This window comes from Ruegeria sp. AB11, from assembly GCF_056536325.1.
Window position 1 is genome coordinate 1,652,351 of the sequence record NZ_JBQFJO010000001.1, and the last position, 57,209, is coordinate 1,709,559.

56 protein-coding genes and 1 pseudogene (2 of these 57 running past the window's edge) are annotated in these 57,209 nt (G+C 56.9%); 33 read left to right on the forward strand and 24 right to left on the reverse strand.

The window, feature by feature from the left end:
* The 10 genes from ACR3EJ_RS08340 to ACR3EJ_RS08385 all read left to right on the forward strand — a co-directional run.
* A protein-coding gene (locus ACR3EJ_RS08340; protein ID WP_170545516.1) for a YcjF family protein crosses the window boundary here: on the forward strand, positions 1-886 show its 3' portion. 104 nt of this gene lie to the left of the window's left edge; 886 of the gene's 990 nt are visible here — the last part of the coding sequence; the start codon falls outside the window, past its left edge; the stop codon is at positions 884-886.
* A 54-nt stretch (positions 887-940) separates the two neighbouring features.
* Positions 941-1,651 carry a VIT1/CCC1 transporter family protein gene (locus tag ACR3EJ_RS08345; protein ID WP_170545514.1) on the forward strand — a complete coding sequence of 237 codons (711 nt, stop codon included), beginning with the start codon at positions 941-943 and terminating at the stop codon, positions 1,649-1,651.
* Positions 1,652-1,710: 59 nt separating this feature from the next.
* A complete protein-coding gene (locus ACR3EJ_RS08350) occupies positions 1,711-1,881 on the forward strand; it encodes a hypothetical protein (protein WP_480422909.1) in 171 nt (56 codons plus the stop codon).
* A 15-nt stretch (positions 1,882-1,896) separates the two neighbouring features.
* Positions 1,897-2,445 (forward strand): Rossmann-fold NAD(P)-binding domain-containing protein, encoded by a 549-nt coding sequence (locus ACR3EJ_RS08355; protein WP_480422910.1) that lies wholly within the window; start codon positions 1,897-1,899, stop codon positions 2,443-2,445.
* 116 nt (positions 2,446-2,561) lie between these two features.
* Positions 2,562-2,690, forward strand: a complete 129-nt coding sequence (locus tag ACR3EJ_RS08360; protein ID WP_260023074.1) for a DoxX-like family protein — start codon at positions 2,562-2,564, stop codon at positions 2,688-2,690.
* A complete protein-coding gene (locus ACR3EJ_RS08365) occupies positions 2,690-3,169 on the forward strand; it encodes a DUF2269 domain-containing protein (protein ID WP_170545510.1) in 480 nt (159 codons plus the stop codon). The genes ACR3EJ_RS08360 and ACR3EJ_RS08365 overlap by 1 nt, the downstream gene beginning before the upstream one ends.
* 101 nt (positions 3,170-3,270) lie before the next feature.
* Entirely contained in the window at positions 3,271-5,979 is a 2,709-nt protein-coding gene (locus tag ACR3EJ_RS08370) for a DUF2339 domain-containing protein (protein WP_170545507.1), read from the forward strand.
* Positions 5,980-6,143: 164 nt separating this feature from the next.
* Positions 6,144-9,137, forward strand: a complete 2,994-nt coding sequence (ileS, locus tag ACR3EJ_RS08375; RefSeq protein ID WP_170545504.1) for an isoleucine--tRNA ligase — start codon at positions 6,144-6,146, stop codon at positions 9,135-9,137.
* Positions 9,138-9,273: 136 nt separating this feature from the next.
* The gene (locus tag ACR3EJ_RS08380) at positions 9,274-9,732 is read left to right on the forward strand and encodes a methylated-DNA--[protein]-cysteine S-methyltransferase (RefSeq protein WP_170545867.1); all 459 of its coding nucleotides are present in this window, start codon (positions 9,274-9,276) and stop codon (positions 9,730-9,732) included.
* A 76-nt stretch (positions 9,733-9,808) separates the two neighbouring features.
* Positions 9,809-10,276, forward strand: coding sequence for a hypothetical protein (locus ACR3EJ_RS08385; protein ID WP_170477383.1), 468 nt, complete (start codon positions 9,809-9,811; stop codon positions 10,274-10,276).
* Here the strand turns inward: ACR3EJ_RS08385 and ACR3EJ_RS08390 are convergent.
* From ACR3EJ_RS08390 to fsa, 4 genes are all read right to left on the reverse strand, one after another.
* Positions 10,261-10,974 carry a CDP-alcohol phosphatidyltransferase family protein gene (locus ACR3EJ_RS08390; RefSeq protein ID WP_170545501.1) on the reverse strand — a complete coding sequence of 238 codons (714 nt, stop codon included), beginning with the start codon at positions 10,972-10,974 and terminating at the stop codon, positions 10,261-10,263. The genes ACR3EJ_RS08385 and ACR3EJ_RS08390 overlap by 16 nt on opposite strands.
* Before the next feature lie 54 nt (positions 10,975-11,028).
* The gene (locus ACR3EJ_RS08395) at positions 11,029-11,949 is read right to left on the reverse strand and encodes a tyrosine recombinase XerC (RefSeq protein ID WP_170545498.1); all 921 of its coding nucleotides are present in this window, start codon (positions 11,947-11,949) and stop codon (positions 11,029-11,031) included.
* Complete coding sequence (locus tag ACR3EJ_RS08400) at positions 11,946-12,653, reverse strand: DUF484 family protein (protein WP_170477375.1); 708 nt, start codon at positions 12,651-12,653, stop codon at positions 11,946-11,948. Before ACR3EJ_RS08400 ends, ACR3EJ_RS08395 begins: the two co-directional genes overlap by 4 nt.
* A gap of 196 nt (positions 12,654-12,849) precedes the next feature.
* Positions 12,850-13,503 (reverse strand): fructose-6-phosphate aldolase, encoded by a 654-nt coding sequence (gene fsa / locus ACR3EJ_RS08405; RefSeq protein ID WP_010438122.1) that lies wholly within the window; start codon positions 13,501-13,503, stop codon positions 12,850-12,852.
* A gap of 88 nt (positions 13,504-13,591) precedes the next feature.
* Here fsa and ACR3EJ_RS08410 point away from each other — a divergent pair, with 88 nt between their 5' ends.
* The 4 genes from ACR3EJ_RS08410 (at position 13,592) to ACR3EJ_RS08425 (ending at position 18,490) form a co-directional block, all read left to right on the forward strand.
* The gene (locus ACR3EJ_RS08410; RefSeq protein ID WP_170545495.1) at positions 13,592-15,787 is read left to right on the forward strand and encodes a primosomal protein N'; all 2,196 of its coding nucleotides are present in this window, start codon (positions 13,592-13,594) and stop codon (positions 15,785-15,787) included.
* A 79-nt stretch (positions 15,788-15,866) separates the two neighbouring features.
* Positions 15,867-17,099 (forward strand): MFS transporter, encoded by a 1,233-nt coding sequence (locus ACR3EJ_RS08415; RefSeq protein ID WP_170545492.1) that lies wholly within the window; start codon positions 15,867-15,869, stop codon positions 17,097-17,099.
* Between the two features lie 68 nt (positions 17,100-17,167).
* Positions 17,168-18,046, forward strand: a complete 879-nt coding sequence (locus tag ACR3EJ_RS08420; RefSeq protein ID WP_170545489.1) for a 50S ribosomal protein L11 methyltransferase — start codon at positions 17,168-17,170, stop codon at positions 18,044-18,046.
* Positions 18,047-18,064: 18 nt separating this feature from the next.
* Positions 18,065-18,490 (forward strand): hypothetical protein, encoded by a 426-nt coding sequence (locus ACR3EJ_RS08425; RefSeq protein WP_480422911.1) that lies wholly within the window; start codon positions 18,065-18,067, stop codon positions 18,488-18,490.
* Positions 18,491-18,603: 113 nt separating this feature from the next.
* On the opposite strand, the gene ACR3EJ_RS08430 is transcribed toward ACR3EJ_RS08425, so the two are convergent.
* Positions 18,604-18,816 (reverse strand): DUF1127 domain-containing protein, encoded by a 213-nt coding sequence (locus ACR3EJ_RS08430; protein ID WP_170545485.1) that lies wholly within the window; start codon positions 18,814-18,816, stop codon positions 18,604-18,606.
* Between the two features lie 332 nt (positions 18,817-19,148).
* On the opposite strand from ACR3EJ_RS08430, the gene ruvC reads away from it, so the two are divergent.
* The 18 genes and pseudogenes from ruvC (at position 19,149) to ACR3EJ_RS08520 (ending at position 35,563) form a co-directional block, all read left to right on the forward strand.
* On the forward strand, positions 19,149-19,646 hold the full coding sequence (gene ruvC / locus ACR3EJ_RS08435) for a crossover junction endodeoxyribonuclease RuvC (protein WP_170545483.1): 498 nt from the start codon (positions 19,149-19,151) through the stop codon (positions 19,644-19,646).
* The gene (gene ruvA, locus ACR3EJ_RS08440; protein ID WP_170545480.1) at positions 19,643-20,320 is read left to right on the forward strand and encodes a Holliday junction branch migration protein RuvA; all 678 of its coding nucleotides are present in this window, start codon (positions 19,643-19,645) and stop codon (positions 20,318-20,320) included. The genes ruvC and ruvA overlap by 4 nt, the downstream gene beginning before the upstream one ends.
* A gap of 4 nt (positions 20,321-20,324) precedes the next feature.
* On the forward strand, positions 20,325-21,344 hold the full coding sequence (gene ruvB, locus ACR3EJ_RS08445) for a Holliday junction branch migration DNA helicase RuvB (protein ID WP_170545478.1): 1,020 nt from the start codon (positions 20,325-20,327) through the stop codon (positions 21,342-21,344).
* A gap of 63 nt (positions 21,345-21,407) precedes the next feature.
* Positions 21,408-22,031, forward strand: a complete 624-nt coding sequence (locus tag ACR3EJ_RS08450) for a hypothetical protein (RefSeq protein ID WP_170545475.1) — start codon at positions 21,408-21,410, stop codon at positions 22,029-22,031.
* Positions 22,028-22,411 carry a tol-pal system-associated acyl-CoA thioesterase gene (ybgC, locus tag ACR3EJ_RS08455; protein ID WP_170545473.1) on the forward strand — a complete coding sequence of 128 codons (384 nt, stop codon included), beginning with the start codon at positions 22,028-22,030 and terminating at the stop codon, positions 22,409-22,411. Before ACR3EJ_RS08450 ends, ybgC begins: the two co-directional genes overlap by 4 nt.
* A gap of 105 nt (positions 22,412-22,516) precedes the next feature.
* Complete coding sequence (gene tolQ, locus ACR3EJ_RS08460) at positions 22,517-23,212, forward strand: protein TolQ (RefSeq protein WP_010438152.1); 696 nt, start codon at positions 22,517-22,519, stop codon at positions 23,210-23,212.
* Positions 23,213-23,214: 2 nt separating this feature from the next.
* The gene (gene tolR / locus ACR3EJ_RS08465; RefSeq protein ID WP_170545470.1) at positions 23,215-23,685 is read left to right on the forward strand and encodes a protein TolR; all 471 of its coding nucleotides are present in this window, start codon (positions 23,215-23,217) and stop codon (positions 23,683-23,685) included.
* Positions 23,686-23,700: 15 nt separating this feature from the next.
* Complete coding sequence (locus ACR3EJ_RS08470) at positions 23,701-24,804, forward strand: ribonuclease E domain-containing protein (protein ID WP_170545467.1); 1,104 nt, start codon at positions 23,701-23,703, stop codon at positions 24,802-24,804.
* Entirely contained in the window at positions 24,801-26,120 is a 1,320-nt protein-coding gene (gene tolB / locus ACR3EJ_RS08475) for a Tol-Pal system beta propeller repeat protein TolB (protein WP_170545464.1), read from the forward strand. The genes ACR3EJ_RS08470 and tolB overlap by 4 nt, the downstream gene beginning before the upstream one ends.
* 86 nt (positions 26,121-26,206) lie before the next feature.
* Positions 26,207-26,710 carry a peptidoglycan-associated lipoprotein Pal gene (pal, locus tag ACR3EJ_RS08480; RefSeq protein WP_010438162.1) on the forward strand — a complete coding sequence of 168 codons (504 nt, stop codon included), beginning with the start codon at positions 26,207-26,209 and terminating at the stop codon, positions 26,708-26,710.
* Between the two features lie 4 nt (positions 26,711-26,714).
* Positions 26,715-27,545: a tol-pal system protein YbgF gene (gene ybgF, locus ACR3EJ_RS08485; RefSeq protein WP_170545862.1), complete on the forward strand. Its 831-nt coding sequence runs from the start codon at positions 26,715-26,717 to the stop codon at positions 27,543-27,545.
* On the forward strand, positions 27,542-28,795 hold the full coding sequence (gene tilS, locus ACR3EJ_RS08490) for a tRNA lysidine(34) synthetase TilS (RefSeq protein ID WP_170545461.1): 1,254 nt from the start codon (positions 27,542-27,544) through the stop codon (positions 28,793-28,795). The genes ybgF and tilS overlap by 4 nt, the downstream gene beginning before the upstream one ends.
* 77 nt (positions 28,796-28,872) lie before the next feature.
* Complete coding sequence (gene ftsH, locus ACR3EJ_RS08495; protein WP_170477323.1) at positions 28,873-30,789, forward strand: ATP-dependent zinc metalloprotease FtsH; 1,917 nt, start codon at positions 28,873-28,875, stop codon at positions 30,787-30,789.
* Between the two features lie 95 nt (positions 30,790-30,884).
* Positions 30,885-31,460, forward strand: coding sequence for an MOSC domain-containing protein (locus tag ACR3EJ_RS08500; RefSeq protein WP_170545458.1), 576 nt, complete (start codon positions 30,885-30,887; stop codon positions 31,458-31,460).
* A gap of 165 nt (positions 31,461-31,625) precedes the next feature.
* A pseudogene (locus ACR3EJ_RS08505) lies at positions 31,626-33,301 on the forward strand (formate--tetrahydrofolate ligase).
* A 57-nt stretch (positions 33,302-33,358) separates the two neighbouring features.
* Entirely contained in the window at positions 33,359-33,664 is a 306-nt protein-coding gene (locus tag ACR3EJ_RS08510) for a chorismate mutase (protein WP_010442824.1), read from the forward strand.
* Positions 33,665-33,717: 53 nt separating this feature from the next.
* Complete coding sequence (folD, locus tag ACR3EJ_RS08515; protein ID WP_170474711.1) at positions 33,718-34,608, forward strand: bifunctional methylenetetrahydrofolate dehydrogenase/methenyltetrahydrofolate cyclohydrolase FolD; 891 nt, start codon at positions 33,718-33,720, stop codon at positions 34,606-34,608.
* Between the two features lie 325 nt (positions 34,609-34,933).
* The gene (locus ACR3EJ_RS08520) at positions 34,934-35,563 is read left to right on the forward strand and encodes a LytTR family DNA-binding domain-containing protein (protein WP_260023055.1); all 630 of its coding nucleotides are present in this window, start codon (positions 34,934-34,936) and stop codon (positions 35,561-35,563) included.
* 3 nt (positions 35,564-35,566) lie between these two features.
* Here ACR3EJ_RS08520 and pdeM read toward each other — a convergent pair whose 3' ends face one another.
* From pdeM to ACR3EJ_RS08595, 15 genes are all read right to left on the reverse strand, one after another.
* The gene (pdeM, locus tag ACR3EJ_RS08525) at positions 35,567-36,229 is read right to left on the reverse strand and encodes a ligase-associated DNA damage response endonuclease PdeM (RefSeq protein ID WP_170541636.1); all 663 of its coding nucleotides are present in this window, start codon (positions 36,227-36,229) and stop codon (positions 35,567-35,569) included.
* 41 nt (positions 36,230-36,270) lie between these two features.
* On the reverse strand, positions 36,271-38,682 hold the full coding sequence (locus ACR3EJ_RS08530) for a ligase-associated DNA damage response DEXH box helicase (protein WP_170541633.1): 2,412 nt from the start codon (positions 38,680-38,682) through the stop codon (positions 36,271-36,273).
* Positions 38,683-38,721: 39 nt separating this feature from the next.
* Positions 38,722-40,029 (reverse strand): ATPase, encoded by a 1,308-nt coding sequence (locus ACR3EJ_RS08535; protein WP_170541630.1) that lies wholly within the window; start codon positions 40,027-40,029, stop codon positions 38,722-38,724.
* 116 nt (positions 40,030-40,145) lie between these two features.
* Positions 40,146-40,691, reverse strand: coding sequence for a prepilin peptidase (locus tag ACR3EJ_RS08540; protein WP_170473313.1), 546 nt, complete (start codon positions 40,689-40,691; stop codon positions 40,146-40,148).
* A 3-nt stretch (positions 40,692-40,694) separates the two neighbouring features.
* A complete protein-coding gene (locus ACR3EJ_RS08545; RefSeq protein WP_170541627.1) occupies positions 40,695-41,546 on the reverse strand; it encodes a tetratricopeptide repeat protein in 852 nt (283 codons plus the stop codon).
* A gap of 11 nt (positions 41,547-41,557) precedes the next feature.
* The gene (locus ACR3EJ_RS08550) at positions 41,558-42,100 is read right to left on the reverse strand and encodes a tetratricopeptide repeat protein (RefSeq protein ID WP_170541624.1); all 543 of its coding nucleotides are present in this window, start codon (positions 42,098-42,100) and stop codon (positions 41,558-41,560) included.
* 70 nt (positions 42,101-42,170) lie between these two features.
* A complete protein-coding gene (locus ACR3EJ_RS08555; protein WP_010441653.1) occupies positions 42,171-43,148 on the reverse strand; it encodes a type II secretion system F family protein in 978 nt (325 codons plus the stop codon).
* A 10-nt stretch (positions 43,149-43,158) separates the two neighbouring features.
* Entirely contained in the window at positions 43,159-44,127 is a 969-nt protein-coding gene (locus ACR3EJ_RS08560) for a type II secretion system F family protein (RefSeq protein WP_170541621.1), read from the reverse strand.
* Between the two features lie 12 nt (positions 44,128-44,139).
* Positions 44,140-45,579 (reverse strand): TadA family conjugal transfer-associated ATPase, encoded by a 1,440-nt coding sequence (locus ACR3EJ_RS08565; RefSeq protein WP_010441655.1) that lies wholly within the window; start codon positions 45,577-45,579, stop codon positions 44,140-44,142.
* A 17-nt stretch (positions 45,580-45,596) separates the two neighbouring features.
* Positions 45,597-46,832 carry an AAA family ATPase gene (locus ACR3EJ_RS08570; RefSeq protein ID WP_170541618.1) on the reverse strand — a complete coding sequence of 412 codons (1,236 nt, stop codon included), beginning with the start codon at positions 46,830-46,832 and terminating at the stop codon, positions 45,597-45,599.
* Positions 46,833-47,036: 204 nt separating this feature from the next.
* Positions 47,037-47,657: an OmpA family protein gene (locus ACR3EJ_RS08575; protein WP_170541615.1), complete on the reverse strand. Its 621-nt coding sequence runs from the start codon at positions 47,655-47,657 to the stop codon at positions 47,037-47,039.
* Between the two features lie 16 nt (positions 47,658-47,673).
* Positions 47,674-49,080 (reverse strand): type II and III secretion system protein family protein, encoded by a 1,407-nt coding sequence (locus ACR3EJ_RS08580; protein WP_170473290.1) that lies wholly within the window; start codon positions 49,078-49,080, stop codon positions 47,674-47,676.
* 196 nt (positions 49,081-49,276) lie between these two features.
* Complete coding sequence (gene cpaB / locus ACR3EJ_RS08585) at positions 49,277-50,158, reverse strand: Flp pilus assembly protein CpaB (protein WP_170541612.1); 882 nt, start codon at positions 50,156-50,158, stop codon at positions 49,277-49,279.
* Between the two features lie 156 nt (positions 50,159-50,314).
* Positions 50,315-50,509 carry a hypothetical protein gene (locus ACR3EJ_RS08590; protein ID WP_170541609.1) on the reverse strand — a complete coding sequence of 65 codons (195 nt, stop codon included), beginning with the start codon at positions 50,507-50,509 and terminating at the stop codon, positions 50,315-50,317.
* Between the two features lie 92 nt (positions 50,510-50,601).
* Positions 50,602-50,796: a hypothetical protein gene (locus ACR3EJ_RS08595; RefSeq protein ID WP_010441661.1), complete on the reverse strand. Its 195-nt coding sequence runs from the start codon at positions 50,794-50,796 to the stop codon at positions 50,602-50,604.
* A 353-nt stretch (positions 50,797-51,149) separates the two neighbouring features.
* On the opposite strand from ACR3EJ_RS08595, the gene ACR3EJ_RS08600 reads away from it, so the two are divergent.
* On the forward strand, positions 51,150-52,016 hold the full coding sequence (locus tag ACR3EJ_RS08600; protein WP_010441663.1) for a lytic transglycosylase domain-containing protein: 867 nt from the start codon (positions 51,150-51,152) through the stop codon (positions 52,014-52,016).
* A gap of 48 nt (positions 52,017-52,064) precedes the next feature.
* Here the strand turns inward: ACR3EJ_RS08600 and ACR3EJ_RS08605 are convergent, their stop codons facing one another.
* The 4 genes from ACR3EJ_RS08605 to dprA all read right to left on the reverse strand — a co-directional run.
* On the reverse strand, positions 52,065-52,691 hold the full coding sequence (locus tag ACR3EJ_RS08605) for a 3-oxoacid CoA-transferase subunit B (protein WP_170541606.1): 627 nt from the start codon (positions 52,689-52,691) through the stop codon (positions 52,065-52,067).
* A complete protein-coding gene (locus tag ACR3EJ_RS08610) occupies positions 52,691-53,395 on the reverse strand; it encodes a CoA transferase subunit A (protein ID WP_010441665.1) in 705 nt (234 codons plus the stop codon). The genes ACR3EJ_RS08605 and ACR3EJ_RS08610 overlap by 1 nt, the downstream gene beginning before the upstream one ends.
* 92 nt (positions 53,396-53,487) lie before the next feature.
* Positions 53,488-56,109 carry a type I DNA topoisomerase gene (topA, locus tag ACR3EJ_RS08615; RefSeq protein WP_170541603.1) on the reverse strand — a complete coding sequence of 874 codons (2,622 nt, stop codon included), beginning with the start codon at positions 56,107-56,109 and terminating at the stop codon, positions 53,488-53,490.
* Between the two features lie 180 nt (positions 56,110-56,289).
* Positions 56,290-57,209, reverse strand: the 3' portion of a protein-coding gene (gene dprA, locus ACR3EJ_RS08620) for a DNA-processing protein DprA (protein WP_170541600.1). The gene runs 217 nt beyond the window's last position; only the last 920 of its 1,137 coding nucleotides appear in the window; its start codon lies beyond the right edge, outside the window — the gene reads right to left on this strand; its stop codon occupies positions 56,290-56,292.

The following is a 57,209-nucleotide window of genomic DNA, read 5'->3' on the forward strand; positions in this document are numbered from 1 at the left end:
GATGCAGGCCGCCGTTCGGTTTGCAGCCCGAAAACCATCGGCCTTGGCGCGCTGGTTTTGGGGTTTGGCGCTTGCAGTCGTAGGCGCGGTGGTCTCGGTTGCGGCGTGGGATTTTGCCATGTCGCTGCTGGAACGCGCCCCAATTCTGGGGTGGATCGTCACGGGCCTGATCGCCGCGCTTTTGCTGGTCGTGCTGGTTATCGCACTACGTGAACTGGCCGCGATTAGTCGCCTTTCTCGCGTGGACGGGTTACGCCGCGCTGCCGATGCTGCGTTAGCAGACGAGGACTTGTCGCAAGCCCGCGCCGTCACCACACGGCTGATTGCATTCTACAAGGGGCGTGATGAAACCCGCTGGGGCAGCGATCGTCTGAACGAACGCATGGGCGAGCTATTCGATGCCTCAACCCTGCTTAGCTTGGCCGAAGATGAATTGCTGGCCCCGCTGGACGCCGCCGCCAGTCGCGAGGTCGAGGCCGCAGCCCGGCAGGTCGCTACCGTGACCGCACTGGTGCCACTTGCGCTGGCTGACGTCGCAACGGCGTTGGCAAGTTCATTGCGGATGATCCGACGCATCGCCGAGATTTACGGCGGTCGGGCGGGCTTTCTTGGCAGTTGGCGCCTGACCCGTGCTGTGTTTGTGCATTTGGTTGCGACCGGTGCCGTAGCTGTAGGGGATGATTTACTGGAGCCGATCCTGGGCGGCTCAGTCCTCAGCAAACTGTCGCGCCGGTTCGGTGAGGGCTTGGTCAATGGTGCGTTAACAGCACGCGTTGGCGTCGCCGCGATGGAGGTGTGCCGACCTCTGCCCTTCTCAAAACGCCACAAACCTTCGACGCGGGGCATGATCAAACGCGCACTTAGTGGGCTGTTTTCCAAGAGTTGATCTGGCGCAAGGCCACAATAGCATGGATCCGTCATAAAAAAGTCGGAGCAAGCCATGACCGATCACGGCCACAGCCAGCAAGAGATTATCGAACGGATCCATGCCCCGCCTGGACGTGGTGTGTTGCGTGATGTGGTCTATGGCGGCATCGATGGATCGGTCACCACGTTCGCCATCGTCGCCGGTGTCGCGGGGGCGGGGCTATCGCCATTTGTCATCGTAGCGCTCGGGTTGGCCAATGTGCTGGCGGATGGGTTCTCGATGGCGGCAGGCAACTATTCTGGCACCAAGGCTGAGATCGACAACATCCATCGCATCCGCGCCATCGAGGAACAGCATATCAGGCTTTATCCGGACGGAGAGCGAAAGGAAGTACGCGAAATCCTTACGCAAAAAGGTCTGTCGGGCCGCGTGTTGGACGAGGCCACGGATGAGATCACCTCAAACCACGACAATTGGATTAACCTGATGATCGAGGGCGAATACGGGTTAGGCAGCGTCGACCCGCACCCGATGAAAGCCGCAATGGCGACGTTCTTTGCCTTTCTGGTCGCGGGTATGATTCCACTGCTGCCATTCCTTTTCTCGATTGAAGGTGCGTTTACCGTTTCGGCCTGGATGACGGCAGGTGTATTCTTTGCCATCGGAGCCATGAAAAGCCGCTGGTCCCTTGCGCCTTGGTGGCGATCCGGAGCCGAAACACTTCTGATCGGTGGTCTGGCCGCTGCGATCGCATTCTTGGTCGGTTCCCTGTTCCATCCCTGATCGGTGCTGTTGTCGCAGACAGCTCAATCAAGCTGGTCGCAGGCGTTTGATCCGTCAGGGTGACGAAAACACGTGTGGGTCATCCTGTGGCAGCAAAGTTGAATGAAAAAACAGTATTGGTGCTGGGCGCCTATGGTTTCATCGGCGCGGCTGTTGTTCGGGCGCTGCATGCGGATGGTCTCGCGGTCAAGGGCCTTATACGCAGCCGAAAGACAGCGGGACGTGTCTAGCCCGAGGTTGATCTGGTGTCGGGCGACCTGCGAGATTTTAGATCAGCCGGGGACTGGAGGCCACTCCTCCCAGGTGTCGATGTTGTGGTGAATTGCGCCGGGGCGCTGCAGGCTGGGGGGAAGGATGATCTGCGCGCCGTGCATTACACGGCTATTGCATCGCTGGGACAGGCTTGTGCCGAGGAAGGCGTTTCAATCGTCCAGGTCTCGGCAATCGGGGCCGACACCGATGCCTCGACCGAGTTCATGCGCTCCAAGGCGGACGGGGATGCGGCCCTACGCGCAACTGGCGCGACTTTGTGGTGCTTCAAGCCCGGGTTGGTGATCGGACAGAGCGATTATGGCGGCACGGCACTGTTGCGGATGCTGGCGGCAGTGCCTTTCCTACAGCCGGTCGCCTTTCCTGCAACTCCGGTGCAATGTGTCGGGATGCGAGACCTGTGCGCCGCCGTCTTGTCTGCCATTCGTGACGATCTGCCGCCAGGTAGCTATGATCTGGTGGAAGATACGCCGCAACCGCTGTCGCGGGTTTTGTCAGTGACACGACACTGGCTTGGCTTTTAGCCTGCACACTTAACCATCACGATGCCACCATCGGTAACCAAAGCAGTCGCCGCCGTGGCTGATCTGCTTGGGTACATTGGGCGGCCCGCGTTTGTTTGGCTCAAGCCGCGATCGCCATGTTTTATTTGATCGCCGCAACGTTGATGGCACCAGAGCTTTGGCTAGATCCGCTGGGACCATTGGTCAAAATCGCGCCCGCATTGATGCTGTCATTGGTTGCTCGACCCATGTTGGAGAGCCGCTAATGGACCCGGACCTGTTTCTGCGCTGGCTGCATGTGATCGGAGCGTGTGTTCTGTTGGGAACAGGCGCGGGCATCGCCTTTTTCATGCTGATGGCGCATCGAACAGCAGACGCGAGGATTATCGCCCATACTGCAGGTATCGTGGTGTTGGCCGACATGATTTTCACCGCAACCGCGGTCGTACTACAGCCTGTGACGGGCGCACTGTTGGAATGGCGCTTAGGCTGGTCTCTGACAGAGGATTGGATCGTGGCGTCTGTGCTGCTTTATATTCTGACCGGCCTGTTCTGGTTGCCTGTGGTTTGGATACAAATCAGGCTGCGGGATTATGCAAGACTGGCCAATCACGATGGGACTGCTTTGCCGGTTGCATATTTCCGATTGTTCCGCCTTTGGTTCGCCTGCGGCATTCCGGCCTTTGTTGCTGTGCTGACAATCGTCTGGTTGATGCTGGCGCGCCCCGACTTGGCGCTGTTTTAGGCAGGCTTGCAAAGCAACATACGGTAATCATGTGGATTTCCTTACTATAAACCTGCCGATCACCGCGATACGTTTGATGTATCCTACCTCGGAGGTTTCGGTTGGAATCCTTGCTTGTTCTCATTGGCCTGATCGTTCTGGCCATTCCTGTTTCGATCATCGTATTGCTGGTTGGCCAGTCGCGGTTGCGCAAACGGGTAGAACAGCTTGAGCAGCAACTTGCAGGGCAAATGCCAGAAAGCACTGCTGAGGCACCCAAAACGTCCCGATCAGAACCCACAACCGTGCAAGCTAAGCCTGCGCCTTGGGCAGCGGCAAAAGCTTCAACCACCACCGACGAAGGTCTAACGGAGACACCGCTAGCTCCCGAGATTAAAGATCCTCCAGCCAGTATCGTATTTCGCGAAGAAAAAATCGCAGCGCTGGGCGCGTGGTTGCGCGAGAACTGGTTCTACGCGGTATCGGCGCTTTCACTGGCGTTGGCGGGGATCTTTCTGGTTCAGTATGGGGTCGAAAACGGGTTGTTGCCCCCCACTGCGCGGGTCGCTGCGGCGCTGGTCTTTGGCTTGCTGCTGATCGGCGCGGGTGAGGTGATCCGCCGTCGGTTCGGCGATGATGAGGAGGCCTCAACCGCTTATCTCCCATCGGTATTTTCAGGCGCAGGGCTGGTAACCCTGTTCGGCGGCATTCTGGCGGCACGCCAGCTTTATGATCTGATCGGGCCCGAGGCGGCGTTGGCCGGGTTGATTGTCATCGCGCTGTTCGGGCTCGTGTTGGGTTGGTTCCATGGGCCGCTATTGGCGGCTGTTGGTCTGATCGGAGCTTTTGCCGCCCCCTTTGCCGTGGGTGGTTCCTCGGATGATCCGAACTGGCTCTACGGTTACTTTTTCATAATCGCCGTATTGGGTCTGGGAATTGATACAGTAAGGCGTTGGGCGTGGATTTCGGTGTTGACCCTAATTGGCGCCTATGGGGCCGCGTTTCTGCTGGTACTGTCTTCGCCGTCGACCGAGCCCGGGTATTTAACCTGCGTCACGGCACTGGCGATCATTGCGATTGCGATACCCATACGGCGTATCTGGCCAAACCACTCTGGTGCGATGGTGACCGAGATTATCCGACGCCGGAAAGGAGAACCATGGCCCGAGTTTCCAACTCGGATTGCCTTTGGTGCGGTACTTGTTTCCTCAGTAATTTTGTCGCTGCATTGGCCAGATTCAGGTGGTGAATTCTGGTTGGGCGTCGCGCTGTTCACAGGCTTGGTATTGGCGCTGATGCTCTGGGCAAAGAATGCACGGGCATTACAGGATGTGACCGCATTCCCAGCACTGGGACTAATCTGGTTTGTCTTGGTGCACGGGTTGGATGGAGGCGCAGTATGGCTTCGCTTTGTGGATACTTATGCGGAAACAGCCGAGGCAGATTATCCTTGGAGCGTCACGCAATTGGTGGCCTTAGGCGCTTTGGTCACTTTGATTGCAGCTTGGCGATCCTTGCACGCGGGGCGCTATGCCGTGGTCTGGGCCGGAGGGGCGGCGATATTCGCTCCGGCCCTGGCGATCGCGCTTGAGGTCGGATGGCAGCCTGCTGAGGTATTAGGAGCCTACCCATGGGCGCTACATGCCATCGCTTTGGGCGCGATGATGGTAGTTCTGGCCGAACGGTTCGCGCGGGTCGATGGTGAAAACCGGATGCGCCCAGCCTTGGCGACTCTGTCCGCGCTTTCTTGTCTCAGCTTTGCCTGCATTATTGTGCTCAGTTCGGCTTCTTTAACCGTGGCGCTTGTCGCCATGATCGTTGTGGCCGCCGCGTTGGACAGACGATTTGAACTGCCTCCGATGAGCTGGTTCATCTGGGCAGGCGTATTCACCGTCACAGTCCGACTGGTGTTGGACCCAGGGCTTGTTTGGGCCGAAAGCGCTCCATTGCTCGAAATGACGTTGGTCTATTCGGCTGCGGTTGTCGGGTTCATTGTGGGCTGGACGTTACTGAAGCCCCTAGACCGCCCGAATGCTTCATTGCTCCTTGAAAGCGCGGCCTGGGCGACAGCGGGGATACTGCTATCGCTGCTGTTGCTGCGCTGGCTGGAAAGTTTCGGCGAAAGCGGTGCCACCAACAGCCACTGGGGGCTGGGATTGCTTGCGGTCATCTGGCTGCTGCTGGCTTTCGCACAGGTGCAACGGTTCAAGTTGGGCGGTAAGTTAAACTATCTGCGCTACGCCTTGGCTGCTTTCTTCGGTGCGCATGGTGTGTATCGCCTGGGTCAGGCGTTGTCAGAAGCCAACCCGCTGCTCAACCCGTTTGCGGACCCGGTACTGGGCCCACCGGTTTTGAACACGCTCGCCGTTGCCTATTTGTTGCCCGCGCTGGCAATTGGTTTCTCGGCCTGGCGTGTCGTTACACAGCCAGTTCTGCTGAAACAGATCAGCTATGGAGCAGCCACTGCTCTGGCAACTGTTTGGCTGGGATTAGCGATCCGGCATGTCTGGCAGGGCGCGGGCGGTATGTATGAAGGCAACGGCGTCACTCAGCCCGAGCTTTATACTTATACAATCACGTTGTTGGTGGTCGGAGCGGCGTTGTTTTATCAATCACTGGCCCGCCACTCTGATTTGATGCGCAAGGCTGGCTTGGCTGTTATCGGGTTGGCGGTGGCGAAGGTATTTCTGATCGATATCGCTGGATTGGGGGGGCTGATCCGCGTCTTTTCTCTGCTTGCGTTAGGGCTCGCGCTGGCAGGGCTGGCATGGCTCAATCGCTGGGCCAAGCTGCGCCATTCGCCTCAGGATGCGGAACCTCTGGACCATTGAGGGCGGGCGTCCTATAAGCGCGGCCATGTTTGACCGTCTGGCCATCATTATTCGAATTATATCCCCGGCGCTCTGATATCGCGAGACGCCGGGCAAAGGTGCTTGAGATATCGCACTGACCGCTTCGATCCATACACGACAAGATCATCCTGAGGACGCCCCAAATGTGCGCCGACACACCCCAAACACCTGACTACAAAGACACGCTGAACCTGCCCAAGACTGAATTCCCGATGCGAGCTGGCCTGCCCAAGCGCGAGCCTGCATGGCTGGAGCGCTGGGAAAAGATTGGTGTCTATGACCGCTTGCGCGAGAAAGAGGGCCGTGAGCCCTTCACGCTGCACGATGGCCCCCCCTATGCGAATGGGCATCTGCATATCGGTCACGCGCTGAACAAGACCATCAAGGACATGATCGTGCGGTCGCATCAGATGATGGGTTTTGACTCGCGTTATGTGCCCGGCTGGGACTGCCACGGCTTACCGATCGAATGGAAGATCGAGGAACAGTACCGTAAGAAGGGCAAGAACAAGGATGAGGTGAACATCGTCGACTTCCGTCAGGAATGCCGCAAGTTCGCCGAAGGTTGGATCGACATTCAGCGCGAAGAGTTCAAACGTCTGGGCATCACCGGCAACTGGCCCGATCCCTACATCACCATGGACTATCACGCCGAAGCCGTGATCGCTGACGAGTTCATGAAATTCCTGATGAACGGCACGCTTTATCAGGGCTCGAAACCCGTCATGTGGTCGCCCATCGAAAAAACCGCGCTGGCCGAGGCCGAGGTCGAATATCACGACAAGGAAAGCTTCACCATCTGGGTGAGTTTCAAGGTTGCAGGTATTGACGTTGTTGGCTCTCACTCCAATGGCATGATTGTGAGTACTGCGGCTGAAGAAGCTGAAACTCTCAGAGAGCTTGAAAGTCTTGCCAATGATCTCAAAGACGCCTTTGTTGTGATCTGGACCACAACACCTTGGACCATGCCATCAAACAAGGCCGTGGTTTACGGTAAGGATATCTCCTATGGCTTGTACGAAGTCACCGGGACACCGGAAGAGTGCTGGGCCAACGTGGGCGACAAGTTCCTGCTAGCCGACAACTTGGCTGCCGATGTTTTGGGCCGTGCGCGCTTGAACGATGATCAATGGAAACGTGTTCGGGACGTTGACCCGAGTGTCATCACAGGCCTTGCCCACCCGCTGGCCGGGGCCGAAGGTGGCAATGGCGAATGGGACGACATCCGCGACTTCCGTGCCGCTGAATTCGTGACCGATACCGAAGGCACCGGTTTTGTCCATTGCGCGCCCTCGCACGGTATGGAGGAATTCGAGCTATATCGCGATCTGGGCATGCTGGAACAGGTCATCACCTATAACGTAATGGACGATGGCTCTTTCCGCGCTGATCTTCCGTTCTTCGGCGGCAAATACATCCTGTCCCGCAAGGGCGGCGAGGGTGATGCGAATAAAGCCGTCATCGACAAGCTAGCTGAGGTCGGCGGGCTGCTGGCGCGCGGCAAGATCAAGCACAGCTATCCGCATTCATGGCGCTCAAAGGCTCCGATCATCTATCGCAACACGCCGCAGTGGTTTGCATCGGTTGACCGCAAGCTGGAGGACGGCATGGGCGAGATGGGCGACACCATCCGTGAACGCGCCCTGCGGTCTATCGATGAGTTGGTCAAGTGGACCCCACAAACGGGCCGCAACCGCCTGTATTCGATGATCGAGGCGCGCCCGGACTGGGTACTGTCACGCCAACGCGCGTGGGGTGTGCCGCTGACCTGCTTCACCAAGAAGGGGGCTTTGCCCACCGACGCGGATTATCTGTTGCGCAACGCAGATCTGAACGCCCGTATCAAGGCAGCGTTCGAGAAAGACGGCGCAGATGTCTGGTACACGGACGGGTTCAAAGAAAAGATTCTCGACGGAATCGTCAACCCGGACGAGTACGATCAGGTGTTCGACGTGCTGGACGTATGGTTCGATTCGGGCTCGACCCACGCCTTCGTTTTGCGTGATCGTGAGGACGGGACCGAGGACGGTATTGCTGACGTTTATATGGAAGGTACTGACCAGCACCGCGGCTGGTTCCATTCTTCGATGCTGCAGGCATGTGGCACCAAGGGCCGTGCGCCCTATCGCAATGTGGTGACCCACGGTTTCACCTTGGATGCCAAAGGCAACAAGATGTCCAAATCGCTGGGCAACACCATCGTGCCGGAAGAGGTCGTAAAGCAATACGGCGCCGATATCCTGCGTCTGTGGGTGGCCCAGACCGACTACACCGCCGATCAGCGGATCGGGCCGGAAATCCTGAAAGGCACCGCCGACAGCTATCGCCGCCTGCGCAACACCATGCGCTTCATGTTGGGCTCGCTTGCCGATTTCACCGAAGCCGACCGCGTCGCGCCAGAGGATATGCCACGTCTGGAGCGCTGGGTGCTGAGCCGTCTGGCTGATCTGGATGAGCAGGTGCGCAAGGGTTATGCCTCGTTCGACTTCCAGGGTGTTTTCAGCGCCGTGTTCACCTTTGCCACTGTCGATCTGTCGTCCTTCTACTTCGACGTCCGCAAGGACGCGTTGTACTGTGACGGCGACAGCCAGCGCCGCCGTGCTGCGCGCACGGTTCTGGATATCCTGTTCCACCGCCTGACCACATGGCTGGCCCCGGTGCTGGTCTTCACCATGGAAGAGGTTTGGCTGGAACGATTCCCGGCCGATGACAGCTCGGTCCATCTGGTCGATTTCCCTGAAACGCCCATCGACTGGCGCCATGAAGAACTGGAAGCCAGCATGGCCAAAGTCCGCCGTGTCCGCCGTGCTGTGACCGCAGCGCTGGAAATTCAGCGTCAAGACAAGGTGATCGGATCCAGCCTTGAGGCCGCTCCGATCGTGTATGTCGAAGATCAGGAAACCCGCGATCTGCTGGCATCCTTCGACGTGGATGATATGTGCATCACCTCCGGCCTGGCCGTCACAGGCGATCCGGCCCCCGCCGAGGCGTTCCGGGTTCCGGAAATCGAAGGCGTCGCCGTGGTCTTCGAAAAGGCCCAGGGCGACAAATGCCAGCGGTGCTGGAAAATCCTGCCCGATGTGGGGTTGCATGCCCATCCGGGCGTGTGCGGGCGCTGTAACGAAGCGCTGAGCTGACACACAAACGGAGCGCGTAGGAGAGTTCGCTGATGCGAGGCTCTGCCTCGCGCTCCGAGGTATTTTTGGCCAGGTGAAAGGCGGATCGTCAGGATTCGGGTTGCAGGTGTGGCGAAACATCTGCAACCGTTCTCGTATGCCGATGATCGCCGCAGAAACTCAGTTTGGTTGCCTTGGTGTCGAAGAGATCGATGGCGCCATTACACGGCTTGTCTGGAATGGCCGAGACGAAGGCCTGGCCACCCCGGTTCTGCAAGAGGCGGCGGCGCAATTGCGCGCTTATGACGAAGGGCGTTTGCAGCAGTTCGATCTGCCCTACCGGATCAAGGGGTCGGAATTTCAGCGTCGCGTGTGCGATGCGATGTATGCCATCCCGTTCGGGGATACGCGCACCTATGGCGAGTTGGCCAACGAGCTTGGATACTCGGCGCAGGCGGTTGGGCGGGGATGCGGTGGGAATCCCATCCCGATCATCATTCCCTGTCACCGGGTTCTGGGCGCGGATGGCAAGATGGTTGGGTTTTCAGGGCATGGTGGAGTAGAGACCAAAGTGGCTCTGCTGCGTCACGAAGGTGCAGCCAGCCTGTTGATCTGATCCGCACTTACCTGTTGCATTCAGAGCGACACGGCCCCAACCTATATCAAATAGTGAATTTGAAGGACCGAATTGCATGACCGGCCAGACAGATCCCGCCGTACGTAAGAAAGCCATTGTTGATCATTTGATGTCTTTGGAAGAACAGGAACTGGCAACCGCACAGGCGCATTATGATGCCTTTCTGAAGGATTCCCAACTGGATGACCGGGAAGGGCATGACAAGGATGATATCGCAGCATCACGCGAGAATGCCGATCTGGCCGCTGCCTTTGACGCGCCCGTTCATGCGCATCATGCGAAGATAGACGTGATCGAGAATACCGACTTCAGCCTCACGGACACGGTGCAGCCCGGCGCGGTGATCAAGTTTAACAATCGCCGCTTCGTCGTATGTGTCTCAACGACTCGGTTTGACGTGGACGGCAAAACCTACATGGGTATTTCGACCCAAAGCCCGATCTATCTGGCCATGGTCGGACTGCAAGAAGGTGATGTGTTCACCCATAACGGGACTGAGTTTGAGGTTCAGGAAGTCTTGTAATCCCTGGCTTTGCGCGGAGGGATGATTTGCTGCGCAATTCCTGCTGAAACCAGATACAGGCTGGTGATCACCAGCCCCCAATGGGCCCAGCTTTCAGGGTGAAAGTCGACCCAGGCGGCCCAGCCTGCAAAGAAGGTCCACGCAAAAGCCATCGGCAGGGACAAGGTGCGCCAACGCTCGGTTCGGACCGGGTGAATGAATTTCAGCGGCAGGAACATTGCGACTGACAGCAAGGAGACCAGCAGCAGGATGACCCAGAAGTTGGGCTCCAAAGCGAAGATCACGATGACGAACATGTTCCAGCAGCCCGGAAAGCCGGAGAAGGAATTGTCCTTTGTTTTCATGCGTGTATCCGCAAAATACATCGCGCTGGCAAAGGTGATGACGATGATAGCGAACCAGCCGGTCCAGCCATCCATCAGTCCTGACTTAAACAAGGCGAAAGCGGGAATGAACACATAGGTCAGATAGTCGATGATCAGATCCAGCAACACGCCGTCAAACTCTGGTGCGTTCTTTTTGACGTGATAGTGCCTCGCCAGCGGGCCATCGATTCCGTCCACGATGAACGAGACGACCAGCCAGAGATACATCAGGCTCCATTTCTCTTCGACTGCGGCCAACATGGCGAGCATTGCGAAAACGGCACCTGTGGCGGTGAAGAGATGAACGGAAAGCGCTTTGAATCTAAGTGTCATGGTGGTGTCATGACGGAAGCAAGGCGCAGATGCAAAGCAAAAAGGGTCTTTGCTTCAGGCTTTTGGGTGCGTGCGGTTGTAGACTTCCATCAACCGTGCCGTATCGACGGCGGTATAGGTCTGTGTGGTCGAAAGTGAGGCGTGTCCCAAAAGCTCCTGAATCGCGCGCAGGTCACCACCTGCTGACAGTAAATGAGTGGCAAAGCTGTGACGCATTGCGTGCGGGGTAGCAGTGGCAGGCAAGCCAAGCTGCATTCGCGCTTTGGCGACCACGGCCTGAATGATCCCGGGGTTCAGAGGGCCGCTCCGAACGCCTCGAAACAGCGGGGCATCAGGTGTTTGCGGATGCGGACATAGCCGGAGATAGCGATCAACTGCTGCCCTAGCGGCCGGAAGAACCGGCACGATTCGTTCTTTGCCGCCTTTCCCTGAAATGCGCAGAGTATCCGGCAGGGGCGCATCCGATCCGGTCAGGGAAAGTGCCTCGGAAATGCGAAGCCCACAACCGTATAGGAGTGTTACGACCGCGACATCCCGGGCGGCAACCCAACCGGAAGATGATTGCAACTCGACCGTTTCGATCATGGCGCGGGCTGCGTCTTCGGCCAGAGGGCGCGGCAATTTCTTAGTAAATTTAGGCGCGCGTGTGGACAGGACAGCGGTCGGCTCGAACCCTTCGCGCTCAGCCAGCCAACGATAGAAGTTTTTGACCGCAGACAGTTTGCGCGCCAGAGATCGCGCGCCGACGTCTGAATTGCGCTGATCCGCCATCCAAGCCCGCATATCCGAAACGGTAATACGTTCCAGTGCTGCCAGCCCTTGGCGCTCGCTGTGATGGAGGGTCATGAAGGACAGGAATTCGGTCACGTCACCGCGATAGGCCTCGAGCGTATTCTCTGATCGCCCAGCGAGCGCCCCCAGACTGTCCAGCCAATGCTGCAAAGCATCGCGACAGGCTGGGGAGATCAGGCTCATGACAACCAGTGGCGCATCGAGCGTTCAAAGACACCGGCAAAGAAGGCAAGAAGATCTGTGCCAAGCTGAGGTGAGAAATGCCGTGGGTCGTTGGCACCCATGACAATCATGCCGGGCAAGCGTCCCGCGCCGAGATCAAGTTTGAGGCAGGCTTCGGATTGCAGTTGATCGGCCTGTTCACCGTAGACTTGAGGGTTGGGATAGCGAATTTCGCGCAGCGTAACTTCGCGCGGTTGGCCATTGCGGTCCGAGGTCAGGTAACTGTCGATAAATCCGGGCTCGACCACGGTCAGAACACCACCAAGCTGGTTCACTACAGGATCGTCGCGCACGATAGTCGTTTCAAGAACCAATGTGATGTGATCGACACGCAGGATCTCGGCCACGTCATTGCCAAGCGCGCGCAAAAAATCTTCGAATACTGTGGGTTCGAGAAGCCGGAGAATGGCACGATGCACCTGATTTGTGCCTGCCAGATTTTCGTAAGCTGCTGCGATGACTGAGCGATGGGTATCCTCAAGCCGATCGAGCCGTGCCTCAAGGCGTTGCATGGCGATGCCGCGCAGATCAACGACATTGTCACCGCGGGCTTGTTCATTTGCCGCCACAAGGGCTTGCATCAGGTCTTTGTCATCCAGCACTGCGTCAGGCTCAGCCAGAATCGCGGCGCGGAGATTGTCCTTGAGTTTAGGATCGCTGCTCATGTCCCGTCCGGTCGTTTTTTGTTTTGGCGGGCTTATAACACGGGTTGACGGATTTGCCTTGGGAAAAATGCACGCGAAAGGCGAATTTCATCACTGCTGTGGCGGGAGCTCCCGCCAGCCATGCGCTGAATGAAATTCAGCTTTGGCCGTTGGGCCGGGCGCGGTGCCTGGCAGCACCGCGCGGCAACGCAAAGGATCAGAGAATTTTCTGACCTGTTTTGGCCCAGTCGGCCAAGAATGTTTCCAGACCTTTGTCGGTTAGTGGGTGGTCAGCCAGTTTTTTGATGACGCCCGGAGGAGCGGTAATCACGTCGGCCCCGATGCGGGCGCTATCGGTAACGTGGTTCACGGTACGGATCGAGGCGGCCAGGATTTCGGTTTCAAACCCGTAGTTGTCATAGACCTGACGGATATCTGCGATTAGGTCCATGCCGTCGAGGTTGATATCGTCAAGGCGTCCGATGAAGGGCGAGATGAAGGTCGCGCCCGCCTTGGCGGCCAGAATCGCCTGATTGGTCGAGAAGCAAAGGGTCACATTGACCATCTGGCCTTCGTCGGTCAGCGTTTTACAGGTTTTTAAACCCGCCCATGTCAGCGGTACTTTGACAGCAATGTTCGATGCAATCTTTGCCAGCTTGCGGCCTTCGGCGATCATGTCGTCGGCTTCGGTGGCGACAACTTCGGCCGAGACGGGGCCGTCGACCAGATCACAGATCTCTTTGGTGACTTCCAGAATGTCGCGGCCCGATTTCAGGATCAGCGAGGGGTTGGTGGTTACGCCGTCCACCATGCCCAGATCGTTCAGTTCGGCGATGGCGTCGATCTCGGCGGTGTCTACGAAGAATTTCATGAGGGCAGTCCTTTGATGGGTTGGCCTTGGTCGCGGATGGCTTTACCTCAAAGAGACCCATGCTGGAACCCCCTGCGAAGGATATGCCGTGAGCGCTAACGGATTTTTCGACGAAGGAGAGCTGGTTGCGGTGCTGACCACGCAACCGCTGGACCGGACGTTGGACTATAAAGCGCCCGAGGGCGGGTGCTTTCTTGGGGCGTTTGTCGAGGTGCCTTTGGGGCCACGCAGGGTGTTGGGTGTGGTGTGGGGGCCGGGGCAGGGCGGCTTCGATCTGAGCAAGGCGCGGTCGGTGATCCGGGTGCTTGAGGTTGCGCCGATGCGCGAGGAAATGCGCTTGTTTCTGGGGCGCGTAGCTGATTACACGCTGACACCGATGCCTGCGATGCTGCGCCTGGCGACGCGCGCGCCGGGGTTGGGTGAACCGCCGTCAATGCGCAAGGTTTATCGGCTGGGAGGCGCGGAACCGGATCGGATGACAGACGCCCGGACACGGGTGCTGGAGGTGCTGCGGGATTACGGTGGGCTGGCGTTCACACTGAAAGAACTGGCCGAGCAGGCGGGTGTAACCTCCTCCGTGGTCAAAGGACTGGTCAAACAAGGCGCTGTGCGGGAAGAGGACAGCCCGCGAGATCTGCCCTATCCCCATCTGGACCCTGATCTGCCGGGGAAAGACCTGACCGAGGATCAGGCAAAAGCCGTTGCGCGGCTTCAAGCCGGGCAGCGCACGGGTGACTATGGGACCACGCTGCTGAAGGGCGTGACGGGGTCGGGCAAAACCGAGGTTTATCTGGAAGCCGTGGCCGAGGCGCTGCGCAGGGGGCGGCAGGCTCTGGTTCTGCTACCCGAGATTGCGCTGACGGCTGAATTTCTGACCCGTGTCGAGGCACGTTTTGGTGCGCGTCCGGCGGAATGGCATTCGGGCGCAACAATGACAGAACGCCGTCGGGTCTGGCGAATGGTCGGGCAGGGGGCGGCCCAGCTGGTTGTGGGCGCTCGGTCGGCGCTGTTCCTGCCTTTCCGCGATCTGGGGCTGGTAGTGGTCGATGAAGAGCACGACACGTCTTACAAACAGGAAGATGGCGTGCATTACAGCGCACGCGATATGGCGGTGCTGCGGGCTTCGATCTGCGGGGCGCGTGTAGTTCTGGCCAGCGCGACGCCTTCGCTGGAAAGCTGGGCGAATGCCGAGGCTGGGAAGTATGAGCGTCTCGATCTGACCGCACGCTTTGGCGCGGCAGTCCTGCCCGAGATGAAGCCCATCGACATGCGAGCCGAGCAGATGCAAGCCGGATCGTGGATTTCACCCTCTCTTCGGCAAGCGGTGCAACAGCGTATCGAGCGCGCAGAGCAGTCGCTGCTGTTCATCAATCGCCGTGGCTATGCACCGGTGACTCTGTGCCGGGCATGTGGGGAACAGATTGCCTGCGATCATTGCGACGCGCGGATGGTGGAGCACCGGTTCCTGAAACGCCTGATGTGCCATCAATGTGGTGAGACCAAACCGATGCCCGAGACCTGCCCGTCCTGCGGGGTCGAGGGCAAGCTGGCACCGGTCGGGCCGGGGATTGAACGACTGGCCGAAGAGGCCGAGGCGACCTTCCCCGAGGCCAAGATCGCTATGCTCAGCTCTGACCTGTTTGGTTCGGCCCGTGCCTTGAAGGCCAAGATCGAAGAGATTGCCGAGGGCGATGCGGATATCGTTATCGGGACGCAACTGGTGGCCAAGGGGCATAACTTTCCCAAGCTGACGCTGGTGGGGGTGATCGATGCGGACCTCAGCCTGCACGGGGCCGACCTGCGCGCGGCCGAACGAACCTTTCAATTGATGCGGCAGGTTGCGGGCCGGGCAGGCCGTGCGGATAAACCAGGGCAGGCGTTGCTGCAGACCTTCCAGCCCGAGCATCCGGTGATCCGGGCGATCCTATCGGGCGATGAAGAAGGGTTCTGGAAGGCCGAAGCCGCTGGGCGTCAGGCCGCTGGGGTGCCGCCTTACGGCCGTATGGCCGGGATTGTCCTGTCGGGCCCCGAGGTTGGGCCGGTATTCGATATCGGCAATGCCATGGCGCGCAACGATGCACCGCTGCGCGACGTCGGGGCGCAGGTGTTTGGCCCGGCTCCGGCCCCCATCGCGCGCATACGTGGCCGTCACCGCGTCCGGCTTTTGGTCAAAGCCCCGAAAGGCGCGCCTATTCAGGACGCCATCGCCCGCTGGATTGCGCCATTGAAGTTGAAAGGCGATATCCGCCTGGCCGTGGATATCGATCCGCAAAGCTTCTACTGACCCCTGCACCAGTGCAGAGCCACTGTGCGCCAGCCGCTTTCCACTCGCCAAAAGGTGCAAATGGGCGTAAGGCAACCTCATGCTGAAACCCATGCCCTTGTCTGAGGCGCAGAGTCTTCCGCTCTGGCGCCGTCCTATGACGCTCTTGTTCGTGATGGCGTTGACCATGCCGATCGCGTTCAACGCGTGGAGTGCGTTGCTGAACAATTTTGTCATTGAGGCTGCGAATTTCGACGGGGCGGATATCGGTCTGTTGCACACGGTGCGCGAAATTCCGGGGTTTCTGGCCGTCGGAGTTATCGCAGTGATCATCTTCATCCGCGAGCAGGTTCTGGCCATGATCTCGTTGATGATGCTGGGCGCTGCAACTGCGGTGACCGCGTGGTTTCCAAGCCTTGGCGGTCTGTTGTTTGTCACTCTGTTCAGCTCAATCGGGTTTCACTACTACGAGACGGTGAATCAGTCGTTGCAACTGCAGTGGTTGCCCAAGGATCGTGCGCCACAGATTTTGGGCTGGCTGGTTGCGATGGGTTCGGCTGCGACGGCTGTGGTCTATGGCTTGATCGTGTTGACATGGGATCGGTTCGATCTGTCTTACAACTTCGTCTTCATGGCTGCTGGCGGCGTAACCGTTCTGCTTGCGCTGTTTTGTCTGATCGCATTTCCGCAGTTCGATTCGCCGACACCCCAGACCAAAAAGATCGTACTGCGCAGACGTTACTGGTTGTATTACGCCCTGCAATTCATGGCAGGCGCGCGGCGTCAGATTTTCATCGTTTTTGCGGGCTTCATGATGGTTGAGAAGTTCGGGTTTGAGGTGCACGAACTGACCAGCCTCTACCTCATCAACCTGATGATCAACATGGCCGCAGCGCCGATGTTGGGCAAAGCAGTTGCCAGATTCGGGGAACGCCGCACGCTGATCTTTGAATATACCGGCCTTGCAATCGTATTCGCAGCCTACGGTGGTATCTATTGGTTCGGTTGGGGCGTTTTGCTGGCGGCAATATTATATGTGATCGATCATGTTCTGTTTGCGCTGGCACTGGCACTGAAAACATACTTCCAAAAGATCGCCGATCCGGCAGATATTGCACCCACTGCGGCCGTTGCCTTTACCATTAACCATATCGCGGCAGTGTTCCTGCCTGCGCTATTGGGTCTGCTTTGGGTCATTTCACCGGGCGCCGTATTTGGTCTTGCCGCTGCGATGGCGATGGTGTCGTTGGGCTTGTCTCTTCTGATCCCACGGCATCCGGAGGCCGGGAACGAGACAATCCTGTCGAAATACGCCACTGCACCCGCCGAGTAGTCACCGGCGCTTGACCTCGGCGCCGCGCCGCCCTACGCGCAGGGGCAGCTTGAGACAGGAGGCCCCCCATGCCCACATTCACCGCACTGACCACACTGACCGGCAGAGTAGCAGCCGGAGGTCTGGGCGAGGCGATGGAACGTCTGAACCCGGAGCCCACCGGTGTGGGGGTGTTTGAGGTCGAGGATGGCTCGGGCCTATGGGAGATCGGCGGGTACTTTACTGAAGCACCAGACGAGACCGCGTTGGCCGTTTTGGCTGCAGCATTTGAGGCCAAGCCATTCGTCGTCTCAGAGCTTCCCGAAACTGACTGGGTTGCACATGTACGTCGCGAACTGGCCCCGGTCGAAGCAGGTCGTTTTTTTGTATATGGCAGCCACGACGCAGACAAGCTGCCCGATGGTCGTATTCCATTGTTGATTGAAGCCGCGATGGCCTTTGGCACGGGGCATCATGGAACGACCTTAGGATGTCTCAAAGCTCTGGACTTTCTTCTGGATGAAGGCTTCGCGGCCACCAAAGTTGCCGATATCGGTTGCGGTACTGCCGTGCTGGCGATGGCCGCGGCTCGGGTTTGGGATGGCGATATCATCGCCAGTGATATTGATGAGGTTGCTGTTGACGTGGCCGAGGCCAATCTGAGGGCAAACGGTATGGCAGGAGCCGTGAAATGTGTCGAAGCCGCGGGATTCGATCATCCCGACCTGAATGAACATGCGCCTTATGACCTGATATTTGCAAACATTCTCAAAGGACCCCTGGTCACGCTTTCACCAGAGATATCGGCGAATCTGCGGGTAGGCGGACACGCAATCCTATCGGGAATCCTCAACGAACAAGCTGATGATGTGCTCACAGTTTATATTCAAAATGGCTTCAATCAGGTGCGCAGGAGTGAGATTGGTGAGTGGACGACGCTAATCTTAAGCAAACGGGGCGAAAGCTAGGCCATTTGCGGGAGTTTTGTGGATTTTCGCCACGTTTTTGTCGCATTCTTCTTTTACCGTCATTGGACGCAATCGGGGGGCGGTTTTTTGGAGGCTGCCATGACTGGAAAACAACTGGAATTTGATCAACGCGTTACGCGCTTGAACAAAAAGCATCAAAAACTAAGCCGTGGGTATCGTGCGACCATGCGGTCGGATGGACTGGTGGTGATGAAGCCGCAGCGCGTGCGCTCGGCAGTTCCGGCGAAGGTTTTACTGATGTGTGTGGTGGGCTTCTTTGGTTTCAAAGCTTTCCTTCTGTCCCATCTGGGCCCGTCTGCCTACGACACGCGCGTGGATGCCTTGCACCAAGGCACTGCAGTTGAACAAGCTGGTGCATGGATCATGCAAGCCGATCCTGTGACTGCATTCTTCGCCACCCAATTAAACAAGGTAATGTTCTAGCCTAAGTTTGAACGCCCTCCTCAATCAAAAACACCGCGTGTCTTGAGGCACGCGGTGTTTCTGTTCGCCCCACAGGGAGGAAGTAGGGGCTTATTTGGAGCAGTGACAATTTGTTATCGACTGCCCTCGGCGACTTCGTCGATGTCGCCACGGCACAAGCCGATATCAGCCAGTTCACGATCGGTCAGACCGTTCAGCGCGTTGCGTGTTACACGGGCGTCATTCCATTCGACTACGGTGCTTACAACCGATGCGAAAGTCGCGCCGATACGGCCGACGAGGCCGAATGAGCCAGTGGTGGTGCGGGTGGTGTCCAGTGCAGCCATATCCTGTTTCCTTCTGGTTTGTGTTAAACTCTGATCTTGCGATCTGAGCGGCATCTAGTGATCTCAATCTTGCCGCGCAAGCGCTGAAATTGCATGTGTCCTATGCGTTTTTTGCAATGCTCAGTATCTCTGAAAGCCCTTTAAATCATTGGTTAATTTTCCTTCATATCGAGGTCGAAAATGAACCAGTCCGTGTCGCAAATGAACCCGGGAAGACCAGGGGCGACACAAATGTCGTTTTTCACCCTGCGACCATTTTTCTTGGAAAATGTTCACGCTTCGTGCTAATCGATGGAAAAAGATCACGTAAACCCGAGCAGGCCGAAGCAAACATGCGAATTCTGGGCATTGATCCGGGTCTAAGGACCCTGGGATGGGGCGTCATCGAATCAACGGGCAGCCGCCTGAGCCACGTCGCCAATGGCTTGTGTAAATCCGATGGTGATGAATTGGGAGAACGGCTTTTGTCGCTCCACAACCAGATAGTCGAGGTTATCGCTGAACACCGGCCCGATCAGGCGGCCATCGAACAGACCTTTGTCAACAAAGACGGAGCAGGAACCCTGAAGTTGGGGCAGGCGCGGGGTGTTGCGCTATTGACCCTGGCACAAGCCGGTCTGCCGGTGGGTGAATACGCCCCCAACCGGGTCAAGAAAACTGTGGTGGGTGTCGGCCACGCCGAGAAAGAACAGGTGTTGCACATGGTTAAATTGCAACTGCCGGGTTGTTCGCCCAAAGGGGCGGATGCAGCGGACGCTTTGGCGATTGCGATTTGTCACTCCTACTATGGCTCCGCTCCGCAGGCTCGGTTGAAAGAGGTGCGTGCATGATCGGCAAACTCACCGGACGACTGGACTATCGCGCTGTTGATCACGTTCTGATCGACGTACGCGGGGTCGGGTACATCGTCTATTGCTCAGATCGGACCATGGCGGCTTTGCCCGGTGTGGGTGAAGGTGTATCGATCTACACAGACATGGTTGTGCGCGAAGACCTGATGCAGCTTTACGGCTTTCTGTCCTTGGTAGAGAAGGAATGGCATCGCCTGTTGTGCTCGGTTCAGGGCGTTGGCGCGAAGGTCTCGTTGTCGATCCTCAGTGCGTTGGGACCGGATGGTGTCAGCCGTGCGATCGCCTTGGGCGATTGGGGTGCGGTCAAGGCAGCCAAGGGTGTCGGACCGAAGACGGCACAACGGATCGTGTTGGACCTGAAGGACAAAGCCCCAGGCGTGATGGCTATGGGTGGCACTGTAACCGAAGCAATGGAGGGTCCCGCTCTGGAAGTCATCGACGCGGGTGAGCCTGCGCCCGCGCCGAAACGAGCGGTAAAACCGGCCTCAGGCGCTGCTTCTGCTTCTGCGGGCGCGCTTTCGGCGCTGGGCAATCTTGGCTATGGCCCATCCGAGGCGGCTTCTGCTGTCGCTGAGGCAGCGGCCAATATGCCCGATGCGGGTGAAGCCGATCTGATCCGCGCCGCGCTGAAACTGCTGGCTCCGAAAGGGTAAGTTAATGGTAGACGCCGATCCCGCCTTGCGCCCCGAGCCGATGCCGGAAGACAATGATCGCGCCCTGCGCCCTCAGGGCCTTGATGAATTTATCGGTCAGGCCGAGGCACGCGCGAACCTACGCATCTTTATCCAGTCGGCCCGCCAGCGGGGTGAGGCGATGGACCATACACTGTTCCATGGCCCCCCGGGATTGGGGAAGACCACGCTGGCGCAGATCATGGCTCGTGAGTTGGGAGTGAATTTCCGCATGACCTCGGGGCCGGTTCTGGCCAAGGCGGGGGATCTGGCGGCGATCTTGACCAATCTGGAATCAAGAGATGTGTTATTCATCGACGAGATTCATCGTCTGAACCCGGCAGTTGAAGAGGTGCTTTATCCAGCGATGGAGGATTTCGAGCTCGATCTGGTGATCGGTGAAGGCCCGGCGGCGCGGACGGTGCGAATTGAGTTACAGCCTTTCACGCTGGTCGGGGCGACCACACGCATGGGGCTATTGACGACCCCACTGCGGGATCGCTTTGGTATTCCAACCCGGCTGCAGTTTTACACGGTCGATGAGCTGCATGAGATTGTCACACGGAATGCGCGGAAGCTGGGAGCTCCTGCCGACGATGAAGGCGCGCGCGAAATTGCGCGACGGTCACGCGGCACACCGCGGATCGCCGGTCGTTTGCTGCGGCGGGTCGTAGATTTTGCCATTGTCGAAGGTGATGGTCGGATTACCCGCGAATTGGCGGATTGGGCGCTGACCCGACTGGGTGTCGACAATCTGGGTCTGGACGGGGCCGACCGCCGGTATCTGAAGCTGATTGCCGAGAACTATGCTGGTGGTCCGGTTGGAATAGAGACGCTATCGGCGGCGTTGTCGGAAAGCCGGGACTCGCTGGAAGAAGTGATCGAGCCCTATCTGTTGCAGCAAGGATTGATCCAACGCACCCCGCGCGGACGGATGCTGGCGCAGAAAGCATGGACGCATTTGGGGATGGCTGCGCCCAAAGGGCAAAGCGATCTGTTTGGTTGAAGCAGCTCGCAAGAGATTTTATGCCTCTACTGAGAGTATTTTTCAAAAGATGAAGGTTTAAGCGTGACTCCGGAAGAGATCCAAGCACTGTTCACGCGCGAAAACGGTGAGTTTTTGTTTGCGCGCTGGGGGCGGCCCATCGCGCCAATCGTATTCGGTGTCGAGGATGAGACACTCGCGACCGTCAAAGGCGCGTTTGAAGCGGTCGTCACTCTGGCCGGTCATAAGATGACCGAGACGGACCCTGAGCTGGGTGCCAACTGTATGGTCTTCTTCTTCCGAGATTGGCAGGAGTTGTTGGAAGTTCCTGACCTGGATCGCCTGATCCCGGATTTGGCTCCATTGGTCGAGCGATTGGTTGCCGCTGTTGCCAATCAGTATCGAATTTTCCGGTTCGAAGAAGATGGCGCAATTCGCGCGGCTTTTGTGTTTCTGCGCATGGACAAGGAGATGTCCAAGGTCCCGGCGGAAACACTGGCGCTCAGCCAGGTGGTGCAGACCATTCTGCTATGGTCCGATACGGCATTCCGTAGCGCGTCACCTTTGGCCATCGCAGGTGACGCAACGATCTTACGGCCTGATATTGCCGCCTTGATCCGCGCCGCCTACGATCCGGTTTTACCCGGGGCAGCGCAGGATTCCTCTCATGCGTTGCGTCTGTTTGCCCGATTGGAACAACCGCAATGAAACATGTTTACCCGGTTCGCGTGTATTACGAAGACACCGACATGGGCGGGGTAGTCTATCACGCGAATTACCTGAAGTTCATCGAACGCGCCCGGTCCGACTGGGTGCGCAAGCTGGGCAACGATCAGAACGCGATGCGGGATGCGGGTATTGTCTGGGTCGTGCGGCGGATCGAGGCGGATTATCTGGCTGCTGCGCGCTTCGAAGATGAATTAGTGGTGGAAACCGAGATGGTTTCACTATCGGGTGCGCGGCTGTCGATGTCGCAATTGGTTAGGCGTGGTGAAACCGAGATCTTTCGTGCCGCGGTCACCGCGGTTTGCATGAATGCGCAGGGTAAGCCCGTGCGCCTTCCGGCAGAGATTCGCGCATTGATGTAACATTTTCACCCTCAGGGGTGGTTCTGTTGGCTTTTCCCCTCCATCTGCGTTAGCGTTTGGCAAAACAAGGCCAAATGGCCATCAGGCAAAACAAAGAGCAGGTTCATGGAAGCTGAAACGCTGGCGCTGGCGCAGGAGATCGATTTCTCCATGTGGGGGCTGTTTGCCCGTGCGACATTTATCGTCAAAATCGTGATGCTGATCCTTTTGATCGCATCCTTTTGGTCTTGGGCGATCATCATTCAAAAGCTGATCAATTACCGGGCGGCGCGTCGTGAGGCTCAGGTGTTTGACGAAAGCTTTTGGTCAGGGAATCCTCTGGACGAGCTGTTCGAGAAGATCGGAACACAGCCGGATGGCAGTTCTGAGAAGATTTTTGCAGCCGGGATGATCGAGTGGCGCCGCTCGCATCGTAACGATGGTGGTTTGATCGCCGGGGCGACCGCGCGGATTGACCGCTCGATGGATGTGGCGATCGCGAAAGAAGCCGAAGGGCTGCAAAAAGGACTGCCCATTCTAGCCACGGTAGGTTCGACTGCACCATTTATCGGCCTGTTCGGCACCGTTTGGGGCATCATGAACGCCTTTATCGAGATTGCCGAACAGCAGAACACCAACCTCGCTGTTGTGGCCCCCGGTATTGCCGAGGCGTTGCTGGCCACAGGCCTTGGGTTGCTTGCTGCCATTCCGGCTGTGATTTTCTACAACAAGCTCAGCGCCGACAGTGATCGGATCGTAGGCGGTTACGAAGCATTCGCCGATGAATTTGCAACGATCCTGTCCAGGCAGTTGGATAGCTGACGATGGGTGCGGCGGTTCAGCAATCCTCGGGTGATAGTGGACGCCGGCGCGGGCGGCGTCGCGGCCGTGCCCAGCCGATGGCCGAGATCAATGTGACGCCATTTGTGGATGTCATGCTGGTGTTGCTGATTATCTTCATGGTGGCGGCCCCTTTGCTCACCGTTGGTGTGCCCGTTGATCTGCCAAAGACGGCCGCAAGCGCCTTACCCGGTGACAACGAAGAACCATTGACTGTCACTTTGACGGCAGACGGCCGAGTACAGATCCAGACAACAGATGTGCTGCGCGAAGAGCTGATCGGCAAGTTGCGCGCCATTGCGGCTGAGCGCAGCAGTGATCGAGTGTTCCTGCGTGCTGACGGTGCTATCCCATATGCGCAGGTAATGCAGGTCATGGGTGCGCTGAATGCAGGCGGGTTCTCCAACGTGGGTCTTGTAACCGATACCGGCGGGCCAACGCTGGACGAAGGGTGAGAGTGAGGTCGCGCGGTGGAGACCGGCACCAAGATTTCGGCAATTGCGCATGTCAGCCTGATCAGCTGGGCGCTGTTCGGAGGGACCTTCCGGTCCGAGCCGTTGCCGATGGCAGTGCAGGATGTCACCGTGATATCGTCTGAGCAGTTTGCGGCAATGACCGCCCAGCGGGAGGCACCAGAGGTGCCGACTGACCCGGCTGAATTACAACAACCCACAGAGCCGGACGAGATTGATACGCCGGACCCAGCACCGGAAGAACAGCCAGAGCCGGAACCGGTTGCCCAGCCAGAGCCGGAACCCGAGCCTGAGGTGGAGCCCGAGGAGGTAGAAATACAGCCCGAACCTGAGCTGATCGAACAGCCCCCGACGCTTGAACAGCCCGAGCCCGAGGTGGCGGCGCTTCCGGTTCCTCCGGGTCCCGAGGCGGAACCGAGCCCCGCAGACAAGATCGCACCTGAACAGATTGCACCACCCCCGCCGGAGGCGAAACCGGATGACATTGAGACCCCTCCCGTCTCTTTGGATGAGGGTGCTGAGGTTCAGCAAGAGCAGCAGGACCAGACTGCTCCTGAAGAAGCCGCGCCCGAGATCGTCACCGAGGCGGAAGAGGTCGAGGACCCGGCTCCCCGCACCTCGCCCCGCCCGCGCGTGCGCCCGAACCGTCCGGCGCCACCACCCGAGCCTGAGCTTGCCGAAGCACCTGAACCCGCTCCGACAGAACCCGCGCAAAATGATCAGGCAATCAACGACGCGCTTGCTGAGGCGCTGGGGAATGGTACCGAACCTTCGGGTCCTCCACTGACCAGCGGCGAGAAAGATGCGATGAGGGTTGCCGTGTCGCGGTGTTGGAATGTCGGATCTCTGTCGACGGATGCGCTGGAAACTATCGTCGTCGTTGGGTTCTCGCTTACCCGGGACGGTAAAGTGGTCGGTGGCAGCCTGCAGTTGCTGGACAGTACCGGCGGCTCGGCCGCTTCGGCAAAACAAGCCTACGAGGCAGCGCGGCGCGCGATTTTACGCTGTGGCGCCAAAGGATACGACCTGCCTGCTGACAAATACGATCAATGGCAGGATATTGAGATTACATTCAATCCCGAGAGGATGCGGATCAAATGATGAAACTTCTGACCAGCCTCTTCGTTGGCCTGACCCTTCTTTCGACCTCGGCCTATGCCCAGAGTGGCCCGCTGCGCTTGGAAATCGATGAAGGGATCATCGAGCCGATGCCGTTTGCGGTGCCGAGTTTTGTGCCGGATGGGCCTTCTGCGGCACAATTCGCTCAGGATATATCGCGCGTGATCGTGTCGGACCTGACGGGAACGGGCCTGTTTCGCGAAATCTCATCGGATGCGTTCATCAGCCGGGTCAACAGTTTTGATGCTCCGGTGCAGTTTGCCGACTGGAAAGCAATCAACGCGCAGGCATTGGTGACAGGCGCGGTCAATGTTTCGGGCAAACGACTGACGGTTCGGTTCCGAGTGTGGGACGTATTCTCGGGCCAGGAACTAGGCAATGGGTTGCAGTTTGCCGGCACCACCGACGGCTGGCGTCGGATGGCGCATAAGGTGGCCGATCAGGTCTATACCCGGATCACCGGTGAGGGTGCTTATTTTGATAGCCGGGTTGCGTTCGTATCGGAAAGTGGCCCGAAGGATCAACGGCGCAAGCGGTTGGCGATCATGGATTATGACGGTGCGAATGTGCAGTACCTGACTGACAGCGCCGCCATCGTGTTGGCGCCGCGCTTTTCGCCGACTGGTGACCGGCTGCTGTACACCAGCTATGAAACCGGTCAGCCACGCATCTACGTGCTGGATGTCGGTCGCGTGAAACGGCAGGAATTGCCAACGCAGGAAGGCACCATGAGCTTTTCGCCGCGCTTTTCGCCCGATGGTCGCTCGATTGTTTATTCGCTGACGCAGGGCGGAAACACGGATCTGTGGAAGATGGATCTGGCCTCGGGTCAAAGTGTGCGGCTGACAAACACACCTGCGATTGAGACCGCACCCAGCTATTCGCCGGATGGTGGCCAGATCGTGTTCGAGAGCGACCGCTCGGGCACTCCGCAGCTTTATATCATGCCCGCCAACGGCGGCGAGGCGACGCGGATCAGTTTCGGACAGGGGCGCTATGGCACGCCGGTCTGGTCTCCGCGTGGTGACCTGATTGCCTTTACCAAGCAGAATAAGGGCCGCTTTCACATCGGCGTTATGCGCACCGACGGCAGTGAAGAGCGTCTTCTGACCGCTTCTTTCCTAGACGAAGGTCCCACCTGGTCACCGAACGGGCGGGTCATCATGTTCACCCGCGAAACACAAGGCGCGAGCGGTCGATCGACGCTTTACTCCGTGGATATTTCGGGAAGGAACCTGCGCCCTGTGCGAACGCCGGATGGGGGTAGCGACCCGTCTTGGGGACCACTGCAGAATTGATCGGAACAGGCAGCAGGTAAAGTTCACAACAAACCCGCAATGTGATAGAAGCGCGGCAATAAACAACGAAACACGAGGCACTTGAGATGAAACTGTTGAGCAAAGCCGCGGCTATCGGGGTGCTGACCCTGATTGCTGCCTGTACGAATAACGATCCGTCGGCACTGGGCGGAGGTGCCGGTGGCAGCGGTGCTCTGGTTCCGGGGTCTCCCAGTGATCCGCGCTCGCCAGCTTATTTCCAGCAGACAGTCGGCGACCGGGTTCTGTTTGCCGTCGACCAGTCAACGCTCAGTCCGCAGGCGCAGACGGTTCTTCAAGGGCAGGCCGACTGGCTGCTGGCCAACCCGGATTTTGTCGCCAACATCGAAGGCCACGCGGACGAGCAGGGCACGCGCGAATACAACCTTGCGCTTGGCGCTCGTCGCGCAAACGCAGCTCGGGAATATTTGATCTCGCGCGGAGTTGCGGGCAACCGATTGACCACCGTCAGTTATGGCAAGGAGCGCCCTATCGAAATTTGCAGCACCGAGGATTGCTATTCCAAAAACCGCCGCGCGGTGACGGTGCTGACCGGTTCAACCTTGGGGTAAGATGATGCGATTTGCAGGATTGGTTCTGGCGGCGGTTGTGGCCGTCGCTGGTGTGGCGCAAGCACAGGATCAGCAGACGCTGGCGGATATCCGTCAGGAACTGACTGTGCTGCATGTGGAAATCCAGCGTCTCAAGCGCGAGTTTTCGACCACAGGCTCGCCCGCGCCGAACCTGTCCGGCAGTTCCGTTCTGGAACGTGTCGACGCGATCGAGGCCGAGTTGCAGCGTCTGACGCGCCAAACCGAGCAGTTGAACCAGCGGGTGCAGAATATCGTCACCGACGGTACGAACCGGATTGGTGATCTGGAGTTCCGTCTGGTTGAGCTTGAAGGCGGAGATCTGAGCACATTGGGCGAAACCTCCACACTGGGCGGTGAGACACAAACGAAAGTTGCGGTAACTCCTTCACCAACGCCGACGCAACCTTCGGACACGGATCAAGGTGAACTTGCTGTGGGTGAGCAGGCCGATTTTGACGCTGCTTCGCAGGCATTGGCGGATGGGGATTTCCAAACCGCAGCCGATCTGTTTGCGCAGTTCGACGTGTCTTATCCCGGTAGCCCGCTGGCGAGTCAGGCTAATTTGCGTCGCGGGCAGGCGCTTAAAGGGGTGGGTGATACCCGGGAAGCTGCACGCGCGTTCTTGGCAAGTTTCACAGGCGATTCCGAAGGCCCCCTGGCCCCTGAGGCTTTGTTTGAGTTGGGCGCAGCGCTTGGACAATTGGGTCAAACAGATCAGGCCTGCATTACACTCGGCGAAGTTGGTGTGCGGTTCCCGACTTCGGCACCAGCGGCTTCGGCCGTGCAGGAAATGGCAACGCTGGGCTGTTCTTGAACATTGACGCCGATACGCTTCGGGCTGAAGTGCGGGCGCGCTTGCCGGACCCGCTACCATGTCGGCTGGGTGTGGCGGTTTCAGGGGGCAGTGATTCGACTGCCCTCATGCGTTTGTTGGCGGACATAGCACAGCAAGAGCAATTGGAACTATATGCGGCAACGGTCGATCATAGACTGCGACCTGAATCAGCCTCGGAAGCTCTGGCTGCCGCGGCACTGGCGCAGCGCTGGGGTATCCCTCATGAAATACTGAAATGGCAAGGTTGGGACAGAGTCGGTAATCTGCAAGATCAGGCGCGGCGTGCGCGATATCGACTGCTTGTCGCCTGGGCCAAGGCCAAGGGATTGCAGGCAATCGCACTGGGTCATACCGCAGACGATCAGGCCGAAACCGTTCTGATGCGGTTGGCGCGCGCAGCGGGCGTTTCAGGCCTTTCAGCAATGTCCGGGTCGCGCAAAGAAGAGGGGATAACCCTATTGCGCCCATTGCTAACCACGACACGTGAGCGCTTACGAGACTATCTGACTGCGCAAGACATTTCTTGGATTGATGACCCCTCGAATCAGGACCAGCGCTTTGATCGGATCAAGGCGCGTCAGGTCCTATCCGGGTTGGATCAGATCGGCATCACCGCAGCGAACTTATCAAAGGTCGCTGAAAATATGGCACAAGCGCGTGAGGCTCTGGCGCGCTACACGCAGGAATCCGCTGTCAGATGCATCCAGGTGTCGGATGGCGATTTGTGTCTCGACCGCGGTGATTTCGAAACTTTACCCGAGGAAATTCGCCGGCGTTTGGTGATTGCGTCTGTCTTGTGGATTGCTGGCGCTGGCTATCCTCCGCGTCACAACGCGGTGGACCAAGTGATGGATGCGATCTCTTCTGGCCAGACGACGACGCTCGGGGGCTGTATTCTGGTTCCAGAAGGCAAAAAAACTTGGATTTGCAGAGAGCTAAACGCCATCAGGGATCAACGCGCACGACCGCTTGAACCATGGGATCGCCGCTGGATCGTATCTGGTCCAAATCATGCAGATGTTGAAATCCGGGCGCTTGGTGAAGATGGTATTCGGCAGCTTGAAAATTGGCGCTCCACAGGCAAACCCCGTACTGTAGTATTGTCGACACCCGCCGTTTGGACTGGTGATACGGTTTTGGCGGCACCTTTGGCCAGTTTCGCGAATGAATGGCGCGTCGAATTGCTGCCAGAAAGGTCTGACTTTGCGGCTTTGATTTTATCGCATTGAACCTGCCACAATCCTCTCTATTTTAAGGGGTAACTCCGGCAGGTCCCCACCTGCCGAAACCTTTCGGGAGATTTTCCTTGGGCAACGCTCGCAACATCGCCTTCTGGGTCGTTCTGTTTCTACTGATCCTTGCACTGTTCAACCTGTTCAGCGGACCCAGCGGGTCGCTTCAGGGCAATGAAAAAACCTATTCTGATTTTGTGTCCGCCGTTGAAAGTGGTGAGGTCAACAAAGTCACGCTGGACGGTGAGCAGATTCGCTACTCGACTCAGAACGGCGCCAGTTACACTACGATCAAACCCACCGACGCCGAGGTTACCAAGCTGCTGATCGACAAAAACATCCCTGTTGAGGCTGTGAAACAGCAGCAGTCAGGGTTCCAGTCGTTCCTGATCACATTGCTGCCCTTCCTGCTGCTGATCGGTGTCTGGGTCTATTTCATGAACCGGATGCAGGGTGGCGGTAAAGGCGGCGCGATGGGCTTTGGCAAATCCAAGGCGAAGATGCTGACCGAAAAGCATGGGCGCGTAACCTTTGACGACGTCGCCGGCATTGATGAGGCCAAGGAAGAACTGGAAGAAATCGTTGAATTCCTGCGCAACCCGCAGAAGTTCAGCCGCTTGGGTGGCAAGATTCCGAAAGGAGCGCTGCTGGTTGGCCCTCCGGGGACCGGTAAAACGCTGCTGGCCCGCGCGATTGCGGGTGAGGCGGGCGTGCCGTTCTTCACCATCTCGGGTTCAGACTTTGTCGAGATGTTTGTGGGTGTAGGTGCATCCCGTGTGCGCGACATGTTCGAACAGGCCAAGAAGAACGCGCCATGTATCGTGTTTATTGACGAGATCGATGCCGTAGGTCGCCATCGTGGCGCGGGTTATGGCGGTGGTAACGATGAGCGCGAACAGACGCTCAACCAGCTTCTGGTCGAGATGGACGGGTTCGAGGCCAACGAAGGTGTGATCATTCTAGCCGCGACCAACCGTAAGGATGTGCTGGACCCTGCGCTGCTGCGTCCGGGCCGGTTTGACCGCAACGTGACTGTCGGCAACCCCGACATCAAAGGCCGTGAGAAAATACTGGGCGTGCACGCGCGCAAGACACCTTTGGGTCCCGATGTCGATCTGCGCATCATCGCGCGTGGTACACCCGGCTTCTCGGGTGCTGATCTGGCGAACCTCGTGAACGAGGCCGCGCTGATGGCCGCTCGTGTGGGTCGCCGCTTTGTCACAATGGAAGATTTTGAGAACGCCAAGGACAAGGTGATGATGGGCGCAGAGCGCCGCTCGATGGTGCTGACCCAGGATCAGAAAGAGAAGACGGCTTATCACGAGGCCGGTCACGCCGTCGTTGGCCTGGAATTGCCGATGTGCGATCCCGTATACAAGGCGACCATTATTCCACGCGGTGGAGCTTTGGGTATGGTTGTGTCCTTACCCGAGATGGACCGATTGAACTATCACCGGGATGAGTGCGAGCAGAAACTGGCCATGACCATGGCAGGTAAGGCAGCCGAGGTGATCAAATACGGCGAAGATCACGTCTCGAATGGCCCTGCAGGCGACATCATGCAGGCCAGTCAGTTGGCACGTGCCATGGTGATGCGCTGGGGCATGTCCGACAAGGTTGGCAACATCGACTATGCCGAGGCCCATGAAGGCTATTCGGGCAATACTGCCGGATTCTCAGTATCGGCGCATACGAAAGAGCTGATTGAGGAAGAGGTGAAACGCCTGATCCAGCAAGGTTATGAGCGTGCGCACCAGATTCTGACCGAAAAGAACGAGGAATGGGAGCGCCTGGCTCAGGGGCTGCTCGAATACGAGACGCTGACCGGAGATGAGATCAAACGGGTTATGAACGGAGAATCGCCAAGTGAGAGCGATGACGAAGGCGACAAACCTGATGAGGGCAACGCGCCAAGCGTCACCGCGATTCCCAAAACCAAGGCTAAGAAGTCTCCACCCGAAGGTGGCATGGAGCCTGAACCCTCAGCTTAACCAGACAGACCCGGGCGTTGCTCGGGTCTTTTTTCTTTCCATCACATCACCCGCATGTTCTCTATGACCCACAAGGCGAGAGGGTGATGTAGGAAATGCCGGTACTGCGGAAAATGGAATACGCTGCCGAGGTTGTCTGGTTGGGTCACGTGGTGGTTGGTGGCGCTATTAGCGCACAGGCGGTCGAAGCGCTTGATCTCCAATTCGAAGGCGACCGGGGTGCACGCCATGAGGGGCAAACTCGGGCGTCGTGTTCGCGAGTCAGGAACCTGTATCCGAACGGCACTGAGATAAGGAATGTACGTCAGCTTTCGGTTCTGTGCGCTGATGAACTGGAAGTGATCGCTCGTGATATGCGGCTGGATGGGCTTGATCCCTCTTTGCTGGGTGCAAGTATCGTCCTCAAAGGGATCCCGGATTTTACCCACATACCACCAAGCTCTCGGCTGCAGGCAGAGGGGGGCTTGACGATCACCGTTGATATGGAAAACCGCCCCTGTGTCCTGCCAGGGCGTGAAATAGAGGCCGTTTCCCCCGGTTATGGTGCATTATTCAAATCTGCGGCACAGGGCCGCAGAGGCGTGACGGCCTGGGTCGAACGGCCAGGCAAAGTGCGAATAGGCGATTGCATGTCATTGTTTGTACCGGATCAACGTCCTTGGTCACCTTGAAAACATAAGACCTCTATAGGTAATGCCCGAAATGGATCGAAGCCGTTTCACGGCTTGATTATGTCGGAATCTGTGTTCACTAAGGCGCTGCACCATCGTAAGGACTGCATAGCGCCGACTCCCGCGCGTCGGCCGTGCACGGAATTCAATCAGGGACCCGACCCAATGAGCTATAAATCCGATATTGAGATTGCCCGTGAGGCAAACAAGAAGCCGATTCAGGAGATCGGTGCGAAGCTGGGCATTTCCAGTGATGATCTGCTGCCCTACGGCCACGACAAGGCGAAAGTCAGTCAGGAATTCATCAATTCGGTTCAGGACCGCGAAGATGGCAAGCTGATCCTGGTCACGGCGATCAACCCGACCCCTGCGGGTGAAGGCAAGACGACCACCACCGTTGGTCTGGGCGACGGACTGAACCGCATCGGCAAGAACGCGATGATCTGTATCCGCGAAGCCTCGCTTGGCCCGAACTTCGGCATGAAGGGCGGCGCTGCGGGTGGCGGTTACGCGCAGGTTGTTCCGATGGAAGAGATGAACCTGCACTTCACCGGTGACTTCCACGCGATTACTTCGGCCCACTCGCTGCTGTCGGCAATGATCGACAACCACATCTATTGGGGCAACGAGTGCGAGATCGACACCCGCCGCGTCGCATGGCGCCGTGTGGTCGACATGAATGACCGTGCGCTGCGCCAGATCACGGCGTCTCTGGGCGGCGTGTCGAACGGTTTCCCGCGCGAAGCTGGCTTTGACATTACCGTGGCGTCCGAAGTCATGGCGATCCTGTGTCTGGCAAACGACCTGAAGGATCTGGAAAAGCGTTTGGGCGACATCATCGTCGCTTACCGCCGTGACAAGACCCCGGTTTACTGCCGCGACATCAAGGCCGAAGGCGCAATGACCGTGCTGCTGAAAGACGCGATGCAGCCAAACCTGGTGCAGACGCTGGAAAACAACCCGGCCTTTGTTCACGGTGGGCCTTTCGCAAACATCGCGCATGGCTGTAACTCGGTCATCGCCACCAAGACCGCTCTGAAAGTGGCTGACTATGTCGTTACTGAAGCGGGCTTTGGTGCTGACCCGGTGCCGAGAAGTTCATGAACATCAAGTGCCGCAAGGCGGGCATTGCTCCGTCGGCAGTGGTTCTGGTTGCCACCGTGCGCGCGATGAAGATGAACGGCGGCGTTGCCAAGGCCGATCTGGGTGCGGAAAACGTTGACGCTGTGAAATCGGGCTGTGCCAACCTCGGCCGTCACATCGAAAACGTGAAATCCTTCGGTGTGCCGGTTGTTGTCGCCATCAACCACTTTGTCACTGACACCGATGCCGAAGTACAGGCGGTCAGCGACTATTGCGGCGAACATGGCGTCGAGGCGGTTTTGTCGCGCCACTGGGAGCTGGGCTCGGAAGGCTCTGCGCCGCTGGCCGAGAAGGTTGTCGAGATCGTCGAAGGCGGCAGCGCCAACTTCTCGCCGATTTACCCTGACGATATGCCACTGTTTGAGAAGATCGAAACCATCGCCAAGCGTATCTATCGCGCGGATGAGGTTCTGGCCGACAACAAGATCCGTAACCAGCTGAAAGAATGGGAAGAGGCAGGCTATGGCAATCTGCCGGTCTGCATGGCGAAAACACAGTATTCGTTCTCGACCGACCCGACCCTGCGCGGCGCGCCCACCGGCCACTCGGTTCCGGTGCGTGAGGTCCGCCTGTCCGCCGGTGCCGGTTTCATCGTGGTTGTCTGCGGTGAGATCATGACCATGCCCGGCCTGCCGCGCAAGCCGGCCGCGGAAACCATCTGCCTCAATGACGCAGGTGAGATCGAGGGCTTGTTCTAAGCCGCCGAATAAGACATCTCGTGGTCCGGGGAATTCCCGGGCCATGAGGAGACAAACATGCCCACTCTGACACCTCCAAAAGACTGCCACTCAATGCGGGAGTTGCGGGTTCAGATCGACAAGCTGGATCGGCAGCTGATCGAGATGTTGGTGGCGCGTGCAGGTTACATCGACCGCGCATCCGCGCTGAAGCCGGGCGAGGGCTTGCCTGCACGTATTCCGGAGCGTGTCGAGGATGTGGTGCAAAAAGTGCGTATGAATTCGGACGAGCTGGGTATGGATCCTGACCTTGCCGAAAAACTATGGCGCACCTTGATTGATTGGTCGATTGCGCGCGAAGAACGCGTGCTCGGCCCCGACTGAATGACCGGGCGCTTTGTGCGCCCGATCCGTTTTTTGAAAGAAGGGATCAAAGGATGGTAGCTCAAGTCATCGACGGTAAGGCCTTTGCCGCCAAAGTGCGCGCGCAGGTGGCTGACCAGGTTGCGAAACTGAAGGAAGAAAACGGCATCACACCGGGTCTGGCGGTGGTTCTGGTGGGCGAGGATCCGGCCAGTCAGGTCTATGTCCGCTCGAAGGGAAAAATGACCGTTGAAGTCGGTATGAACTCATACGAGCACAAGCTGGATGCAGACACCTCCGAAGAAGACCTTCTGGCGCTGATCGACAAGCTGAACAATGATCCGGCAGTGCATGGTATTCTGGTGCAGCTGCCGCTGCCCAAGCACCTGAACGAAGACCTGGTGATCAACTCGATTGATCCGGCGAAAGATGTAGACGGGTTCCATATCTCGAATGTCGGCCTGCTGGGTACGGGCCAGAAATCGATGGTGCCCTGCACGCCGCTGGGCTGCCTGATGATGCTGCGCGACCACCATGGCTCTCTGTCGGGCATGGATGCTGTTGTAATTGGCCGCTCGAATATTGTGGGCAAGCCGATGGCGCAGCTGCTGCTGGGCGACAGCTGCACAGTGACCATCGCGCATAGCCGCACCAAGGACCTGCCCGACGTGGTGCGCCGCGCCGACATCGTCGTCGCCGCCGTAGGCCGCCCCGAGATGGTGCCGGGTGACTGGATCAAGGAAGGCGCGACCGTAATCGACGTGGGCATCAACCGGATCGAACGTGACGGCAAGAACAAGCTGGTTGGCGATGTGGACTATGCCAGCGCGGCCGAACGCGCAGGTGCAATCACTCCGGTACCGGGTGGCGTAGGCCCGATGACGATCGCCTGCCTGCTTGCGAATACGCTGACCGCCGCGTGCCGGGCGAATGGCCTGCCAGAACCCGAAGGCCTGACAGCGTAATACCCGACACAAAGACCTATTTGGGTATGGCCTGATTAGCCGGAGAGCCTGCGCGCTCTCCGGTTTTTTGTTCTCCATGTATTATTAATGCGTATGGGGACTTGTTAACTTGACCCAGCGTTAACCCGTGATAAGCCTTCTAATCCAAGTGGTTGTGAGGTTAGACTACCTTCCGTTTGATGTTTTTGGTGCAGGCTAAGAAGGTGTGTTGCTTGGTATGAAGTCCAAACTAAGTCCGATCATCTCGTTTTGCAGTCTTCAACGTGTAGTGGCCGGCCTAGTTTTTGTTCCATTGCTTGCCTATTCGTTCGCACCCTTTCGAGACATGACACTGTCATATTCACAGCGGTTGTTGTTCTGGACTGGTGTAATGCTACTGGCGCTGTTTGCAACATGGGCTGCGGGGCAACTTGTGCGCACAAAACTGAGTTTATCGGGATCGTTGTTCCGGGATTTTGCTTTTGCTGCGTTGATCCTGTTGTTGTTTGCCCCCTCTTTGTGGTTTCTGACGTGGGTTCTGTTCTCATTGAATGGACGGATGGCTCCAGACCTGTTGAAGGTCGTCCCTTATGGGCTTCTGTTTGCGACGGGGCTAATACTTGTTCGTCAATGGGGCGATCCAGATGAAGCAGTGGAAGAACCTCGACCACGGCTCTATCATCGATTGCCAACTGGTTTCGAGGGGGAGATCTACCGGCTGACCGTGCGTGATCACAGCGTCGATGTCGTAACCTCAGAAGGGACATTTACCATCCGCTCGCGATTTACCGATGCGATAGCTGAGATGGAGCCGGTTCCTGGGCATTGCACACATCGATCACATTGGGTGGTGGATTCCACAATTGTTGGGGTCAAGAAAGAGACGGGGAAAACCTACCTGCGTTTGAGGAACGGCGACCAAGTACCTGTCAGCCGGAAATACAAGCAGCATCTTGTGGATGACGGGCTGTTATAAGGGTCATCGCGGCATTGGAATTTTCTGGGGCTGATCCCCCGTCAAGATTGCCCGGGCATCTGAGGCCATGATCCTTGTCAGTGTTTGGTCTGTGCTGCGCAACCCGCCGGTATAGGTCCCATAGGCGGGCAGGATTAGCCGGGCATGATCCAAAAGGAACGCAGGCCGAGAGATCGAGCGCCCCCGAATATTCAAACTTGCCTTGGGATGATAGTGGCCGGAAATCTCAGCCATTGCATCTGGTTGGGCTATATGGCGAAAAGTGAGGTCGCTGCAAATCCATTCGGATAGATGCGTACCACCAATTTCAACCGGACCGGGGTCATGATTGCCTTCGATCCAGATCCAGTTCCGACCTGCTTGCAACGTCGTAATCCGAAGCCTGTCCTCAGCTGTCAATGCAGTTGACGCGTCCAAGTCATCAAAGCTGTCTCCCAGACAAATTACTGACGTGGCCTTTGTATATGACAAGTCACCTCCCAGCCGTGTCAAAGTCTCGCGTGTATCATAAGGGGGGAGCGAAGAACCGCCCCTTCGAGCGATGCGTTCTGACTTGCCCAGATGCAGATCAGATACGCAAAGCAGGCGTTGATCGGGCCACCAAAGCGCCCCGGAACCTAGTGCGCGCAGTTGGTGACCCGCAAAGGAAAACTCGACGTTGTTCATGGTACGTTCTTTGCCTGTTTCGACGGACGGCGCAAGAGGATTCACGGAGATTGTATGCCTGCAGCTTGCAGCAAGCGGGCACTCTCTTCGGCCAGAAGGCGTTCTTCTGCATCACCTTTGACTGGCACTTTTCCCATTTCCAGAAAGAGCGGCGCAGCCAATGGAGAAACGCGATCCAGCCGCCGAAGATCGATGCGGCCATTGATCCGCGCGACCATCGCTTCGATCCGCCCGAAATCAACCAATCCGCGCATTGCTTCTTCGCGGGTGATCTGCATCAAAAGATGGTCGGGGTCGTATTTCAGCAGAGTGTCATACAAGATGTCTGACGAAAACGTCGCTTGCCGTCCGCTTTTGCGCTGCCCTCCGGTATTGCGTTCGATCAGACCTGCGATTGTGGCCGAGGCGCGGAACGTGCGCTTCATCACGGCATTGCCTGCCAACCACGTTTCCAGCCCTTCGCGCAGCGCATCAATCTGAAACAATGGGCGTGGATCGGTTACCGCATCCAGGCCCCAGATCAAGGTGGCATAGTCGGTAGCGACAAAGCCCAGTGGGGCAAGGCCGGTCTCTTCCATACGTTTGGTTAGTAACAAGCCCAGGGTCTGCTGCGCATTTCGGCCTGCAAAGCCATAGACACAGATATGTTCACGCCCATTGTCGGGGAAGCTTTCGATCAATAGTCGATCGCGCTGCGGTAGGCGCGAGACCTCGCGTTGCAACGCCAGCCAATCGGCGGTGTGGGCGGGCAAGTGTGGCCAGTCAGATTGCGCGAACATACGCAGAATGCGGTCGCTAAGCTGCGTAGATGTGGCGAATTTTGTGCCAGAGAAGGTTGCGATCTTGGGTTTCTTATCGGCACGGCGGCTGACCTCAACCACCATTTCACGCAGCCCTTCGTAACGGACGATCTGGCCGCCGATCAGAAATGTGTCACCGGGGGTGAGCGAGGCAGCAAACCCTTCTTCCACCTCGCCAAGTGGCTTGCCACCGCGATTTCGTTTCAACCGTACCTTCAGCGTGTCAGTGTCCTGAATTGTGCCCAGATTCATCCGGATACGCTGCGCTGCTCGTGGATCACGCAATTGCCAGCGCCCATCTGATCGCTGCTGCAACCGCTGCCAGCGGTCATAGGCGCGCAGGGCGTACCCGCCGGTGGCGCAGAAATCCAGACAGGCATCAAATTCGGGTCTGCTGAGGCCGGCATAGGGCCCCGCCGAGGTCAGCGCGGTGTAGAGCGCATCGGCCTCGAACGGTCCGGCTGCAGCGGCGATCAGGATATGCTGACAGAGCACATCCCGAGGGCCCGCGCCGCGAGGATCACCGTCCAGGTCATGTTCTTGCACCGCATGCAGTGCGGCCACACATTCGACCACTTCAAACCGGTTGGCAGGTACCAACAGCGCCTTCGATGGGGCATTATAACGATGGTTTGCCCGTCCGATCCGCTGCACCAGCCGTTTGACGTTCTTTGGCGCGCCAATTTGGATCACCAGATCCACATCCCCCCAGTCGATTCCCAGATCGAGGCTGCCCGTGCAGACAATGGCCCGCAGATCACCGCGTACCATTGCGCCCTCAACCCTTTCGCGTTGCTGCCGGTCCAGACTGCCGTGATGGATACCGATTGGCAGACTTTTATCATTTGCCAGCCAGAGATTATGAAAGAATATTTCGGCCTGAGCGCGCGTGTTGTGGAAGATCAGTGTGGTTTTATGCTGCCGAACCTGCTCCAGCACCGCCGGAATGGCATAGGCGGCGCCTCCACCAGACCAGGGGGGCATTTCTTTGGTTTCAAGCATCGCGATATCGGGATCTGGGCCGGGATCGGCCTGAATTATTCTGCATGGATCAGGATGCCGCGCCAGAAACTGCGCAATGCCTTCTGGGTCTTCCACAGTCGCAGACAGGCCGACACGGCGCAAATCGGGGCAGAGCGCTTGCAACTGTGCCAGTGCAAGCATCAATTGATCGCCCCGCTTGCTTTCCGCCAAAGCGTGAATCTCATCAACGATGATGCGCTGGACTCCCGCAAACATACGCGGCGCGTCTTCGTAGGAGGTGAGTAACGCCAAGCTTTCTGGTGTTGTCAGTAGGATATGTGGAGGATCAACACGCTGGCGTTTCTTTTGCGTGGCCGACGTATCGCCAGTGCGGTCTTCGATCCGTATAGGCAAGCCGATCTCTTCCACCGGGGCACGCAGATTGCGGCGGATATCAGCGGCCAGCGCCTTGAGTGGTGAGACATAGATCGTATGCAGCCCATCATGCGCGCCGTCGGCCAGTTCGGACAGGGACGGCATGAACCCGGCCATCGTCTTGCCCCCGCCTGTCGGGGCAATCAACAGCGTCGCCGGCTCCTGTGCCTGGTCGAACATGTCTTGTTGATGCGGGTGGATCGACCAGCCTTTTGCGGCAAACCAATCGCTAATCCGGGCGGGAATCTGCGTCATGGCCGCAGATTAACCGCCCGGGTTCAGAAGGACAGGGGGTTAGTGAACGATCTTTTCTTCCTTGACGAACATGTTCGCCCAGGCACGGTCGATCAAGTCGGGGCTCATCTGATAGGGGATGCCTTCGAATTCGCAGATCGAGATCATCTGGTCGATCAGGAAGATCGGTTGATAATTCGCGTAGATGTTCTGGATCGTCGGGTATTTGACCTTCAGCAAATGTACCAGAGCGGCTTCGTCCAGAGGCATCCCGCGCTTGCGGGCGACCATCGCAAAGATCTTGAGGAAGTTCTCTTGGTTCGGACCATCAATCTTGATCTTGAAGAAGATCCGGCGCAGAGCTGCTTGGTCAAAGATTTCATTCGGATGGAAGTTGGTTGAAAAGATGACCAGAGTATCGAATGGTACTTCGAACTTCTCACCTGATTGCAGGCCAAGGATATCCTTGCTTTCTTCCAGCGGAACGATCCAGCGGTTGATCAGGGCCTGAGGGGGTTCGGCCTGACGCCCAAGGTCGTCCACGATGAAAATGCCTCCGGTCGATTTCAACTGCAGCGGTGCCTGATAGGTCCGGGCAGTGGGGTTGTAAACGAGGTCCAACATGCTTAGCGACAGTTCACCGCCGGTTACCACGGTCGGGCGCTCGCATTGCACATAACGCGTATCGAACCGTTTCCGGCGGCGCAAACTGTTGGGATCGTCCTCTTCCTGTTCAATCGCGGTGTGAACAATCGGATCGTATACGGTGATCACCTGCCCCGAATATTCGATGGCGCGCGGGACATAGACATTGTCACCCAGCGCGTCCCGAATTCCGTTCGAGATTGAGGACTTACCATTGCCCGGAGGGCCATACATCAGGATCGACCGACCGGCGCTGACAGCAGGGCCCAAGTGATCCAGCAGGCTGTCGGGTAGAACCAGATGACCCATAGCACCAGTCAATTGATCACGGGTGACCTGAATATTGCGGATCGACTGACGCTTAACCTGTTCGCGATAGACGTCCAGTGGCACCGGCATCGCGCCGAAATACTCCGATTGGCTAAGCGCGTCTAAGGCACGGGCCTTTCCTGAATCGGTTAACTGATACCCCATCTCGTTGCCCGAGTTGGCGTTCAGTGTGCCTGTCGCCTCCATCAGTTTCTGTTCCCGTGCGATATCGATCAGTTCCTGCGTCACCGAGCCGGGCAGGCATACCGCCGCGGCAACCTCACTTACCGTATCCACGTTCTTGCGAAAGATCGTTTTCAGCAGAATGTCACGCATCATCACCAGCGGAAGCTGCATTTCAGCCAACCCCTTAGGGGCAGGGGGGGCCATAACGGAGGACGTCTGCATGTTCATAAGCGGGACTCGTCTGTCTATTATCACACCAAAGGCCCCATGCAGGGCCGTTTAGGGAAAATTTGACGCGTCTTTGTGGCAGGACCAAGGCGCGGGCAAGGCGCGGTCATGATTGTTCACGAACCGTGGATTATGCCCAAAATCAGGTAAGCCACGAGGCTACCTGCAAGCGTCAGACCCATTGGAAACTGTTTACCGCGATCCCAACTGTCCCAATGCGGAGCTATCTGGCGCAGTCGGGTGTGTTTCGCTAACCGGTGGGAACAAAAAGCCCCTAGCAGCGTGGCAGACAGAATTATGAATACCCACATGAAATCACTGGCCCAGACAAAAGCAGCGGCGGCAGCGCAGAATTTGGCGTCACCAGCTCCCATAATTCCAGCAGCGTTCAATACGATGCCGACGATCAGAACAACGACTATGTGAAGCAGCTGCCAGGCGTATAAAGGCAGCTTGACAGTGACCGGACCAAAAGTGCCGGGTAGCCATTCGCCCGACCATGGCGGCAAAACGAAAAGGCCGACAACGAGAAAAACCACCAACAGTGCCATGACCGCATGGTTCTTGATCCGCATCTCACGCATATCGGTGAAGGCAACGTAGAAACAGATCGGCAGGACAAATGGTAAGAACCACGCTGCCGCTGCCGCTGGTATGTGCATGGATCAGGCGTCCTCGAGTGCCCGAAGCGAACGAACGGCTTCGTCATAATGCTGGGGATGCGTGGCGATTGCCTCGCGATACAGGTTCTTGGCGAGGTTTACATCGCCTTGTTTAACTGCCGAAATAGCCATCGTATTCAGCAACATCGCCCGTTCGGTCTGAGACATCGGGACAACCGGAACGCTGTAATTGCCTTGTGCACTGCGCGCCAGAACCAGATTGTTCTTCGCGGTAAATAGCGCGTTGTCCTGTTGAATGGCTTCGGTGAACAGACGTTCAGCTTCGGCATATTGCCCGCGTGCCATTTTGGAGTAGCCCCAGTTATTCATGACACCCGCCGGTCGCGTAGTCAGGCCAACTGCGGTTTCATAATAATGGTCTGAGCGTTTCCAGTCTTTTCTGGAGTCTGCCACCAGCGCCTCAAGCCGATAGCGCTTGAACGTCTCATAAGTGGGTGGGATTTTGTCGAGTGTTGCCTTTGCACCGTCCCAATTTCCGCTACGCACTTGCGCATCTGCATATTCAACCCGGTCGGCGTTGTTTGCACCTTTCATCCCGAGCACACGTTTCCATGCCGCTGACGCTTCGGTGCTGCGCTTGGCGCGGGTCAGGGTAATCGCAAGACCACGCTGAAGATCGATCCGGTCCGGGTTCTTGGCGGCCGCACCCTGAAAATAAGTGACGGCTTCGTTTGGATCAGCTGCATTCAGCATCACGTCGTTCAGGTTGGTCTCGTCAATAACGTTTACTTCCTGAAATGTACGTTCGACTTTTTCCTCTTCGGTTTCTTTTGCGCAAGCGGTCAAAACCAGCCCGCACGCAAGCATCGTCGGAATCAAAAAGGGATGGCGCATTTTTGCGTCCTTTACTGCTCTGCCTCTATTGCTGGGTTTTTGCGCAGAACGAATTGCCCGTCGCCGCGCTGCTCCAGCTCAAATTCTTGTTCTTGTGGGGTATTATTAGCAGGATTTTCCATTTTTGCGAGTGCTAACCGCAAATTGTCACGGATTGCGTCACTTTCGCCATTGTCTAACGCAAAAGCACGCCGGAAAACCTGTGCTGCTTCGGCGTATTCGCCCGTCTCCATCAGGAATACGCCAAGATTATTCCAGGCGACCGGCCAATCGGGATCATCCTCCACTGCTCGGCGTAGCAGGGGTTCGGCTTGTCCGATCCGGCGTAAGCCCAAATTGGCGGTGCCGAGCGAAGTCAGGATCTCGGGTGTCATTCCCTCTGTCAGCGCCGCCCGGGTGAAGGATTCCATCGCAAGCTCGTATTCGCCTGCCGCCATCAGGCGATTGCCGATAGCGATTTCATCCACAGCCGGGCCATCGGGGTCAATCCCAGGCGCAAATGGATCATCCGGAGAACGCGTTTCAGTGCAAGAGGCCACCATGGCAATAACCATGGCGGCCCTAAAGAGATGACGCAGGTGCAAACCGAAAGGCTTGAGAACCTTATCACGCAGAAGGTGAGCGTTATTGGCTTCCAAACTCCATGATACCTTTTGCCGAAGGGCCAACAAGAATGACCAGAAGGGGGGGGACGGTCAGCATCATTGTGGCGAGTGTCATTTTGGTTGGCAACTTGTTCGCGGCTTCTTCGGCGCGCATAACGCGCTTGTCGCGCATTTCGTCGGCGTAAACCCGCAGAGCTTCCGCGATCGAAGTACCAAAGGTGGCTGACTGGATCATAACAGTCACAAATGCGCTAACGTCCTGAACTCCGCAACGGGTGGCAAAATCGCGCAGGACCGTATCCTTTTCTTTACCAGCCTTCATTTCATAGGCGACGACTTCAAATTCAAGCGCAATGTCGGGATAGGAGGCTTTCATTTCCGCTGCGACCCGAACGATGGCTTGATCAAGCGATTGGCCGGCTTCGACGCAAACAAGCATCAGGTCAAGCGTGTCCGGGAAACCGTTGACGATGGCCTCCTTCCGTTCCTCTACGCGTCGTGTGATCCAGTACTTGGGTATGAAGTATCCGACCAGTCCAGGCCCCAAAACGCGAATTAGGAGTTGAGTAGAGTCAAACTCCTGATCACCTGCGAAAACCGTGACCAGTGAGATACCGATCAGAATTCCGACAATCCCCAACGCAAACTGCGAAAAATGATAGAATCGGACGGCATCTTTTGACTGATAGCCCGCTTGGCGCAGCTTGAGCTGAACGGCCGAATATTCTTCCTCGTCCTTGGGTTCGAGGAAATTGGCAAATTTTTCAAGCTGCTCGTTGCGGCTGGCGTTTCTCAGGCGTTCTTTCTTTTCTTTCTTACTTTTCTTAGGCGCCGCGTTTGAACGTTGTAGCTTCTTAAGTGGATCCTCAGGCTGATTCAGCATCAAAGGGACGGTGATCAGGATCATAAACAAACCCAGAATACCAACGACAATCAGCGGGCCAAATTCGCCTAAATGAGTTTTCAGCAGCTCATTGATCTGGCTCAGAATTTCCATGGCGGCACCTCTAAACCTTAATATCAGTCAGGATTTTCATGACGATCAGGTTCAATGTCAGCATGATGCCAACAAAGAAACAGGCTGGAATAAAAAGCGGATGATCCATCACCGAATCGTAATAGTGCGGATCCTTGACCAGAATGAACATGAGGCATGCAAGAGGGAAGCCGGACAGGAACTTTCCTGACCATTTTGCCTCAGCGGTAATCGCATTCACCCGACGGAACAAGCGGAACCGGGCCCGGATCACTTTCGCAAGGCCGGCGAGAATATCAGCAAGGTTACCCCCCGACTGCTGCTGAATGGAAACCGCCACGGCTAGGAAGCGCAAATCCTGCATATCCAGCCGTTCTGCCATGTCCTTAAGCGCTTCACCCACTTCCCGGCCATAAGCAGATTCATCCGAGATGATGCCAAATTCCGTCGCAAGTGGGTCCTCCACTTCGCTGGCAACGATCTGGATCGATGAAACAAACGGGTTACCGACCCGAAGCGATCGCACCATCAGTTCAACCGCATCCGGTAATTGTTCTTCGATCAAAGCCATTCGTTTCTTGGCCTTGTTGCTGACCCAAGTATAGACAGCACCAATACCGATGGCACCCGAAAGCGCGATCCGCAGTGTTATTTCGGTCGCCGTGGCCACGCTGAGGGCCATGAAGACCAAACCAGAAACCAGCGCCATGATCATAATCAGCTGTCTGGGTGAGAAGGCGATTGCGGCTTTTTGGGCTTTGTCTGCCAGAAGCGAATAGAGTGGGATGCTCTGCGACTTCATATGCTGCTGCATTTCCTTGCGCAGCTGTTCCAGCACTTGTTCGCGACCGACACCCTTGTCGATCATATCAAGCCTGCGATTGACACGGCTGTTCAGACTGATCGATTTTCCAAAGGCGACAAGATAGATACCTTCGACCAGGGCAAAAACCCCGACGAAAATCACGACATAGATGAGCGCCTCGACAGGCAGTTGCATATCTTGGTTCTCCTACATCGTGGTCGGGTCGTAGATCGAAGCGGGTAGATCGAAACCCCACAGGCGGAACCGCTCTGAAAAGTTGCTCCGAACGCCTGTCGCAGTGAAATGGCCGATGATCTTGTTATCAGGGGTCAAGCCAACGCGTTGAAATTTAAAGAGTTCCTGTAAGGAAATCACGTCACCTTCCATCCCGGTAATCTCAGTGATGGAAGTCATGCGACGTGAACCGTCCTGTAGACGACTGGCTTGAACAATCAGGTTCACAGCCGATGAGATCTGGCTACGGACGGCTTTGATCGGCATTTCGATCCCAGCCATCGCGATCATGTTCTCAAGACGTGAGATACCGTCGCGGGCAGAGTTGGCGTGGATGGTGGTCATTGATCCGTCGTGGCCTGTGTTCATGGCCTGCAACATGTCGATCACCTCGGCACCACGCGTCTCGCCCACGATGATGCGGTCGGGGCGCATACGTAGGGCGTTTTTTAGACAGTCGCGCGGGCTGACCTCACCTTTGCCTTCCACGTTGGGCGGGCGGCTTTCCATCCGGCCCACATGGGTCTGTTGTAGCTGAAGTTCCGCCGTATCCTCGATGGTTAGGATGCGTTCGGCGTCGTCGATAAAGCTGGAAAGCGCGTTGAGCGTTGTCGTCTTACCGGAACCCGTACCACCCGAAACGATGATATTCAGGCGTGTTGAAACCGCGGCCTGCAAATAGGCGGCCATTTCTTCCGTGAAGGCGCCAAAATTGACAAGATCGTCAATGCCCAGCTTGTCCTTCTTGAACTTACGAATCGAAACCAGCGAGCCATCAACTGCAATCGGCGGCACCATTGCGTTGAAACGCGAGCCGTCTGCCAAACGGGCGTCAACGTAAGGGTTGGATTCATCGACACGACGGCCAACAGCAGACACGATCTTGTCGATGATCCGCATCAGGTGCTTTTCATCCTTGAAAGTGATGTCGCTGATTTCCAGTTTGCCCGCTCGCTCGACGAAAATCTGCTGAGGGCCGTTTACCAGAATATCGTTGACCGTATCGTCCTGCAGCAAGGTTTCCAGCGGCCCCAGGCCGGTGACTTCATCATAAAGTTCCTTGTTGAGCTGAGTGCGGTCCTCACGGTTCAAGACAATATTGCGCGATTCCAGAACTTCGCTTGAAATTGCACTGATCTCAGCCCGTAACTCGGCCTCTGCTGCTTTCTCAAGCGCCGCAAGGTTTAGGTTTTCAAGCAGTTCACGGTGCAGTTCCAGCTTGATCTCACCCAAACGCTCTTTGCGCTTGCGCTCTTTGTCGTTGACGGTGACCTCCGCCGCCTTTTTTTGCACCGGCTTGCGTACGACATTGGTCGAGGCCGCCGCCGCGGCTGGCGTTGCGGCCTCAGCTTTTTCAGGCGCCGGGGTTTGAACCGGCTGCGCCGAAGGCTGTTTCTTATATCTTGAAAACACGGCAGCTCCCTTTTGAATTATGCGGCTTCAGCGTCGCTGCTGCCTAGGCTATGAAGCGACTGAGCAAGTTTGGCGATCTCGCGACGTAGCGGATTCTTGGCCGCCGAGTTTGCCAATGGCAGGCCGTGATCACCGCTTTGCATGACTGCCTTGCCACCATCAGGTAGAAGCAAGTCGATCGAAATTCCCAGGCTTTCGCCCATACGTTTGACCCGGCCTTTTCCGTTGAGGTCGGTGAATTTCGGTGCCCTGTTCATGGCAAACCGCAACTTGTTAAAAGGCAGTTCTTCGGCTTGCAAAGCCCGTTTCAGGCGCAACGCATTCTGAGCCGACCGCATATCAAGTTCGATCAAAGCAAAATAGACGTGCGCCGCCTGCAGCACCGTTTCAGACCAGTGAACCAGTGTTTTGGGCATGTCGATCACGACGTAGTCGAAGTGGCTGCGTGCTGTATCGATCACTCGCTGGATATCCTCAGGGTTGATAATATCCAGTGGAACCATATCGGACGGAGCGGTTAGGACCTGCAGCTTGTCTTCGAATGTTTGCAGGGCTTGCCCGAAGGATTCCTCATCCATGGAATCAGTGTCCGAGAGCATTTCGAATACGGCCTCGTGGCGCGGAAGGTCCAAAAACGTAGAAACGCTTCCATATTGAAGATCCAGATCAATCAGGCACACTTTGGGTGCTTCCTTGGCTGAAACTGTAGCCAGTTCCCACGCAAGGTTTACGGCCATCGTTGTAGAGCCGACCCCGCCTGCGAGCCCCTGGACCACGAACAGCGCGCCCTCTTTCGACGCACCATTGGCCAGCGGCACTGCTGCGGCTTGTGGTGCTGTGACCGGGTCGGGCTTGTTCATCCGGTCAATCGCTTCCTGAAGTTCGTTTTCGGGAAGCGGGTAGGGGACAAACTCATCAGCGCCCTTACGCAAAAGCTGATGCAGGGAAGCCGGAGTCACATCTTCTGCGATCAAAACAACTTTTATGCCCTTTTCCTTGGCACGCGTGATGATTTCACCCATCATGGTCAGGTTGTCTTCGTCATCACCATCCAGCGCCAGGGCAACAAACTGAAGCGATTCAGCTTCGGGCTGGCTAAAGAACGCGAGCGCCTCGGCAAACCCCAGATCCCCCCAGCGTTCTCCTAGCGCGGCTTCCATATCTTCGATCAACAGATCGAAATTCTGGACATCACGGCTAATCGTGCAGGCCAGAATGGCGTCGTTTTCATCTTGCGGCGTCGCGCTCGTCATAAACACAATCCTCGTCGAGAGGGCTGAGCAAACCTGATGAACGCGTGAAAGGTCAGTTCTAGCTTGCTGTCGCCCGATGCGGTCAATTTTGGCCGCAGGTCACCCTATTGTTCACAATGTTGCTTGGAAGTGGGGCGAGAATTGGGCGCAAAAGAACCAATTGTAGGGAAATGGGCGACAATGCCGCCCATTTCTTAGGTATTATTATTCACCGGAATCGCCTTCGCCGATTTGGATGAAGCTGACCGGGGTCGCGCTTGAGATATACTCGCGGTAGATAACGTCAGCGTATTTCCCATCTAGGATATTCTTGTGACTATCAACAAATCCTGAAACCTCGGTAACCGTCCTACGGTTACGACGATCCCGATCCGGAGTCGCCACAAGAGGGCGGGATTTCCCAAACGAAACAACCGCTTCCAGTCGTGATCGCGAGATCCCTTGCCGCGTCAGGAATGCCACCGCCGCATTGGCACGGCGTTGCCCCAGACGGTTGTTATAAGCAGTTGAACCTACAGCGTCGGTGTGACCGTAAACACGGAACCGCGCTTCGGGGAACTGTTTGATCCATGCGGCTTGCTGCAGCAGAATCTTCTGCGCTGATGCATCCAACTGTGCGCTATCAAACGCAAAGTTGATCTGCGTCGGAACCTCTGCGGCGAATCTCTGAGCCAGGATCTGGCCATACGTCAACTCGCCATTCATTACCTGAATGTTATTCAGCGTCGCGTTTCCGAAAGTGCCCTGATCGATTTCATACCCAGCTTCGCGAGTACAGCCAGCGACAGCAACCGAAAGGCCCAGTGTCAAGATCCACTTTTCCATTGGTCCTATCCTCCTATCAATCCAGAACATAGCCATAGGAGGCGCCAAAGTCCTGCTTGGCCACTTCCGATGCAGCACCGCTTCCGGCTCGTTCAGTCCGGGCGACTTTGCCATTCACGAACAGATCGAACTCGCTGGGTGGTTTGACCCGGTCAGTTGGCAGGGCAAGCGCCTCACCACGAGTAGGTGAAACCAGATGTGCGGTCACAATAATGATCAGCTCGCTTTGTTCGCGCTGATATTGAGCGCTGCGGAAAAGAGCGCCCAGAACCGGCACATCACCCAACCACGGAACCTGACTGTTCAGATCTGTGAAGTCATCCTGGATCAAACCAGCAATCGCAAAGCTTTCACCATCATTCAACTCGATCGTCGTGCGTGTGGTACGCGAGATGAAGCTCGGGACGTTGTCGCCGTTGATCGTGAAATCGGAACTCTGATCGATTGACGATACGGATGCGCCCATTTCCAGATTGATGCGGTCGCCGTCCACGACACGAGGAACGAACAAGAGCTGAACGCCGAAGGCCCGATACTCGATCGCAACCACGCCGTCACCTTGCGGAACAGGGATCGGCACTTCGCCACCGGCCAAAAATTCAGCCTCTTGTCCGGATAGTGCCGAAAGGTTTGGTTCGGCCAAACTGCGGACTAAGCCTTTGGTTTCAAGCGCTTCCAGTAGCAGACGAACTTGCGTCGAGCCTGCGCCGAACCCAAACAAGATAGCACCCGTATTGGTTTGCACGAACGGGATGTTATTCGCCAACGCGTTGTTAAGTGCTGCTTGGTTGTTCAAGCTGTTGAAGCCGCCGGTCGCGTCTCCACCGCCAAAGCCCAGAGATGCCGACAGGTTCTTCGCTACCGAACGGTTCATTTCGGCGAATCGCACTTTCAGCATGACTTGCTGTACGCCACCAACATTCATCAAGTTCGATACACGCTCAGGCGCGTAGCGCTCGGCGAGTTCAAGAGCACGTGCCAGTCTTGCACTGCTTGATACCGTACCGGATAGAACAATACCGTCATTTGCGGTCCGTACTTCGATCGGCTCATTTGGCAGAATCTGACGCAGCCGCTCTTTGAACTCAGAGACATCAGGCGAAACGCGCACACGCACGTTAGTGATCAGATTTCCACCGCCATCGAACATCGTCAGCGTGGTTATGCCGGGTGCGCGACCCAATACATATATTGTCCGGTCGGACAGAGTAGAAATGTCTGCAATGCCTGCGTTGGCAATGCTGATATCGGCAAAGGGTTGTTCACTCTCCACCACAATTGCGCGGTTAACAGGAACATCCAGCGATTCAGCTGTCCCCTTTTTCACCACGCGAAGATTTTGGGCCCACGCGGCATCGCCGATTGGGCTCACAACAAGCGACAACCCCAGCAGGGTTGCGCTGATCCAGGAACGTATTGTCATGTGACCTGCCTCTCCGATCACCACTCGATTTTTTATGGGTCTAATGCCCTATGATCTGAACCCTGCGCCAATTCCGGATTTATTGCAATAATCAATGGTTTCTGGAATTTTCCTTATGTGGGTTTCTCGCAACAACACCATGAAAAAGACCGCGCAAAATGCGCGGTCTGTGGGTCGTTAACGGTTTGAATTTTCGTTAGTTTGTACAGGGAATTGGTGTCTCGACAGTTTCGCCGCCACGACGGGTTCGGATTGTACAAACCTTCTTTTCAACCACTACCGGTGCGGGTGCTCGTTCTTGAATTCCCAATAGTGATTGCTGGTCTACTTCAACCACTTCGGCGACTTCATCATCCTGCGCGCCCACTAGCGCCAGAGACATACGGCCGGTGTTTTGTGCCTGTGCCAAAGCCGCAATTTGTTGTGAGGTCGCCGCTACGGTCACAGTGCGGGCAATCGTGGTCCCTGTGACATCTGAACCCGCAATCTGGTCAACTGCGACCAGTTCAATATTTGTCAGAACCAGTCGGGTAATCTCGCCGCGTCCAGCATCAGTAGTACCGCGCAGCGATCCGGTCCAATAGACGTCCACTGTGTCACCAGGGCGCAAGAAGCCCGAAACGCCAGAGGCCACATCGACGCTGATTGCAAAGGCACGCATGCCCTTGGGCAACTGCGACCTCAAGCCCGCTGTTTCGCCCGGATTGGTAACTTTGACCTCCATGATGGCTTCGTCTTTTTCCATCGACCGAAGCACATATCGCTCGTTATTCTTGATATCGGGGAACAATACCGCAGCATCGATGAATGCACCCTCGGGGATTGCGGTTTCAGGCCACTGGACAACGCGGATATCGTCCTGGTTCAGCCGCTCGCCATACTTAAGAGACCGGTTGGAGACCAGGACTCCGACTGTTGGCACAACGCCTGCTTTAGCATTTGCCAAAGCCTCTTCACGCAGTTTTCGCTCCTGCGCAAGTTTAGCCTGATTCTCGGTAATATATTCGCGTGCCATATAGACAGCACCACCGGCCAAGGCGATCCCGATGATAAGAACAAGTCCAAAAACAGCTCGCATTTGTCCCTCGTCATGTTTCGTTCAAGTAAGTCTCGCGGCTAACTTTGTCGCGATGGTTCAGCGGCTACCCTAGGAGGTAATTGTGTCCAAAAATGGGACAATCCCCACATTTTTCGGAGCAGTATCAAGATCCGTCAAGGAAGCCAGTATATTGGTTTAGTCAAAACTAATTTGCTGGACCTGAATCGACGAGAGGGCTTGCCCGGTTTGCTCGTCGACACTTTGGATGCCTTCGTTCAGGAGCACGTACATCATCCCGGCAATGCCTACGATCGCGGCCGTTAGTACAACCCAATCTACCGTAACAGCGCCGTCTTCTTCGCTAATAAAAATTTTGATTGTGCTAAACATTGTACGTTACCGAGGTAAGGAACTTTTGCAAAAGGGGCCACGTCTTTTGATAAGACATGGCCCCCACATTACACACCAGAGTGTGATGCTAATTAGTTGGTGTTTGGCGTAGTAACGGTAATACCGGACAGCGCGCTGTCGATGTTGCCCGCCAGTGTGCTGGCACCGCTACTAACCTGATTGTAAGCGATGGCTGCCAGAGCAACAACAGCTGCGGTCAGAACGACCCAGTCTACAGTTACGGCGCCGTCTTCGTCTTTGCGGAAGTTCTTGATGAACTTGATCATGTTACGTCCCTCCTAAAGGATCAAATAAGCAATTAACCTCGGCGTCTTCCAGAGCATTCTCTCTCGGTCCGCTCCCGATCGTCTCGGCATGGGTCTATGTTTGACCTTTGCGCGTGGCAGGAATTGGGCCAAACCAATATTTTTTGGCTAAATGCTTAAGATTTTATTCGTAATTCTTGTAACATATTGATTATTAGTAGAAATTACTTCACCTTTTTTCGTGCATAGGGGATTGGGCGATGCAAAATAGCGGCAAATGAGGCGAAATTGCCCCATTTCGCTTTGTTTTTCTGGCGTTGCAGGCCGTTATAGGGTTCAAAATGCTTCAAAAGATAAGAAATCGAGGCAGGCAAATGTATTTCCGGGACGCAATGTTTTGCGCAGGTGCAGTCGCATTCCTATTGACGGGTGCAATTTCGGTATCCGCGACTGAGATCGAGCCGCGCGGGGTTTATAAGCGTATCAAAGCCCCCAAACCTGGCACGCGTCCGCGTGTGACCATTCAAATTACCCCAGAACAACACGCGGCGTCGCCTTCGGCACCCAGCACTGGGGCAAAGCTGGATGTGCCCGAGGTTACGACCCCTGCACCCGTTCCGCCGTCGAATCCTCCGAAGATCGCAGGAACGACCGAGCCGGTAGGGACCTATGAGGCTTTCTGGAGCCGAATCTCACCCGAACTGCAACAGGCAAGCGCAGGAAGGCTCGCAGAAGCTGTTCAGGCATTGTCTGCGACCGACGTAGCGGCCCCGCGCCTTCAAACGCTTCAGGATATCGCAGACGCGCGCGGCGTGGACATCTTGCGCTCGACTGTGGGCACAAATGTCTCGCCTGCGCTTGTGCTGGCGGTAATCTCGGTGGAATCGGCCGGGAAAACACAAGCCGTTAGTTCCGCCGGCGCTCAGGGGTTGATGCAACTCATGCCGGCCACAGCCGAACGCTTCGGTGTCGAAGACAGCCTCAAACCGGAACAGAACATAGAAGGTGGGGTCAAATACCTTCATTGGCTGATGGAGGAATTCGATAACGACCCGATCCTCGTTCTCGCGGGTTATAATGCAGGCGAGGGGGCCGTGCATAAACACAGCGGTGTGCCACCTTATGCTGAAACCAGAGATTACGTGCCCAAGGTCCTTGCCGCGTTTCAGGTCGCAAGCGCGCTGTGCACGTCAGCACCGCAGTTCGTATCAGACCCCTGCGTCTTTCAGGCAGCCAATTAAAAAAAGGCCCGCATCATTGCGGGCCTTTTGCTTTTTGGAGGAGCGATGTCAGTTGACAATCGTTGCCTGGGTCGCCGCCCTCATATCCGCATCGCTGACACCATCGGCAAGTTCAACGATCTTCAGGCCACCTTCGACCACATCGAGGACGCCCAGATTGGTGATGATCCGATCCACAACGCCCTGTCCGGTTAGTGGCAAAGTACATTCCTTCAGCACTTTCGAATCACCATGCTTATTGGTGTGGTCCATCACAACGATAACGCGGCCCACACCGGCCACCAGATCCATCGCTCCGCCCATGCCTTTGACCAGCTTGCCGGGAATCATCCAGTTGGCCAGATCGCCTTTCTCGTCGACTTCCATCGCACCCAGGATCGCAGCGGCAATCTTACCGCCTCGGATCATGGCGAACGAAGTCGCGCTATCGAAGTAAGAGGTGCGGGACAGTTCGGTGATCGTCTGCTTGCCTGCGTTGATCAGGTCAGCGTCTTCCTCGCCCTCAAACGGGAAGGGGCCCATGCCCAGCATACCGTTTTCGGACTGCAGGGTGATATCCTTGTCGCCCACATAGTTCGCCACCAGCGTCGGAATACCGATGCCGAGGTTCACATACATGCCGTCTTCAAGCTCTTCAGCCGCGCGCGCGGCCATCTGATTACGGTCCCAGGGCATTATGCGTCCTCCTTCTTGCGGGTGGTGCGCTGTTCAATGCGCTTTTCGTGGCTGCCTTGAATGATACGGTGCACATAGATTCCGGGCAGGTGGATGCTGTCAGGGTCTAGCGAGCCGCGCGGAACGATTTCTTCAACCTCAGCCACACAGATCTTACCGCAGGTTGCGGCGGGCACGTTGAAGTTACGGGCGGTCTTGCGGAACACGAGGTTTCCGGTGTCGTCTGCTTTCCAAGCCTTTACAATCGCGAGGTCGGCGAAGATGCCTTCCTCCATGATATAGGTCTCGCCGTTGAAGTCCTTGTGCTCTTTTCCGTCCGCGATCACCGTTCCCACGCCCGTTTTGGTGTAGAACCCGGGGATGCCCGCACCACCGGCGCGCATCCGTTCGGCCAATGTGCCCTGTGGGTTGAATTCAAGCTCTAGCTCACCGCTCAAATACTGTCGCATGAACTCCGCGTTTTCACCGACATATGAGCTGATCATTTTCTTGACCTGCTTGGTCTGCAGCAGGATGCCGATGCCGAAATCATCAACGCCTGCGTTGTTCGAAGCAAAGGTCAGATCCTTCGCGCCCGACGCTTTGATCGCCTCAAGCAGCATCTCTGGGATACCGCACAGACCAAAGCCGCCCGCCGCGATCAACATGCCATCCGAGATCACCCCATCGAGCGCCTCTTCGGCATTGGCATAGATTTTCTTCATGGAAAACTCCCCCAATGACATGGTGTTGGGCCGAGTTGTGCCGCCACGTCACCGGGAAGTCAACGAATCCAAGGGGCAGGTGGTATTTCTACCTAACCTGCCTTTTTGGTGGTTTTCTTGGCAGCTGCTTTCTTCTTGGGCGCCGCCTTCTTCTTAGAACCCTTCTTGGCCGCACGCTCGTTGACCAGTTCAATGGCCATTTCCTGCGTTACATCTTCGGGCTTGATATCTTTGGGGATGGTCGCGTTGACCTTTTCCCATTTCACGTAAGGCCCGTAACGCCCGTCCAGAATCTGCATCATGCCACCATCCGGATGTTCACCCACTTCTTTCAGCGGTTTCGCAGCCTGTCCGCGCCGTCCCGGATTGGCCCGTTTTTCGGCCAGCATTTCAACCGCCCGGTTCATGCCGATTTCAAACACGTCATTTGGATCTTTGACATTGACGTAGACGGGTTTGGCCTCCTCCGGCAGCTGGTGCATGATATATGGGCCAAACCGTCCAAAATTCGAGCTGATCATGCCACCCTCGGGATGTTCGCCGATCTGGCGCGGCAAAGACAACAAAGTCAGCGCCTTTTCCAGATCCATGTCATCTTTGTTCCAGCCGCGGGGCAGCGAAGCGCGAGGCGGTTTCTTGTTCTCGGGCGTAGGTTCCCCGCGTTGGACGTAGGGCCCAAACCGACCGGATTTCAGCCAGATCTCATCGCCTGCATCCTCGCCTAGCAAACGTTCATCACCTTCCGCACCTTCGCCAGCGATCGGACGGGTATAGGTACATTCCGGGTAATTGCCGCAGCCCACGAATCCGCCGGTACGCGACGTTTTGAGGTGCAACTGGCCCACGCCGCATTTCGGACAAATACGCGGATCGGATCCGTCTTCTCGCGGGGGATACAGCTGGGGCGCCAACGCCTCATCCAGCTTGTCCAACACTTCTGATATGCGCAGTTCCGAAGTCTCACCAATTGCAGCCGAGAAATCTCGCCAGAACTTACCGAGCAGATCCTTGTAGTCACGGTCCCCAGCGCTGACGTCATCGAGCTCTTCCTCGAGGTTGGCCGTAAACTCATAGCCCACATACTGGCGGAAGAAGTTAAGCAGAAAGATCGTGACGATCCGCCCCTTTTCTTCGGGGATCAGGCGGTTCTTGTCTTTGCGTACATATTCCCGATCCTGAATCGTGGTGACGATCGAAGCATAAGTCGATGGTCGTCCGATCCCCAGTTCTTCCATCCGCTTGACAAGCGTCGCCTCGGTATAGCGTGGCGGCGGTTGAGTGTGGTGTTGCAGCGCGAGCACGGCCTCGTTGTCGGACAGAATCGCGGCTTTGTCCGAGTCGCTGGTGGCCTTGATGAACTGATCCCGCAATGATGTCTTGGCAAAGCGCGCTGGATCGCCCTGCATGATCTGAGGCAGGCGCTTGTCATCGTCATCAACAACGTCATCTCGGCCTTCTTCATAGACACGCATGAAACCGTCAAACAAGACGACTTGGCCGGTGGCGCGCAAGCCGACCTGGCCGTCGTCACTGCCAATCTCGACCGTCGTGCGCTCCAGTCGTGCCGCAGCCATCTGACAGGCAATGGTGCGCTTCCAGATCAGGTCGTACAGTTTACGCTGATCTTCATCCGTCACTTTCAGCGCTTTGGCATCACGCGACATATCCGTCGGGCGGATACATTCGTGCGCTTCCTGTGCGTTCTTGGCCTTGTTTTTATATATGCGCGGGCTGTCCGGCACATATTCGGGGCCATATCGATCCGAGATGGCATCACGCGTGGCGGCGACAGCTTCGGGCGCCATGTCGATACCGTCAGTCCGCATATAGGTAATGTAGCCCGCCTCATACAGCCGCTGCGCCACCTGCATTGCGTGGCGCGCGCCCATACCGAATTTACGACTGGCTTCCTGCTGCAGGGTTGAGGTCATGAACGGGGCACTTGGGTTACGTGCGGCAGGCTTGGCCTCGACTGAGGTGACACTTAGCGCGCGGCTGGTGATGGCTTGCACCGCCAGCTCGGCCTGCGTGGCATTAGTCAGATCGTGTTTGTCGAGCTTTTTGCCGGCCAGAGTAACAAGACGGGCTTCATAGGTCTGGCCGCGTGGTGTTTCGAACAAGGCCCTTACGGACCAGTATTCAACAGGCTTGAACGCCTCGATCTCCATCTCGCGTTCCACGATCAGGCGCAGGCAGACCGATTGTACGCGTCCGGCAGACTTTGCCCCGGGCAATTTGCGCCACAGTACCGGCGATAGGTTGAAGCCCACCAGATAGTCCAGCGCGCGGCGGGCCAGATAGGCCTCGACCAGAGGCATATCGACCTCGCGCGGGTTCTGCATCGCTTCGGTCACGGCGTCCTTGGTGATCGCGTTGAACGTCACTCGGCTGACCGGTGTGTCCTTCTTGATCGAACGCCGCTTGGTGAGCGCTTCTTGCAAGTGCCAACTGATCGCTTCGCCCTCGCGGTCAGGGTCAGTTGCGAGGATCAAAGCATTGTCTTCTTTGAGAGCGTCGGCAATCGCTTTGACATGCTTGCGGCTATCGTTGCCCACCTCCCATTTCATTGAAAATTCATGCTCGGGATCGACCGAACCATCCTTCGGCGGCAGGTCACGGACGTGGCCATATGAGGCCAAAACAGTGTAGTCGGGGCCAAGATACTTATTGATCGTTTTTGCTTTGGCCGGAGATTCTACAACAACTACGGGCATTTAAGGGGAATCCTCGCTCGACGGATTTTGCGCTTTGTATGACCGTGCAAAATGTGTGGGGCAAGATCGAATTGTCAATGCGTTCGTTTTCCGCGCCCAAAGCCACTGATTTTCAAGCCGATTCTGGCAGTTTGCACCGTGTAATCAGTCGCTGGTCCCAAAATCTCAGCTTTTCGGATATTAGGCGCTAAGGGCCAAAAGCCCGCCCGGTTGCCGCTGAATCTTACCATCAAGTTCCAGATCGACCAGCACTGGGCCTATTTCGCCAGCGGATGCGTCGACATCCCGGATCAACTGGTCCTCGGCAATTGGAGATGGACCAAGGCAACTGAGAATCACGTCGTGTAGTGCGCGTGGGGCATTTTCGGATTGTGCGGTCTCCAGTCCGATAGGCGGGATTTGTTGGGGCAGTATCTGCTGCTGCGGCGTCGGCAATGCGTCAATCACATCTTCAGCGGAGCGTACCAATGTCGCGCCGTCCCGGATCAGCAGGTTGCATCCCGCCGCCCTTGCGTCGAACGGGTGCCCAGGGACGGCCAGAACCTCTCGTCCCTGGTCTAGCGCGTCTCGTGCGGTGATCAGGCTGCCTGATTTGGCTGCAGCTTCGACCACGACAACAGCCTGTGCCAGACCTGAAATAATGCGATTGCGGCGCGGGAAATGCCGGGCCTGTGGCGTACTGCCCATCGGTTGCTCGGACAGGCGCAGGCCGGTTTTTGCGATGTCGCGCGCCAGATCAGAATTCTCGGCTGGATAAATCACATCGACTCCACCAGCCATCACCGCCACAGTTCCTGTCTCCAAAGTGGCAATATGGGCTGAAGTATCAATACCGCGGGCCAGTCCCGAGACGACGACGTAGTCTTTCTTGCCCAACTCAGAGGCCAACGCCCGTGCCATGCGGGCACCCAGCGAAGAACAGTTCCGTGCCCCGACCATAGCGATCGCCTGTCGATTCAGAATCGTCGGATCACCAATCGCCCAAAGCATTGGAGGTGTGTCAGAAATTTCGATCAGCGCATCGGGATAGTCAGCGGCCCCAAGGCACAAAAGCCGCGCTTTGGCTGCTTTTGCGGCCTTGAGCTCCGCCTCGATCACGC

What these genes read in the sequence shown, in the direction of transcription:
- ACR3EJ_RS08345 (WP_170545514.1), top strand. Translation starts at nt 941, where the DNA reads ATGACCGATCACGGCCACAGCCAGCAAGAGATTATCGAACGGATCCAT.
- ACR3EJ_RS08360 (WP_260023074.1), top strand. Translation starts at nt 2,562, where the DNA reads ATGTTTTATTTGATCGCCGCAACGTTGATGGCACCAGAGCTTTGGCTA.
- ACR3EJ_RS08365 (WP_170545510.1), top strand. Translation starts at nt 2,690, where the DNA reads ATGGACCCGGACCTGTTTCTGCGCTGGCTGCATGTGATCGGAGCGTGT.
- ileS (WP_170545504.1), top strand. Translation starts at nt 6,144, where the DNA reads ATGTGCGCCGACACACCCCAAACACCTGACTACAAAGACACGCTGAAC.
- ACR3EJ_RS08380 (WP_170545867.1), top strand. Translation starts at nt 9,274, where the DNA reads ATGCCGATGATCGCCGCAGAAACTCAGTTTGGTTGCCTTGGTGTCGAA.
- ACR3EJ_RS08385 (WP_170477383.1), top strand. Translation starts at nt 9,809, where the DNA reads ATGACCGGCCAGACAGATCCCGCCGTACGTAAGAAAGCCATTGTTGAT.
- ACR3EJ_RS08390 (WP_170545501.1), bottom strand. Translation starts at nt 10,974, where the DNA reads ATGACACTTAGATTCAAAGCGCTTTCCGTTCATCTCTTCACCGCCACA.
- ACR3EJ_RS08395 (WP_170545498.1), bottom strand. Translation starts at nt 11,949, where the DNA reads ATGAGCCTGATCTCCCCAGCCTGTCGCGATGCTTTGCAGCATTGGCTG.
- ACR3EJ_RS08400 (WP_170477375.1), bottom strand. Translation starts at nt 12,653, where the DNA reads ATGAGCAGCGATCCTAAACTCAAGGACAATCTCCGCGCCGCGATTCTG.
- fsa (WP_010438122.1), bottom strand. Translation starts at nt 13,503, where the DNA reads ATGAAATTCTTCGTAGACACCGCCGAGATCGACGCCATCGCCGAACTG.
- ACR3EJ_RS08415 (WP_170545492.1), top strand. Translation starts at nt 15,867, where the DNA reads ATGCTGAAACCCATGCCCTTGTCTGAGGCGCAGAGTCTTCCGCTCTGG.
- ACR3EJ_RS08420 (WP_170545489.1), top strand. Translation starts at nt 17,168, where the DNA reads ATGCCCACATTCACCGCACTGACCACACTGACCGGCAGAGTAGCAGCC.
- ACR3EJ_RS08430 (WP_170545485.1), bottom strand. Translation starts at nt 18,816, where the DNA reads ATGGCTGCACTGGACACCACCCGCACCACCACTGGCTCATTCGGCCTC.
- ruvC (WP_170545483.1), top strand. Translation starts at nt 19,149, where the DNA reads ATGCGAATTCTGGGCATTGATCCGGGTCTAAGGACCCTGGGATGGGGC.
- ruvA (WP_170545480.1), top strand. Translation starts at nt 19,643, where the DNA reads ATGATCGGCAAACTCACCGGACGACTGGACTATCGCGCTGTTGATCAC.
- ruvB (WP_170545478.1), top strand. Translation starts at nt 20,325, where the DNA reads ATGGTAGACGCCGATCCCGCCTTGCGCCCCGAGCCGATGCCGGAAGAC.
- ybgC (WP_170545473.1), top strand. Translation starts at nt 22,028, where the DNA reads ATGAAACATGTTTACCCGGTTCGCGTGTATTACGAAGACACCGACATG.
- tolQ (WP_010438152.1), top strand. Translation starts at nt 22,517, where the DNA reads ATGGAAGCTGAAACGCTGGCGCTGGCGCAGGAGATCGATTTCTCCATG.
- tolR (WP_170545470.1), top strand. Translation starts at nt 23,215, where the DNA reads ATGGGTGCGGCGGTTCAGCAATCCTCGGGTGATAGTGGACGCCGGCGC.
- tolB (WP_170545464.1), top strand. Translation starts at nt 24,801, where the DNA reads ATGATGAAACTTCTGACCAGCCTCTTCGTTGGCCTGACCCTTCTTTCG.
- pal (WP_010438162.1), top strand. Translation starts at nt 26,207, where the DNA reads ATGAAACTGTTGAGCAAAGCCGCGGCTATCGGGGTGCTGACCCTGATT.
- ybgF (WP_170545862.1), top strand. Translation starts at nt 26,715, where the DNA reads ATGCGATTTGCAGGATTGGTTCTGGCGGCGGTTGTGGCCGTCGCTGGT.
- ACR3EJ_RS08500 (WP_170545458.1), top strand. Translation starts at nt 30,885, where the DNA reads ATGCCGGTACTGCGGAAAATGGAATACGCTGCCGAGGTTGTCTGGTTG.
- ACR3EJ_RS08510 (WP_010442824.1), top strand. Translation starts at nt 33,359, where the DNA reads ATGCCCACTCTGACACCTCCAAAAGACTGCCACTCAATGCGGGAGTTG.
- folD (WP_170474711.1), top strand. Translation starts at nt 33,718, where the DNA reads ATGGTAGCTCAAGTCATCGACGGTAAGGCCTTTGCCGCCAAAGTGCGC.
- ACR3EJ_RS08520 (WP_260023055.1), top strand. Translation starts at nt 34,934, where the DNA reads ATGACACTGTCATATTCACAGCGGTTGTTGTTCTGGACTGGTGTAATG.
- pdeM (WP_170541636.1), bottom strand. Translation starts at nt 36,229, where the DNA reads ATGAACAACGTCGAGTTTTCCTTTGCGGGTCACCAACTGCGCGCACTA.
- ACR3EJ_RS08530 (WP_170541633.1), bottom strand. Translation starts at nt 38,682, where the DNA reads ATGACGCAGATTCCCGCCCGGATTAGCGATTGGTTTGCCGCAAAAGGC.
- ACR3EJ_RS08535 (WP_170541630.1), bottom strand. Translation starts at nt 40,029, where the DNA reads ATGAACATGCAGACGTCCTCCGTTATGGCCCCCCCTGCCCCTAAGGGG.
- ACR3EJ_RS08540 (WP_170473313.1), bottom strand. Translation starts at nt 40,691, where the DNA reads ATGCACATACCAGCGGCAGCGGCAGCGTGGTTCTTACCATTTGTCCTG.
- ACR3EJ_RS08545 (WP_170541627.1), bottom strand. Translation starts at nt 41,546, where the DNA reads ATGCGCCATCCCTTTTTGATTCCGACGATGCTTGCGTGCGGGCTGGTT.
- ACR3EJ_RS08550 (WP_170541624.1), bottom strand. Translation starts at nt 42,100, where the DNA reads ATGGTTATTGCCATGGTGGCCTCTTGCACTGAAACGCGTTCTCCGGAT.
- ACR3EJ_RS08555 (WP_010441653.1), bottom strand. Translation starts at nt 43,148, where the DNA reads ATGGAAATTCTGAGCCAGATCAATGAGCTGCTGAAAACTCATTTAGGC.
- ACR3EJ_RS08560 (WP_170541621.1), bottom strand. Translation starts at nt 44,127, where the DNA reads ATGCAACTGCCTGTCGAGGCGCTCATCTATGTCGTGATTTTCGTCGGG.
- ACR3EJ_RS08570 (WP_170541618.1), bottom strand. Translation starts at nt 46,832, where the DNA reads ATGACGAGCGCGACGCCGCAAGATGAAAACGACGCCATTCTGGCCTGC.
- ACR3EJ_RS08575 (WP_170541615.1), bottom strand. Translation starts at nt 47,657, where the DNA reads ATGGAAAAGTGGATCTTGACACTGGGCCTTTCGGTTGCTGTCGCTGGC.
- ACR3EJ_RS08580 (WP_170473290.1), bottom strand. Translation starts at nt 49,080, where the DNA reads ATGACAATACGTTCCTGGATCAGCGCAACCCTGCTGGGGTTGTCGCTT.
- cpaB (WP_170541612.1), bottom strand. Translation starts at nt 50,158, where the DNA reads ATGCGAGCTGTTTTTGGACTTGTTCTTATCATCGGGATCGCCTTGGCC.
- ACR3EJ_RS08590 (WP_170541609.1), bottom strand. Translation starts at nt 50,509, where the DNA reads ATGTTTAGCACAATCAAAATTTTTATTAGCGAAGAAGACGGCGCTGTT.
- ACR3EJ_RS08595 (WP_010441661.1), bottom strand. Translation starts at nt 50,796, where the DNA reads ATGATCAAGTTCATCAAGAACTTCCGCAAAGACGAAGACGGCGCCGTA.
- ACR3EJ_RS08600 (WP_010441663.1), top strand. Translation starts at nt 51,150, where the DNA reads ATGTATTTCCGGGACGCAATGTTTTGCGCAGGTGCAGTCGCATTCCTA.
- ACR3EJ_RS08605 (WP_170541606.1), bottom strand. Translation starts at nt 52,691, where the DNA reads ATGCCCTGGGACCGTAATCAGATGGCCGCGCGCGCGGCTGAAGAGCTT.
- ACR3EJ_RS08610 (WP_010441665.1), bottom strand. Translation starts at nt 53,395, where the DNA reads ATGAAGAAAATCTATGCCAATGCCGAAGAGGCGCTCGATGGGGTGATC.
- topA (WP_170541603.1), bottom strand. Translation starts at nt 56,109, where the DNA reads ATGCCCGTAGTTGTTGTAGAATCTCCGGCCAAAGCAAAAACGATCAAT.